Source organism: Streptomyces altiplanensis (genome assembly GCF_053591575.1).
Window position 1 is genome coordinate 1 of sequence record NZ_JBSFUB010000025.1, and the last position, 56279, is coordinate 56279.

The 56279-nt window shown below is 71.0% G+C and carries 53 protein-coding genes and 2 pseudogenes (1 of these 55 running past the window's edge); 21 read left to right on the top strand and 34 right to left on the bottom strand.

What is annotated here, in order from left to right:
* A pseudogene (locus ACWD0Y_RS14210) lies at window positions 1-95 on the top strand (Ppx/GppA phosphatase family protein); the annotation flags it as partial.
* A gap of 20 nt (window positions 96-115) precedes the next feature.
* Here ACWD0Y_RS14210 and ACWD0Y_RS14215 read toward each other — a convergent pair.
* Entirely contained in the window at window positions 116-640 is a 525-nt protein-coding gene (locus tag ACWD0Y_RS14215) for a DUF4245 domain-containing protein (RefSeq protein ID WP_450260623.1), read from the bottom strand.
* A 160-nt stretch (window positions 641-800) separates the two neighbouring features.
* Between ACWD0Y_RS14215 and glpX the strand changes: the two genes are divergently transcribed.
* Entirely contained in the window at window positions 801-1832 is a 1032-nt protein-coding gene (glpX, locus tag ACWD0Y_RS14220; protein ID WP_093799276.1) for a class II fructose-bisphosphatase, read from the top strand.
* A 538-nt stretch (window positions 1833-2370) separates the two neighbouring features.
* Here the strand turns inward: glpX and ACWD0Y_RS14225 are convergent.
* The 3 genes and pseudogenes from ACWD0Y_RS14225 to ACWD0Y_RS14235 all read right to left on the bottom strand — a co-directional run.
* Window positions 2371-2583, bottom strand: a pseudogene (locus tag ACWD0Y_RS14225) (effector-associated constant component EACC1); the annotation flags it as partial.
* A gap of 41 nt (window positions 2584-2624) precedes the next feature.
* Window positions 2625-2993, bottom strand: coding sequence for a WhiB family transcriptional regulator (locus tag ACWD0Y_RS14230; protein ID WP_450260624.1), 369 nt, complete (start codon window positions 2991-2993; stop codon window positions 2625-2627).
* A gap of 92 nt (window positions 2994-3085) precedes the next feature.
* Complete coding sequence (locus ACWD0Y_RS14235) at window positions 3086-3748, bottom strand: DUF1707 SHOCT-like domain-containing protein (RefSeq protein WP_450260625.1); 663 nt, start codon at window positions 3746-3748, stop codon at window positions 3086-3088.
* Window positions 3749-3897: 149 nt separating this feature from the next.
* Between ACWD0Y_RS14235 and ACWD0Y_RS14240 the strand changes: the two genes are divergently transcribed.
* Window positions 3898-5574: a fumarate hydratase gene (locus ACWD0Y_RS14240; RefSeq protein ID WP_450260626.1), complete on the top strand. Its 1677-nt coding sequence runs from the start codon at window positions 3898-3900 to the stop codon at window positions 5572-5574.
* 144 nt (window positions 5575-5718) lie between these two features.
* On the opposite strand, the gene ACWD0Y_RS14245 is transcribed toward ACWD0Y_RS14240, so the two are convergent.
* Window positions 5719-7269, bottom strand: coding sequence for a ricin-type beta-trefoil lectin domain protein (locus tag ACWD0Y_RS14245; RefSeq protein ID WP_450260627.1), 1551 nt, complete (start codon window positions 7267-7269; stop codon window positions 5719-5721).
* Window positions 7270-7386: 117 nt separating this feature from the next.
* On the opposite strand from ACWD0Y_RS14245, the gene ACWD0Y_RS14250 reads away from it, so the two are divergent.
* The 3 genes from ACWD0Y_RS14250 to ACWD0Y_RS14260 all read left to right on the top strand — a co-directional run bounded on the left by ACWD0Y_RS14250 (window position 7387) and on the right by ACWD0Y_RS14260 (window position 11652).
* Window positions 7387-8790, top strand: a complete 1404-nt coding sequence (locus tag ACWD0Y_RS14250; protein WP_450260628.1) for a class II fumarate hydratase — start codon at window positions 7387-7389, stop codon at window positions 8788-8790.
* Window positions 8791-8867: 77 nt separating this feature from the next.
* Window positions 8868-9542 (top strand): cytidylyl-2-hydroxypropylphosphonate hydrolase, encoded by a 675-nt coding sequence (gene fomD / locus ACWD0Y_RS14255; RefSeq protein WP_450260629.1) that lies wholly within the window; start codon window positions 8868-8870, stop codon window positions 9540-9542.
* 262 nt (window positions 9543-9804) lie between these two features.
* Complete coding sequence (locus ACWD0Y_RS14260; protein WP_450260630.1) at window positions 9805-11652, top strand: SpoIIE family protein phosphatase; 1848 nt, start codon at window positions 9805-9807, stop codon at window positions 11650-11652.
* 78 nt (window positions 11653-11730) lie between these two features.
* On the opposite strand, the gene ACWD0Y_RS14265 is transcribed toward ACWD0Y_RS14260, so the two are convergent.
* Window positions 11731-14106 carry a transglycosylase domain-containing protein gene (locus tag ACWD0Y_RS14265; protein WP_450260631.1) on the bottom strand — a complete coding sequence of 792 codons (2376 nt, stop codon included), beginning with the start codon at window positions 14104-14106 and terminating at the stop codon, window positions 11731-11733.
* Between the two features lie 248 nt (window positions 14107-14354).
* Between ACWD0Y_RS14265 and ACWD0Y_RS14270 the strand changes: the two genes are divergently transcribed.
* Together ACWD0Y_RS14270 and ACWD0Y_RS14275 are read left to right on the top strand one after the other, a co-directional pair.
* A complete protein-coding gene (locus tag ACWD0Y_RS14270) occupies window positions 14355-15290 on the top strand; it encodes an SPFH domain-containing protein (RefSeq protein WP_450260632.1) in 936 nt (311 codons plus the stop codon).
* On the top strand, window positions 15287-15568 hold the full coding sequence (locus ACWD0Y_RS14275; protein WP_450260633.1) for a hypothetical protein: 282 nt from the start codon (window positions 15287-15289) through the stop codon (window positions 15566-15568). The genes ACWD0Y_RS14270 and ACWD0Y_RS14275 overlap by 4 nt, the downstream gene beginning before the upstream one ends.
* A 73-nt stretch (window positions 15569-15641) precedes the next feature.
* Here ACWD0Y_RS14275 and ACWD0Y_RS14280 read toward each other — a convergent pair whose 3' ends face one another.
* Window positions 15642-16616, bottom strand: coding sequence for a hydrogen peroxide-inducible genes activator (locus tag ACWD0Y_RS14280; RefSeq protein ID WP_450260634.1), 975 nt, complete (start codon window positions 16614-16616; stop codon window positions 15642-15644).
* Between the two features lie 132 nt (window positions 16617-16748).
* On the opposite strand from ACWD0Y_RS14280, the gene ACWD0Y_RS14285 reads away from it, so the two are divergent.
* The gene (locus ACWD0Y_RS14285; RefSeq protein ID WP_450260635.1) at window positions 16749-17303 is read left to right on the top strand and encodes a peroxiredoxin; all 555 of its coding nucleotides are present in this window, start codon (window positions 16749-16751) and stop codon (window positions 17301-17303) included.
* Between the two features lie 5 nt (window positions 17304-17308).
* Window positions 17309-17842: an alkyl hydroperoxide reductase gene (locus ACWD0Y_RS14290; protein ID WP_093799290.1), complete on the top strand. Its 534-nt coding sequence runs from the start codon at window positions 17309-17311 to the stop codon at window positions 17840-17842.
* A 64-nt stretch (window positions 17843-17906) separates the two neighbouring features.
* Here ACWD0Y_RS14290 and ACWD0Y_RS14295 read toward each other — a convergent pair whose 3' ends face one another.
* From ACWD0Y_RS14295 to ACWD0Y_RS14315, 5 genes are all read right to left on the bottom strand, one after another.
* The gene (locus ACWD0Y_RS14295) at window positions 17907-18635 is read right to left on the bottom strand and encodes a hypothetical protein (protein WP_450260636.1); all 729 of its coding nucleotides are present in this window, start codon (window positions 18633-18635) and stop codon (window positions 17907-17909) included.
* Window positions 18632-20074: an AI-2E family transporter gene (locus ACWD0Y_RS14300; RefSeq protein ID WP_450260637.1), complete on the bottom strand. Its 1443-nt coding sequence runs from the start codon at window positions 20072-20074 to the stop codon at window positions 18632-18634. The genes ACWD0Y_RS14295 and ACWD0Y_RS14300 overlap by 4 nt, the downstream gene beginning before the upstream one ends.
* A 121-nt stretch (window positions 20075-20195) precedes the next feature.
* Window positions 20196-20942, bottom strand: coding sequence for an aggregation-promoting factor C-terminal-like domain-containing protein (locus tag ACWD0Y_RS14305; RefSeq protein WP_450260638.1), 747 nt, complete (start codon window positions 20940-20942; stop codon window positions 20196-20198).
* Between the two features lie 422 nt (window positions 20943-21364).
* The gene (locus tag ACWD0Y_RS14310) at window positions 21365-22687 is read right to left on the bottom strand and encodes a PhoH family protein (RefSeq protein WP_450260639.1); all 1323 of its coding nucleotides are present in this window, start codon (window positions 22685-22687) and stop codon (window positions 21365-21367) included.
* Window positions 22688-23004: 317 nt separating this feature from the next.
* A complete protein-coding gene (locus ACWD0Y_RS14315; RefSeq protein WP_450260640.1) occupies window positions 23005-23766 on the bottom strand; it encodes an isoprenyl transferase in 762 nt (253 codons plus the stop codon).
* A 166-nt stretch (window positions 23767-23932) separates the two neighbouring features.
* Between ACWD0Y_RS14315 and mgrA the strand changes: the two genes are divergently transcribed.
* Window positions 23933-24970: an L-glyceraldehyde 3-phosphate reductase gene (gene mgrA, locus ACWD0Y_RS14320; RefSeq protein ID WP_450260641.1), complete on the top strand. Its 1038-nt coding sequence runs from the start codon at window positions 23933-23935 to the stop codon at window positions 24968-24970.
* Window positions 24971-25273: 303 nt separating this feature from the next.
* Here the strand turns inward: mgrA and ACWD0Y_RS14325 are convergent, their stop codons facing one another.
* From ACWD0Y_RS14325 to ACWD0Y_RS14335, 3 genes are all read right to left on the bottom strand, one after another.
* Complete coding sequence (locus ACWD0Y_RS14325; RefSeq protein WP_450260642.1) at window positions 25274-25633, bottom strand: winged helix-turn-helix transcriptional regulator; 360 nt, start codon at window positions 25631-25633, stop codon at window positions 25274-25276.
* A 118-nt stretch (window positions 25634-25751) separates the two neighbouring features.
* Window positions 25752-26870 (bottom strand): baeRF3 domain-containing protein, encoded by a 1119-nt coding sequence (locus ACWD0Y_RS14330; RefSeq protein WP_450260643.1) that lies wholly within the window; start codon window positions 26868-26870, stop codon window positions 25752-25754.
* A gap of 121 nt (window positions 26871-26991) precedes the next feature.
* The gene (locus tag ACWD0Y_RS14335; RefSeq protein ID WP_450260644.1) at window positions 26992-27822 is read right to left on the bottom strand and encodes a prepilin peptidase; all 831 of its coding nucleotides are present in this window, start codon (window positions 27820-27822) and stop codon (window positions 26992-26994) included.
* Window positions 27823-27916: 94 nt separating this feature from the next.
* Between ACWD0Y_RS14335 and ACWD0Y_RS14340 the strand changes: the two genes are divergently transcribed.
* Window positions 27917-28300: a DUF192 domain-containing protein gene (locus tag ACWD0Y_RS14340; protein ID WP_450260645.1), complete on the top strand. Its 384-nt coding sequence runs from the start codon at window positions 27917-27919 to the stop codon at window positions 28298-28300.
* Between the two features lie 51 nt (window positions 28301-28351).
* Here the strand turns inward: ACWD0Y_RS14340 and ACWD0Y_RS14345 are convergent, their stop codons facing one another.
* Window positions 28352-31177, bottom strand: coding sequence for an AAA family ATPase (locus ACWD0Y_RS14345; RefSeq protein ID WP_450260646.1), 2826 nt, complete (start codon window positions 31175-31177; stop codon window positions 28352-28354).
* 226 nt (window positions 31178-31403) lie between these two features.
* A complete protein-coding gene (gene bdeA / locus ACWD0Y_RS14350; RefSeq protein ID WP_450260647.1) occupies window positions 31404-32339 on the bottom strand; it encodes a bis(hydroxyethyl) terephthalate hydrolase in 936 nt (311 codons plus the stop codon).
* Window positions 32340-32954: 615 nt separating this feature from the next.
* On the opposite strand from bdeA, the gene ACWD0Y_RS14355 reads away from it, so the two are divergent.
* The gene (locus ACWD0Y_RS14355) at window positions 32955-33227 is read left to right on the top strand and encodes a glutaredoxin domain-containing protein (RefSeq protein WP_450260648.1); all 273 of its coding nucleotides are present in this window, start codon (window positions 32955-32957) and stop codon (window positions 33225-33227) included.
* A gap of 48 nt (window positions 33228-33275) precedes the next feature.
* On the opposite strand, the gene ACWD0Y_RS14360 is transcribed toward ACWD0Y_RS14355, so the two are convergent.
* Window positions 33276-34049, bottom strand: coding sequence for an SGNH/GDSL hydrolase family protein (locus ACWD0Y_RS14360; RefSeq protein WP_450260685.1), 774 nt, complete (start codon window positions 34047-34049; stop codon window positions 33276-33278).
* Window positions 34050-34119: 70 nt separating this feature from the next.
* The gene (locus ACWD0Y_RS14365; protein ID WP_450260649.1) at window positions 34120-34722 is read right to left on the bottom strand and encodes a PadR family transcriptional regulator; all 603 of its coding nucleotides are present in this window, start codon (window positions 34720-34722) and stop codon (window positions 34120-34122) included.
* A 90-nt stretch (window positions 34723-34812) separates the two neighbouring features.
* Here ACWD0Y_RS14365 and ACWD0Y_RS14370 point away from each other — a divergent pair, with 90 nt between their 5' ends.
* Entirely contained in the window at window positions 34813-35265 is a 453-nt protein-coding gene (locus ACWD0Y_RS14370; protein ID WP_450260650.1) for a nuclear transport factor 2 family protein, read from the top strand.
* Window positions 35266-35433: 168 nt separating this feature from the next.
* A complete protein-coding gene (locus ACWD0Y_RS14375; RefSeq protein WP_450260651.1) occupies window positions 35434-36324 on the top strand; it encodes a hypothetical protein in 891 nt (296 codons plus the stop codon).
* Window positions 36325-36403: 79 nt separating this feature from the next.
* On the opposite strand, the gene ACWD0Y_RS14380 is transcribed toward ACWD0Y_RS14375, so the two are convergent.
* Window positions 36404-36925: an ATP-binding protein gene (locus ACWD0Y_RS14380; RefSeq protein WP_450260652.1), complete on the bottom strand. Its 522-nt coding sequence runs from the start codon at window positions 36923-36925 to the stop codon at window positions 36404-36406.
* A gap of 338 nt (window positions 36926-37263) precedes the next feature.
* Between ACWD0Y_RS14380 and ACWD0Y_RS14385 the strand changes: the two genes are divergently transcribed.
* Together ACWD0Y_RS14385 and ACWD0Y_RS14390 are read left to right on the top strand one after the other, a co-directional pair.
* Window positions 37264-38115 (top strand): helix-turn-helix domain-containing protein, encoded by an 852-nt coding sequence (locus ACWD0Y_RS14385; protein WP_450260653.1) that lies wholly within the window; start codon window positions 37264-37266, stop codon window positions 38113-38115.
* Between the two features lie 12 nt (window positions 38116-38127).
* Window positions 38128-38319 (top strand): hypothetical protein, encoded by a 192-nt coding sequence (locus tag ACWD0Y_RS14390; protein ID WP_450260654.1) that lies wholly within the window; start codon window positions 38128-38130, stop codon window positions 38317-38319.
* Window positions 38320-38403: 84 nt separating this feature from the next.
* On the opposite strand, the gene ACWD0Y_RS14395 is transcribed toward ACWD0Y_RS14390, so the two are convergent.
* From ACWD0Y_RS14395 to ACWD0Y_RS14455, 13 genes are all read right to left on the bottom strand, one after another.
* Window positions 38404-39030 (bottom strand): OmpA family protein, encoded by a 627-nt coding sequence (locus ACWD0Y_RS14395; RefSeq protein ID WP_450260655.1) that lies wholly within the window; start codon window positions 39028-39030, stop codon window positions 38404-38406.
* A 46-nt stretch (window positions 39031-39076) separates the two neighbouring features.
* Window positions 39077-39679 (bottom strand): hypothetical protein, encoded by a 603-nt coding sequence (locus tag ACWD0Y_RS14400; protein WP_450260656.1) that lies wholly within the window; start codon window positions 39677-39679, stop codon window positions 39077-39079.
* 32 nt (window positions 39680-39711) lie between these two features.
* The gene (locus ACWD0Y_RS14405; protein WP_450260657.1) at window positions 39712-40287 is read right to left on the bottom strand and encodes a hypothetical protein; all 576 of its coding nucleotides are present in this window, start codon (window positions 40285-40287) and stop codon (window positions 39712-39714) included.
* Between the two features lie 41 nt (window positions 40288-40328).
* Window positions 40329-40565 (bottom strand): hypothetical protein, encoded by a 237-nt coding sequence (locus tag ACWD0Y_RS14410; protein ID WP_450260658.1) that lies wholly within the window; start codon window positions 40563-40565, stop codon window positions 40329-40331.
* Between the two features lie 179 nt (window positions 40566-40744).
* A complete protein-coding gene (locus ACWD0Y_RS14415) occupies window positions 40745-41848 on the bottom strand; it encodes a response regulator (RefSeq protein ID WP_450260659.1) in 1104 nt (367 codons plus the stop codon).
* Between the two features lie 71 nt (window positions 41849-41919).
* Window positions 41920-43248: a sensor histidine kinase gene (locus ACWD0Y_RS14420; RefSeq protein ID WP_450260660.1), complete on the bottom strand. Its 1329-nt coding sequence runs from the start codon at window positions 43246-43248 to the stop codon at window positions 41920-41922.
* A 132-nt stretch (window positions 43249-43380) separates the two neighbouring features.
* Entirely contained in the window at window positions 43381-44271 is an 891-nt protein-coding gene (locus ACWD0Y_RS14425; protein WP_450260661.1) for a DUF5936 domain-containing protein, read from the bottom strand.
* Between the two features lie 50 nt (window positions 44272-44321).
* Window positions 44322-45260, bottom strand: a complete 939-nt coding sequence (locus ACWD0Y_RS14430; RefSeq protein WP_450260662.1) for a type II secretion system F family protein — start codon at window positions 45258-45260, stop codon at window positions 44322-44324.
* 6 nt (window positions 45261-45266) lie between these two features.
* Window positions 45267-46613 (bottom strand): CpaF family protein, encoded by a 1347-nt coding sequence (locus tag ACWD0Y_RS14435; protein WP_450260663.1) that lies wholly within the window; start codon window positions 46611-46613, stop codon window positions 45267-45269.
* 60 nt (window positions 46614-46673) lie between these two features.
* Window positions 46674-47063, bottom strand: coding sequence for a TadE family protein (locus ACWD0Y_RS14440; RefSeq protein WP_450260664.1), 390 nt, complete (start codon window positions 47061-47063; stop codon window positions 46674-46676).
* Window positions 47060-48688, bottom strand: a complete 1629-nt coding sequence (locus tag ACWD0Y_RS14445; protein WP_450260665.1) for an AAA family ATPase — start codon at window positions 48686-48688, stop codon at window positions 47060-47062. Before ACWD0Y_RS14445 ends, ACWD0Y_RS14440 begins: the two co-directional genes overlap by 4 nt.
* Window positions 48689-48698: 10 nt before the next feature.
* A complete protein-coding gene (gene cpaB, locus ACWD0Y_RS14450) occupies window positions 48699-49406 on the bottom strand; it encodes a Flp pilus assembly protein CpaB (RefSeq protein ID WP_450260666.1) in 708 nt (235 codons plus the stop codon).
* Between the two features lie 116 nt (window positions 49407-49522).
* Window positions 49523-50416: a hypothetical protein gene (locus tag ACWD0Y_RS14455; protein ID WP_450260667.1), complete on the bottom strand. Its 894-nt coding sequence runs from the start codon at window positions 50414-50416 to the stop codon at window positions 49523-49525.
* A gap of 605 nt (window positions 50417-51021) precedes the next feature.
* Here ACWD0Y_RS14455 and ACWD0Y_RS14460 point away from each other — a divergent pair.
* The 3 genes from ACWD0Y_RS14460 (at window position 51022) to ACWD0Y_RS14470 (ending at window position 54530) form a co-directional block, all read left to right on the top strand.
* Window positions 51022-51687: a DUF4097 family beta strand repeat-containing protein gene (locus ACWD0Y_RS14460; protein WP_450260686.1), complete on the top strand. Its 666-nt coding sequence runs from the start codon at window positions 51022-51024 to the stop codon at window positions 51685-51687.
* 53 nt (window positions 51688-51740) lie between these two features.
* Complete coding sequence (locus ACWD0Y_RS14465; RefSeq protein ID WP_450260668.1) at window positions 51741-52556, top strand: alpha/beta fold hydrolase; 816 nt, start codon at window positions 51741-51743, stop codon at window positions 52554-52556.
* A 276-nt stretch (window positions 52557-52832) separates the two neighbouring features.
* On the top strand, window positions 52833-54530 hold the full coding sequence (locus tag ACWD0Y_RS14470) for a chitinase (RefSeq protein ID WP_450260669.1): 1698 nt from the start codon (window positions 52833-52835) through the stop codon (window positions 54528-54530).
* Between the two features lie 55 nt (window positions 54531-54585).
* Here the strand turns inward: ACWD0Y_RS14470 and ACWD0Y_RS14475 are convergent, their stop codons facing one another.
* Window positions 54586-55893, bottom strand: coding sequence for an Nramp family divalent metal transporter (locus ACWD0Y_RS14475; RefSeq protein WP_450260670.1), 1308 nt, complete (start codon window positions 55891-55893; stop codon window positions 54586-54588).
* A gap of 240 nt (window positions 55894-56133) precedes the next feature.
* On the opposite strand from ACWD0Y_RS14475, the gene ACWD0Y_RS14480 reads away from it, so the two are divergent.
* Window positions 56134-56279 carry the beginning of a M14 family metallopeptidase gene (locus tag ACWD0Y_RS14480; RefSeq protein ID WP_450260671.1) on the top strand. It continues 1207 nt past the right edge of the window, so only the first 146 of its 1353 coding nucleotides appear in the window; its start codon is at window positions 56134-56136; its stop codon lies beyond the right edge, outside the window.

Genomic DNA, 56279 nt, shown 5'->3' on the forward strand with positions numbered 1-56279 from the left:
AGGGGTGCGAGGACGTCCTGCCGTTCGCGACCTCCGCCGTGCGCGAGGCGACCAACGCCGACGAGGTCCTGGGCCGGGTCAAGGCCGAGACCGGGCCTCGGAGCGGCCCGGCGGCTCAGGCCTTCTCGGCTTCCAGCGCCTCGGCCATCTCGGTCAGCCGCTCCTGCGACGCCGTCCCCGTGACCACCGTCGTCACGCCCTTCTCCTCGCGCACCAGCGCGTCGTACTTCGGGCCCTCCCAGCGCTGCCAGCCCTCCCCGCCGACCCGCAGGGTCTTCCCGGTCCTCGTCGCCTGCCGGCTGACCTCGCGGACGAACTTCTCCGCGGGCCCGGACGACTGCTCGACCGCGACGTACTCCCGCTCGGGGTCGAGGAAGCCCAGGTGCCAGGCGTCGCCGGCCTGCCGGTCGTACGAGACGGACGTCGGCTTCCAGGTCTCCGGGAGCCCCACCGGGGCCGCCACCGGATACGGCGCGGCCCGCCGCGCCGTGACGAGCTCGACCCGGTAGTCGACCGGCTTCAGCGGGTCCGCCGAGTCGTCGTGCGGGATGAACATGTACATGCTCGCGGCGGCGATGCCGATCACCGACATCGACAGCACCATGCCCCGGACCGTCTGCTTGCCTTTCATACCTGCCACTCCCCCATCGTCCCCCATGCCCGGACGCCGCCCGCGCGGGGGGCGGCTCATCCCGGTATGCCGCTCATACGTGCCCCCCTCTGCTCATTTTGTCGACGTACCGATAGAGTCGGCGACACCCTCTTTATCCGGCCGTCGCCGTACAGAAAGGTGCGCTCCGATGACCGAGCACCATCTTCCGTCTCAGCTCGAGGTCTCGCCCGAGGCCCCCGACCGCAACCTGGCCCTGGAGCTCGTCCGGGTCACCGAGGCCGCTGCCATGGCCGCCGGGCGGTGGGTCGGCCGCGGTGACAAGATCGGCGCGGACGGCGCAGCGGTGAAGGCCATGCGGACCCTCGTCTCGACCGTCTCGATGAACGGCATCGTCGTCATCGGCGAGGGCGAGAAGGACGAAGCCCCGATGCTGTTCAACGGGGAACGCGTCGGCGACGGCACCGGCGCCGAGGTCGACATCGCCGTCGACCCGATCGACGGCACCACGCTCAACGCCAAGGGCATGCCGAACGCCATCGCCGTGCTCGCGGCGGCCGACCGCGGCACCATGTTCGACCCGTCCGCGGTCTTCTACATGGAGAAGCTGGTCACCGGCCCCGAGGCCGCCGACTTCGTCGACATCAACGCCCCCGTCTCGGTCAACATCCGCCGGGTCGCGAAGGCCAAGCACTCGACCCCCGAAGACGTCACCGTGATGATCCTCGACCGCCCCCGCCACGAGGGCATCGTCAAGGAGATCCGCGAGACGGGCGCGCGGATCAAGTTCATCTCGGACGGCGACGTCGCGGGCTCGGTCATGGCGGTGCGCGAAGGCACCGGCGTCGACCTGCTCATGGGCATCGGCGGTACGCCCGAGGGCATCATCTCGGCCTGCGCGATCAAGTGCCTCGGCGGCACCATCCAGGGCAAGCTGTGGCCCAAGGACGAGGCCGAGCGCCAGAAGGCCATCGACGCGGGACACGACCTCGACCGCGTACTGCACACGAACGACCTGGTCAGTGGCGAGAACGTGTTCTTCGTCGCCACCGGCATCACCGACGGCGAGCTGCTGCGCGGCGTCCGCTACCGCGCCGAGACCGCCACCACCCAGTCCCTGGTGATGCGCTCCAAGTCGGGCACGATCCGCCAGATCGACTCGACGCACCGCCTTTCGAAGCTGCGCGCCTACAGCGCCATCGACTTCGACCGCGCGAAGTAGGGGCCCCGGCCGCGTGACGGCGCCCCCCGCTCGTCCGGGGGCGCCGTTTTCGCCGACGCCGTTCTGGCTCTCGTCCTGGGGCTCCTGGGGCGTGGGCAGGTCCTCCCTCCCTCCCTCCCTCCCGACGACCCGGTCCCTGGCCTCCTGGAAGACGGCGTGCAGCCCGAGCGTCTCCGGCCCGTCCGGAACACCTTTGCGCAGTACGTCGACGAGCTCCCCGGTGAAGACGTTGCAGTCGTCCGGGTCCGGCGCGTGGGACGGGCGGTCGCGCGTGGCGGAGGTCATCACGTACGAGCCCTTGATGTTCCGCAGGGTCTTGACCGCCGCCCGCACCCCGAGGTCCGCGGCCCCGGCCGTGGCCCCGGCCGTGGCCGGTGACATCTGGAGCACCTTGCCGCTGAAGCAGCAGTCGAGGATCAGCACCCGGCGCATCGCGGCGCCGTTTGCCGCCGGGGTACTTGTCGACCCCGATCAGCACGCACGCGGAGCGGTCCGGGTCGACCCGCTGTGCCCCGTCCTCCGGCGGCAGCTGGGCCACCGCGGCGGCCATGGACACCGGCGCGGCCACGGCCTCCGCGCCGAACCCCGTCCGGCCCTGCGCCGCGGTGTCCCGCGCGACCTTGCCGATGCGCGCGTGGCCGCGCAGCGACAGGTGGTCGAAAAGCCACTTGTGGAGGGACCGCAGATCCGCGTCACGATCCGGGTCCGCGGCCATCTCGAACCTGACTTCCGTGCCGTGCCTGCGGTCCATGCGACTTCCCGTACACCGCGGTCCGCCTCAGGCGGCGCGGGTCAGCCCGCGGCGGCGATCCGGTTTCCGGACGAGGCGGCCTTCAGCTCCATCTCGCGCCGCCTGCGCCTGGCCAGCACCACCCGGCGCTCGGCCGCCGTCAGGCCGCCCCAGACGCCGTACGGCTCGGGCTGGAGCAGTGCGTGCTCCCGGCACTCGATCATCACGGGGCACCGTGCGCAGACCCCCTTCGCGGCTTCCTCCCGGGCCAGCCTCGCGGCCGTCGGCTCCTTCGAAGGGGCAAAGAACAGCCCGGCCTCGTCCCGGCGGCACACCGCCTCCGTGTGCCATGGGCCGGCCTGGTCCCGGGCCGGCGCACGCTGCGACGGAACGGCGGCGACCTGCAGGGACTGATGCGGCGGATGCAGCACGGTCTACTCCTGACGACGTCTTCGGGAGCGAGCAGCGATGCAGCATTCCCTACCCGCTGTGCGCGCGCCTATGCACAGGGTTTCGAAGCGCGTCAGTGCCCGAGGTGTTTGCGCATGCGACCGTGCAGGTCCGCGATGCGCTTTCCGCGCTTGGGCTTCGCCTCGATGTGGCCGAAGACCGAGTAGCCGTTGACCACCACGACCGGCGCCTCGGGATTGCGGGCTTCGAGGGTGTCGACCTCGAAGTTGCCGAAGATCCCGGTGCCGCCGCCGCGCAGCGTGATGTTCTCGGGGACGCGGACTTCGACGTGGCCGAAGATCGAGGTCGCGTTGATCACCGTCAGCCGCTGCCCGAAGAGCGCCTCGGTGAGGTCGATCTCCACGCTGCCGAAGAGCGCGAAGGCGTTGGTCCTGCGGCCGATCCGCCACCGCCCCTTGCGCGTCGAGCCGCTGAAGACCGCCACCAGGTTCTCCGCCGGGGACGGGGCCGAAGGGTCGTCCGGGCCGTACGCCGCCGCGCCCTGCTCGCCACGGGCGCCGCCGGGGACGGGCAGGTCCTGGACCAGCGGCTCCAGTTCGGCGACGGTCTTGGCGCGGTAGACCGCGTCGATGCGGTCGGAGTGCTCCTCGGCGGTCAGCCTGCCCTCGGCCATGGCCTCGCGCAGGATGTCCGCGATCCGGTCACGGTCCGCGTCGGACGCGCGGAGGGCGGGCTCACGGGGGGTGGGCGCTGGATGGTTCTTGTCGAGGTCCACCGTCCCAGCGTACCCAAACGCGATAGATCGCGACTAGTACGGAGAGCCGCCAACTGAGCCTTACCTCACAGACCCCGCCCCCCACCGGAGTCTTACGCTGGTGGACGCGCTGCGCCAACGGAGGCCAGTTGCCGTCTGCCGAGTGAGGAATGGCCGTAATGCCAGAGTTTGCGTACTCCGATCTGCTCCCCCTGGGAGAGGACACCACGCCGTATCGCCTGGTGACCGCCGAGGGTGTCTCCACCTTCGAGGCCGACGGCCGTACGTTCCTCAAGGTCGCACCCGAGGCGCTGCGCACCCTCGCCGCCGAGGCGATGCACGACATCTCGCACTACCTGCGGCCCGCGCACCTCGCCCAGCTGCGCCGGATCGTCGACGACCCGGAGGCGTCCTCGAACGACAAGTTCGTGGCCCTGGACCTGCTGAAGAACGCGAACATCGCGGCGGCGGGCGTCCTGCCGATGTGCCAGGACACCGGCACGGCGATCGTCATGGGCAAGCGCGGCCAGAACGTCCTGACCGAGGGCGGTGACGAGGAGGCCCTCTCGCACGGCATCTTCGACGCGTACACCAAGCTCAACCTGCGCTACTCGCAGATGGCCCCGCTGAACATGTGGGAGGAGAAGAACACCGGCTCGAACCTGCCCGCGCAGATCGAGCTGTACGCGACCGACGGCGGCGCGTACAAGTTCCTCTTCATGGCGAAGGGCGGCGGCTCCGCCAACAAGTCCTTCCTCTACCAGGAGACGAAGGCGGTCCTCAACGAGACCTCCATGATGAAGTTCCTGGAGGAGAAGATCCGCTCGCTGGGCACGGCCGCCTGCCCGCCGTACCACCTGGCGATCGTCGTCGGCGGCACGTCGGCCGAGTTCGCGCTCAAGACCGCGAAGTACGCCTCCGCGCACTACCTGGACGAGCTGCCCTCCGAGGGCTCGCCGACCGGCCACGGCTTCCGCGACAAGGAGCTGGAGGAGAAGGTCTTCGAGCTGACGCAGAAGATCGGCATCGGCGCGCAGTTCGGCGGCAAGTACTTCTGCCACGACGTGCGCGTGGTGCGGCTGCCGCGCCACGGCGCCTCGCTGCCCGTCGCGATCGCCGTGTCCTGCTCGGCGGACCGCCAGGCGGTCGCGAAGATCACGGCCGAGGGCGTCTTCCTGGAGCAGCTGGAGAAGGACCCGGCGCGGTTCCTTCCGGACACGACGGACGAGCAGCTGGACGAGGCCGGTGACGTCGTCAGGATCGACCTCAACCGGCCGATGGACGAGATCCTCGCCGAGCTCACCAAGTACCCCGTCAAGACGCGGCTCTCGCTGACCGGCCCGCTCGTCGTCGCCCGCGACATCGCGCACGCCAAGATCAAGGAGCGGCTGGACGCGGGCGAGGAGATGCCGCAGTACCTGAAGGACCACCCGGTGTACTACGCCGGTCCCGCCAAGACCCCCGAGGGGTACGCGTCCGGTTCCTTCGGTCCGACGACGGCCGGCCGGATGGACTCCTACGTCGAGCAGTTCCAGGCGGCGGGCGGCTCGAAGGTCATGCTCGCCAAGGGCAACCGGAGCAAGCAGGTCACGGACGCCTGCGGCGCGCACGGCGGCTTCTACCTCGGGTCGATCGGCGGGCCGGCCGCCCGGCTCGCGCAGGACTGCATCAAGAAGGTCGAGGTCGTCGAGTACGAGGAGCTCGGCATGGAGGCGGTCTGGCGGATCGAGGTGGAGGACTTCCCGGCGTTCATCGTGGTGGACGACAAGGGCAACGACTTCTTCACCGAGCCCGCCCCGGCCCCGACGTTCACCTCGATCCCGGTACGGGGTCCCGGCCTGGCCTAGGTGTCGCCGCCTGCGGACGTCGCCCCCGGTCGCCGGACGGGCCGGGAGAACAAGCCCGTCCGGCGACCGGGGTCCGGACCCGGGATCCGGGATCCCGGACCCCGGGCCCTGGACCCGGGATCCCGGACCCGGGGCAGTCCCCGGTTACGCGAAGCGCTGGTTCGCCGCACCCGTGCAGGGCTGGAGCCGCAGCGGGTCCTTCGCCGCCGCGAGCGTCACGCACAGGCCCGTCGACGCCGCCGGGCGGATCGTGGAGCCGTCACGCACGAACTGCTGGTTCGCCGCGCCCGAGCAGTCCCAGAGGACCAGGCCCGTGCCCGCCTCGTACTTCGCTCCCGGCACGTCGAGGCACCGGTCGTGGCTCAGTTCCGTGCGGAGCGACTTCCGGTCGGTGTCGTACCACCAGCCCTGGTTCCGGCCGCCGTGGCAGTCCCAGCCGCCGACCGCCGTCCCCTTGCGCGTCGTCGATCCGGGTATGTCGGCGCAGGTGCCCGTCCCCGCGTTCCTCAGCGGCTCGTACGCGTCGTCCCACGCCCCCGCGAAGAGCACCGGCTTTCCCGTGCTCGCCGGGTCCGCGCAGCTCGCCTCGCGCAGCCCGGAGCCGTACATCTGGGTGAGGCAGGACGCGAAGGCCTCGTGGCCGCGGATGTTCGGGTGGAAGGACTGGCGGACCGAGTTCTCGTCCGGGAGGCCCGGCTTGGACAGGTCGATGTAGAGACCGCGCGCCCAGGGGTCCTCCATGCACACCTCGTGGCCGTGGAAGAGGCGGGAGTTGTCGAGGTAGACGGAGCCGGTACTGGCCGCCGCCCTGCGCATGCCGCGCTCGAAGGCCGGCACCGCGCTGTTGCGGCCCCAGGCCGCGTCCGAGTCGTACCCCGCGCAGCCTCCGGGGATCTTGCCGGGGAAGTTCGGGTTGTCCTTGATGTCGGGGCCGATGGGGCTGGGGTAGCCCATCACGACCATCTTGTAGTCGCCGTCGGCGTACCCGGCGTCGCGCATGACGCTGCGCAGGTCCCGGACCGTCTGCTCCACCTTGGGGACGAGGCCGTCGACGCGCGCCTGCCAGCCCGGGGCGTACTTGGGTTCGCATGGGCCCTGGAGGGTCAGCCAGCGCGTGACGCAGTCCGTCATCACCGGGCCGAACTGGAGGTCGTCGTTGGCGCCGGCGACCAGCAGGACCATCTTGATGCGGGTGTTGCGGGCCTTGACGGCCAGGTTGTCGCTCTGGACCAGCTCGTCGGCGTACTGCTTGGTCCCGCCGATCCTGATGTTGCCGGTGTGCGCGCCCGAGCAGGAGACGTTGTACGTGACGTCGGCCGGGATGCCGGTGCGGTGGATCGCGGCGTCCGGCGAGCGGTGGCACCAGTTGCCGGGGCGGTTGGTGCCGGGTTCGTACGTGCCGACGCCCTCGCCGGATATCTCGCTGTCGCCCAGGGAGATCAGCCCGGTCTTGCGCCGGTCCATGGGCCGCTCGGCCGGGTCGCCGTAGAGCTTGGTGGCCTCGGCCGCGCGGACGGCCTCCAGTTCGGCCGGAAGAGGGGTGGACGCCGATGACATCCTGTCGGCGGCGGTGGCGGGGGTTGTTGCCGCAAGGCCGCCGACGGCCGCCGCGAGTGCGGCGGCCGCGGCGACCGTGGAGCGAAGGGCCGTAGTGCGAAGGGCCGTAGTGCGAAGTCTGAGCCGTGTGCGCTGCATTGCGCCTCCCCGGTTTGTTGTTACCCCCGGTATTTACTGGCGGGTAGGCGACTTGGGAATACGCAGAACAAGACACGTGCTCAACTTTTCCGAACTTTCCACAGGAGGTACGCGACCATGACGACCGACGACCACCAGGACGGCTACCGCGTCGAGCACGACTCGATGGGTGAGGTGCGCGTGCCGGCGCACGCCAAGTGGCGGGCCCAGACCCAGCGGGCCGTGGAGAACTTCCCCGTCTCCGGGCAGCGCCTGGAGCGCGCCCACATCGAGGCCCTGGCCCGCATCAAGGCGGCCGCCGCCCAGGTCAACGCCGAACTCGGCGTACTCGACAAGGACATCGCGCGGGCGGTCCGGGAGGCGGCCGGGGAGGTGGCCCAGGGGCACTGGGACGAGCACTTCCCGGTGGACGTCTTCCAGACCGGTTCCGGCACGTCCTCCAACATGAACATGAACGAGGTCGTCGCCACGCTCGCCACCGAGCGCCTCGGCAGCCCCGTCCACCCCAACGACCACGTGAATGCCTCGCAGTCGTCCAACGACGTGTTCCCCTCGTCCATCCACATCGCGGCGACCGCCGCCGTGACGGGTGATCTGATCCCGGCCCTCGACCACCTCGCGGCCTCCCTGGAGCGCAAGGCGGCCCAGTTCGCGGACGTCGTCAAGTCCGGCCGTACGCACCTGATGGACGCCACGCCCGTCACCCTCGGCCAGGAGTTCGGCGGCTACGCGGCGGCCGTCAGGTACGGCGTCGAGCGGCTGCGGGCCTCCCTGCCCCGCCTGGCCGAACTCCCCCTCGGGGGAACGGCGGTGGGCACCGGCATCAACACCCCGCCCGGCTTCTCCGCCGCCGTCATCGCCGAGATCTCCCGCGCCACCGGTCTGCCGCTCACCGAGGCCCGCGACCACTTCGAGGCACAGGGCGCGCGGGACGGACTCGTCGAGACGTCCGGCCAGCTCCGTACGGTCGCGGTCTCCCTCACCAAGATCTGCAACGACCTGCGCTGGATGGCCTCGGGACCGCGCACCGGATTGGCCGAGATCAGCCTTCCGGACCTCCAGCCGGGCTCCTCGATCATGCCCGGCAAGGTCAATCCGGTCATTCCCGAGGCCGTTCTGATGGTCGCGGCCCAGGTGACGGGCAACGACGCGACGGTCGCGGCGGCCGGTGCCGCGGGCAACTTCGAGCTCAACGTCATGCTTCCGGTGATGGGGAAGAACCTCCTGGAGTCGGTGCGGCTGCTCGCCAACGCGTCCCGGCTGCTGGCCGACCGCACGGTCGACGGCATCACGGCCAACACCGAACGGGCCCGCACGTACGCGGAGTCGTCGCCGTCCGTCGTCACCCCGCTCAACAAGTACATCGGCTACGAAGAGGCCGCGAAGGTCGCCAAGAAGTCCCTCGCCGAGGAGAAGACCATCCGCGAAGTCGTCCTGGAGTCCGGGTACGTCGAGCGGGGCGACCTCACCGTGGCCCAGCTCGACGAGGCACTGGACGTACTGCGCATGACGCATCCGTGACGTACCTCTGACACACCTCCGACGCAGCCGTGACCTCGGTCGCAGCGCCCCGCCACCCGTACTCCTAAGATCTGCTCATGACAGATACGGCGACTGAGGCAGGCGGGGCGCGCTGGGCGCCGGGGGACCACATCCTCTGGCGTTACCGCGGCAACGCCTCCGACAGGATCCACATCTGCCGCCCCGTCACGGTCGTCCGCGACACCGACGAACTCCTCGCGGTGTGGATGGCGCCGGGCACCCCGTGCGTGCGGCCGGTGCTGGCGGACGGCACGCCCGTGCACGAGGAGCCGCTCGCCACCCGCTACACGGCGCCGCGCACCACGACCACCTCGCGGTGGCGGGGCACCGGCGTGCTGAAGCTGGCGCGGCCCGGCGAGCCCTGGTCGGTGTGGCTGTTCTGGGACCAGGGCTGGCGGTTCAAGAACTGGTACGTGAACCTGGAGGAGCCACGCACCCGCTGGGCGGGCGGGGTCGACTCCGAGGACCACTTCCTCGACATCTCCGTGCACCCGGACCGCGCCTGGTACTGGCTCGACGAGGACGAGTTCGCGCAGGCCCGCCGGGTGGGGCTGCTGAGCGCCGCCCAGGCGCGGCGGGTCCGGGAAGCGGGGTGGGCCGCGGTCGACGTGATCAGCGCGTGGGGGACCCCGTTCCGCGACGGCTGGGAGCACTGGCGGCCCGATCCGAGGTGGGCCGTTCCCCGATTGCCCGATGACTGGGACCGCACTCCTGTTCACATGGCACCGTGAGACCCTTGATACGCCCCCATGGGTCAAACGTAGGATCGTCTTCCGCAACACCGAGCGCACTGGACGCACCGGGCCCGTCGGCAACTGGCGGCCCCCGAAAAGGAACTGATCGTATGTCACCACAGGGGGGTGGAGCCGTGCCCGCGAGCAAGTCCGCGGAGTTCCGGGACCGCCACCCTGTCGAGGCCGCCCGCGGAGCGGGTATACCGCCCCACAGAGCGATTGCCTCGCACAAGCTCCCCGGACGGACGGAACCCCACGCGTGACGGAGCACCAGTCCACCTCGCACGAAGGCCGGCAGCCTCTGGTCGCCCGGCCGCACGAGCGCGCCCGGCCACGGCAGGAGGAGGTGTCCGCGATGGTGCCGAGTCCTGCGACGGCTCCCACGCCGGCCGCCGACGGATCCCCGGAGCCCGCCGGGGCGACCAGGGGAGAGGGAGACCGGCTGCGGTTCGTGGGGGCGGCGACGCGGCGGATCGCGCGCGGCATCGACCTCGACGAGATCGTGCTCGGTCTGTGCCGGGCGTCCGTGCCGACCTTCACCGACGCGATCCTCGTGTACCTGCGCGACCCGCTCCCGGTCGGCGACGAGCGTCCCGCCGTGCCGTTCATGCTGCGCCTGCGCCGTACCGACCGGCTGCGTTTAACCGACGACGGAGCCGAGGAGTTCGACCTCCAGGTCGAGCCGATGCCCGCGCCGCAGCTGTGCGAAGTGCGCAGCGGCGGGGCCCTCGCCGAGGTGCTCAGGGGCGTACGCCCGGTGTTCGGCGACTCCGCGTCCGCCCGGGCGGCCCTGCCCGAGCTGCTCGGGGACTCCATGGGACTGCCGGGCGGACGCCGTGCGATCCTCGCGCCGCTGCGCGGCCGGCGCCGGGTGATCGGCGCCGCCGTGTTCCTGCGCCGCCCGGAGCGGCCCGCCTTCGAGGCGAACGACCTGCTGGTCGCCGCCCAGCTGGCGACGCACACGGCGCTCGGCATCGACAAGGCAGTGCTGTACGGGCGCGAGGCGTACATCGCCGACGAGCTCCAGCGCACCATGCTGCCCGACTCGCTCCCGCAGCCGACCGGCGTCAAGCTGGCCTCGCGCTACCTGCCGGCCGCCGAGACGGCCCGCGTCGGCGGCGACTGGTACGACGCGATCCCGCTGCCGGGCAGCCGCGTCGCGCTCGTCGTGGGCGACGTCATGGGGCACTCCATGACGTCCGCCGCGATCATGGGCCAGCTGCGGACGACGGCACAGACCCTCGCCGGTCTCGACCTGCCGCCGCAGGAGGTCCTGCACCACCTCGACGAGCAGGCGCAGCGGCTGGGCTCGGACCGCATGGCGACCTGCCTGTACGCCGTGTACGACCCGGTCTCGCACCGGATCACCATCGCCAACGCGGGGCACCCGCCGCCCGTACTGCTGCACCTGGGCGGCCGGGCCGAGGTGCTGCGGGTGCCGCCGGGCGCCCCCATCGGCGTCGGCGGGGTCGACTTCGAGGCCGTCGAGCTGGACGCCCCGGCGGGCGCCACGCTGCTGCTGTACACCGACGGCCTGGTCGAGTCGCGGCTGCGGGACGTGTGGACGGGCATCGAGCAGCTGCGGGAGAGGCTCGCCGCCACCGCGCAGCTGACGGGTCCCGACCACTCCCCGCCGCTGGAAGCGCTGTGCGACGACGTACTCGACATGCTCGGGCCCGGCGACCGCGACGACGACATCGCGCTGCTCGCCGCCCGTTTCGACGGGATCGCGCCGAGCGATGTCGCGTACTGGTTCCTGGAGCCGGAGGAGCAGGCGCCCGGCCGGGCCCGCAGACTGGCGCGGCGCGCACTGGTCCGCTGGGGCCTGGAGGAGCTGAGCGACTCGGTGGAGCTGCTGGTCAGCGAGGTGGTGACGAACGCGGTGCGGTACGCCGAGCGGCCCGTGACGCTGCGGTTGCTGCGTACGGACGTACTGCGCTGCGAGGTCGGCGACGACTCGCCGCAGCTGCCGAGGCAGCGGCGGGCGCGGGAGACGGACGAGGGCGGGCGCGGGCTCTTCCTGGTGAACCGGCTGGCGAGGCGGTGGGGCGCGACGCGGCTGTCGTCCGGCAAGGTCGTCTGGTTCGAGCTGGCCACCCGCCCGTAACCGCTGTGCGTACGGCTGCGGCGGACACCCCGGGGTGCCCGCCGCAGCCGTGTGCGGCGCTGTCCGCCGGGGTGTCCGTCAGGGGCGCGGCGGCCGGGCGTCGTCGCGGCCGCCGATGTCCGTGCCGCCCTCGGTGATGCCGCCGCCGGTGTCCCCGCCGCCGGTGTCACCACCCGTGTCGCCGCCACCGGTGTCGCCGCCGTCCGTAGCGCCGCCGGTGTCGCCGCCACCGGTGTCGCCGCCGTCCGTGGCGCCGCCGTCGTCCGCGCCGCCGTCGGTGCTCCCGGTGTCACCGCCGCCGGTGGCGGGCGGGGTGACCGTCCCGGTCGGGTCCGGGGACTCGCTCGTCGGCGTACGGCTCGGGGGCGTGCTGGACGGCGTATCGGCCGGAGGCGTGGTCGGGGTCGCCGGGGGCGTGGTCGGCGTACGGGTCGGTTCGGGGGTGTCGGCCGGCGGGGGCGAGTAGGTGTCGTCCGGGTCGATCTCCAGGTCGAAGTCGGCGTCGGAGCCGCCGCCCAGGGCGCCGCGGGTGTAGTCCGCCCAGATCTTGGCGGGGAAACCGCCACCACTGGCGCGGCCGGCGTTGGCCGTACCGGTCAGGGAGACCTGCCCGCCGCCCGGCTTCGTGGACTCGCCGAAGATGGCCACGGCGGTGGAGAGTTCGGGGGTGTAGCCGACGAACCAGGCGGACCGGTTCTTCTCCGACGTGCCGGTCTTGCCCGCCGCGTTGTAGGCCGGGCTGTAGACCTGGCGCCCCGTACCGTTCTTCACGACTCCGGTCAGCACCTTGGTCACGCTGTCCGCCGTCGACCGGTCGACGGCCTGCTCGGCGGCCGGCTCGGGGAGATCCACCCTGCCGCCCTCGCGGTCCTTGTGCTCCGCGGACTTCACGATGGTCGGCGTGACCTTCTTGCCGTGGTTGTCGAGCGTCGCGTAGACGCCCGCCATGTCCATCGTGCTGGCGCCCATCACACCGAGGGACATGGCGGGGCGCTCGTCGAAGCCGCCCTTGTCCTCCATGCCCAGGCCGAGGGCGGTCTCCTTGACGCGCGCGGGGCCGACGTCCACGGCCATCTGCGCGAAGACGGAGTTGACCGAATTGGCCATGGCCTGCTCGACGGGGATGGGGCCGAAGCTCCTGCCCAGGTCGTTCTGCGGGGCGAAGGGGGTGGGGCTGCCCTCGACGGGGCGCTTGCTGGTGCCGTCGTAGACCGTGTGGGGCGTGATCGGCTCGCCGTCCTGCGTCTTGGAGTCGTTCTCCAGGGCGGCGGCGAGGACGACGGGCTTGAAGGTCGAGGCCGGCTGGTAGTCGGAGCGGGTGGCGTTGGAGAGGTAGTGCTCAGTGGCGTCCACGCCCCCGTACATCGCGACGACCTCGCCGGTCTTCGGGTCCACTGAGGTCGCGCCGGCCTGGAGGGTCGCGTCGACCTTGTTGTTCTTGCGGTCGAGCTGGGACTCCAGCTGCTGCTCGACCGCCCGCTCCAGCGCCTTCTGGCGCTTCTCGTCGATGTTGAGCGTGATCGTCCAGCCGCCCGCGTCGAACTCGGCCTCGCTGACGCCCTGCTTCTTCAGCTCGGCCTTCGCGGCGTCGACCATGTAGCCGGTCTGGCCCTCCATGCCGGCGGCGCCCTTGGGGTTCCGCGGTATGTCGAACTCCATGGCGTCGCGCTCGGTCCGGTCGAGCGCCTTCATCTCGATCATGTTGTCGAGTACGTAGTTCCAGCGCTCCTTGACCAGTTTCCGGCCGGTGGGGCTGGCCGCCGCCCAGTCGTACTGGCTGGGAGCCTGGAGGAGCGCCGCGAGGTACGCGCCCTGTTCGACGGACAGCTTCTCGGCGTCGACGCCGTAGTACGCCTGGGCCGCGGCCTGGATGCCGTACGCGCCGCGTCCGAAGTAACTGGTGTTGAGATACCCGGCCAGGATGTACGACTTGTCCTTCTTCCGGTCCACCTTGATGGAGATCACAAGCTCCCTGAGCTTGCGGGTGACCGTCTGGTCCTGGGTCAGGTAGTAGTTCTTGACGTACTGCTGGGTGATGGTCGAGCCACCCTGCTTGCCCTTGCCCGTGACGGTGTTGAGCAGGCCGCGGGCGGTGCCCCTGAAGTCGACGCCGGAGTCCTTGTAGAAGTTCTGGTTCTCGGCGGCGACGAAGGCGGTCTGGACGTCCTTGGGGATGCGGGAGAGCGGGACTATCTCACGGTTGACCTTGCCGGTCCGGGCCATGATCTTGCCGTCGCTGTACTTGTAGACGTTGCTCTGGAGCTCGGCCTCGGCATTGGCCGCCGGCACGGGCACCCATATGTACAGCGCCACGAAGACGCCCAGCATGAGCAGGCAGAGCCCGAAGAAGGTGCCCAGCAGTTTCCTCCAGGTGAAGAAGCGGCGTATGCCTCCCTCCTTCCTCGCCCGGCGCGCACCGCGCTTCCGGTCCTGTCGCGCTTCTGCTCGGCCCATTGGTCCGTAACTCCGCTCATCGAGCCCCCGGATGTCAGCTCAGAAAACTAACACCGCCCATGCGGACAAAGGGCTGTCGATCCACTCTTTTCCGTACGTGACAATCAGCACCCGTCTCACTGGAACCGACTCATGAGGGGGCTCCAGGGTTGCGAAAACCCCCGCACGGGTTTACGGCCCCCGAAAAAGTGATATCACTTTGCTAGGCCAGCCGGACCACCGCCAGCACACGAAACCGGGGGACGACCATGTCCGTGACCAGCACGCCCGTACCGACCGACCTGCCCGAGATGCCCGCACCACGCGTCCGTGAGAGGGCCGCGCACAGCATCGGCGGCGGTCTCGCCCTGCTGCTGGGCCTGCTGGGGCTGCTCGCCGGGGCGGCCCTCGCCGTCTTCGGCGCCACCCTCACTTCGGCCGGCCCGAAGGCCGCGCTCATCGCCGCCGGCGTCCTGGTCGCCCTCGCCGCGTTCTTCGCGATGTGCGGCCTCAACATGGTCGCGCCGGGCGAGGCCCGCGTCGTCCAGCTCTTCGGGCGCTACCGCGGCACCATCCGCACCGACGGACTGCGCTGGGTCAACCCGCTGACCACCCGCTCGAAGATCTCGACCCGGATCAGGAACCACGAGACCGCGGTCCTCAAGGTCAACGACGCCTACGGCAACCCGATCGAGCTGGCCGCGGTCGTGGTCTGGAAGGTGGAGGACACCGCGCAGGCCATGTTCGAGGTCGACGACTTCCTGGAGTTCGTCGCCACCCAGACCGAGGCCGCCGTACGCCACATCGCCATCGAGTACCCCTACGACGCCCACGACGAGGACGGCCTGTCCCTGCGCGGCAACGCCGAGGAGATCACCGAGAAGCTCGCGGTCGAGCTGCACGCGCGCGTCGAGGCGGCCGGGGTCCACATCATCGAGTCCCGCTTCACCCACCTCGCGTACGCGCCCGAGATCGCGTCGGCGATGCTCCAGCGCCAGCAGGCCGGCGCGGTCGTCGCGGCGCGCAAGCAGATCGTCGAGGGCGCGGTCGGGATGGTCGAGATGGCCCTCACCCGGATCGCCGAACAGGACATCGTCGAGCTCGACCCCGACCGCAAGGCGGCGATGGTCAGCAACCTGATGGTGGTGCTGTGCGGCGACCGGTCCGCCCAGCCCGTCCTCAACACCGGCACTCTCTACCAGTGACGGACGAGACCCCCCAGCGGAAGCAGCGGCAGCGCAAGCAGGTGCTGCTGCGGCTGGATCCCGTCGTGTACGACGCCCTGGCCCGCTGGGCGTCCGACGAGCTGCGCAGCGCCAACGCGCAGATCGAGTTCCTGCTGCGGCGGGCCCTGTCGGAGAACGGCAGGCTCCCCGGCGGGGCGGCGCCGATCCGCCGCCGGGGGCGGCCTCCGAAGGCACCGGACGCGGACACGGAGACGGCCCCGGACACGGACCCGGACACGGAGCCCCCGGCCCCGTAGGAGCCCCGGCCCTGCGGGGCCGCTCCCCCGCCCGCCCCTTGCCGGGCCGGAGCTCCGCCCCGGGCCCCGCGCCTCACCCCGCGCCGGCCACCACCCGCACCGGCAGCCGCCGCATCGCCTCCCGCAGCGCCTGCGCGAACGTCTCGAACTCGCTCTGGCGCGCCGCCCCCGTCCGCATCGCCAGCGCGACCCGGCGCGACGGCGCCGGGTCGGCGAAGTGCCCCGTCACCAGCTGGTCGTTGCGGTCCGTCTCCACCTTCACCGCCGTGCGCGGCAGCAGCGTCACCCCGAGTCCGCCCGCGACCAGCTGCACCAGCGTGGAGAGGCCGGCGGCGGTCGTCGTGACCGGTGCGCCCTGGGTGCGGCCCGCCTCCCGGCAGATGTCGAGCGCCTGGTCGCGCAGGCAGTGCCCCTCGTCGAGCAGCAGCAGAGGCAGCTCCCTGAGCGCCTCGCGCGGTATGTCGCCGCGCCCGCCCAACCCGTGGTCCCGCGGTGTGACCAGCACGAAGTCCTCGTCGAACAGCGGCAGTTCGGCCACCCCCGGCACCCCGAGCGGCACCGCGAGCAGCAGCAGGTCGAGCCGTCCCGCCGCCAGCCCCTCCAGCAGCGAGGACGTCTGCTCCTCGTGCACCTGGAGGTCCAGTTCCGGATACCGCTCGTGCACGAGCGTGAGCACCGTCGGCAGCAGGTACGGCGCCACCGTCGGGATCACCCCGAGCCTGAGCACCCCGGTGAAGGGCGCCCGTACCGCCTCCGCCTCCTCCATCAGCTCGCCCACCGCGTCGAGCACGGCCCTGGCCCGCACCGCGAGCCGCTCCCCCGCCGGAGACAGCAGCACCTTGCGCGTCGTACGCTCGACGAGCTGCACGCCGAGGGTCTCCTCCAGCGCCGAGACCGCCCCGGACAGCGCCGGCTGGCTCATGCCGATCGCGGCGGCGGCGTCCCTGAAGTGCAGATACTCGGCGACAGCGGCGAACGCGCGCAGCTGCGCGAGGCTGGGCTGCTTGCCCTTGACGCCGTTCCCGCCGCTTCCGGTACTACTGGCCACTGATAACCACCTCCGATCGGATCAAGCAAGTCTAGCTATTTCCGTGATCAATGCTTCCTGTGTCACTGTGGGGATCCGTCCAACCCCCAGGAAACTCCCGTAACGGGATTTCCTTCTCTGCAAGGAGCGCGTGTGCTCACTGTTGGTGACCAGTTCCCCACGTACGACCTCACTGCCTGTGTCTCCCTGGAGGCCGGCAAGGAGTTCGAGCAGATCAACCACAAGTCCTACGAGGGCAAGTGGCGCGTCGTCTTCGCGTGGCCCAAGGACTTCACCTTCGTCTGCCCGACCGAGATCGCCGCTTTCGGCAAGCTGAACGACGAGTTCGCCGACCGCGACGCGCAGATCCTCGGCTTCTCCGGTGACTCCGAGTTCGTGCACCACGCCTGGCGCAAGGACCACCCGGACCTGACCGACCTGCCGTTCCCGATGCTGGCCGACTCGAAGCACGAGCTCATGCGTGACCTCGGCATCGAGGGCGAGGACGGCTTCGCGCAGCGCGCCGTCTTCATCGTCGACCCGAACAACGAGATCCAGTTCACGATGGTGACCGCCGGTTCCGTGGGCCGTAACCCCAAGGAGGTCCTCCGGGTCCTCGACGCGCTCCAGACCGACGAGCTGTGCCCGTGCAACTGGACCAAGGGCGAGAACACCCTCGACCCCGTCGCCCTGCTGTCGGGTGAGTGACTGACATGGCACTCGACGAACTGAAGGCCGCCGTACCGGACTACGCCAAGGACCTGCGCCTGAACCTCGGCTCGGTCATCGGCAACAGCGACCTCCCGCAGCAGCAGCTGTGGGGCACGGTCCTGGCCTGCGCGATCGCCTCGCGCTCGCCCAGGGTGCTGCGTGAGCTGGAGCCGGAGGCGAAGGCCAACCTCAAGCCCGAGGCGTACCAGGCCGCCAAGTCCGCCGCCGCGGTCATGGCGATGAACAACGTCTTCTACCGCACGCGCCACCTGCTCTCCGACCCGGAGTACGGGACGCTGCGCGCCGGTCTGCGGATGAACGTCATCGGCAACCCGGGCGTGGAGAAGGTCGACTTCGAGCTGTGGTCGCTCGCGGTCTCCGCGATCAACGGCTGCGGCCAGTGCCTGGACTCGCACGAGCAGGTCCTGCGCAAGGCCGGTGTCGAGCGCGACACCATCCAGGAGGCGTTCAAGATCGCCGCGGTGATCCAGGCCGTCGGCGTGACCCTCGACTCCGAGGCCGTCCTGGCCGAGTAGCCGGCAGTACGCACGTGAGGGGCCCCGAGGACATCGTGTCCGCGGGGCCCCTCACGCGTGCGCGTCAGCCCCTGAGCGCGGCCATGAGGTCCCGCATGTCCTCGATCATGAGGGGCGGGAGCGCGGACAGGTCCGGCTCGGGCCCGTCATCGGGCGGATCCCCGTCCCCCTGGTAGTCGACGCCGGAAGTGACCAGGATCTCCAGCACCGCACCCCCGTCCAGGACCTTCAGCCGCGGTTCCTCGTACTCACCGGTCTGCGGTACCAGATACGCCTTCTCGCCGAGTCCGGGGACTTCCTGCAGCCTGGGCGGCGTCCCCTCCCCCCAGACGGGCTGGCCGAGAACGGCCTCGAACTCCGGCTCCGGGTCGGTCTTCTTGTGCAGCTCGGCCACGATCTCGACCTGGTGGCTCACCGTGAACCCGTCCTTGTCCGGCCTTCCCGCCGGTGCGAAGTACATGCTGCAGGTGGCCTTGTCCAGGGCGCCGTGCTCACTCACCATTTCGACCGGGTCGGCCGGCTTCTTCCCCAGACTCAGCCCCAGGGCGGCCAGCTCGGCCTTCTCGCACAGCCCCTCGCCCACCCGGTAGCCCCGCGTGTCGACCGCGTCCTGCGATCCGTACGCGGAGAGCCCGCCCACCCACACCACCGAAGCGGCCACCGCTCCGCCCACGGCCCACAGCCACGGCCGGCGGCCGCGCGGCGCCCCGGGGCGTTCCCCGCCCGCGCTCGTCACGGTCTCGGGCTCCGGCGCGGACGGGAAACCCCCCGCCATCTCCGGCTCGGAGATCATTCCGGGCCCACCGCGCCCTCACCCTGCGCCGGCACCGGCGCGGACGCCGGCGCGGACGCCGGCGCGGGCGCGGGTTCCGGCGCGGGTGCGGGTGCGGGTGCGGGTGCCGGCGCCGGACCGAGCGCTGTCGCGCCCCGCGGCTCCGGCGCCGTGCGCAGCGCCGTCTCCATGCTGTACGTCCGCAGGTAGCCGACCACCGTGTTGGTCACCGCCACCAGCGGCACCGCCACCACCGCGCCGCCGATCCCGGCGACCAGGCCGCCCGCCGCGACCGCGAGGACGACGGCCAGCGGATGTACCCGGACCGCGCGGCCGAGGATGAACGGCTGGAGCACATGGCCCTCGATCTGCTGTACGGCCAGTACGACGACCAGCACCATCAGCGCCGTGAACACGCCCTGCGTGACGAGCGCGACGACCACCGCCAGCGCGCCCGACATGACCGCGCCGACCAGCGGGATGAAGGCGAACAGGAAGATGAAGACGGCGAGCGGTACGGCCATCGGCACGTCGAGGAACCAGATCCCCAGACCGATGAAGATCGCGTCGATCAGGGCCACTATCACCGTGCCCCGCACATACGCGGTGAGCGTGCGCCACGCGCGCGGCCCCGCGCCCGCGACACCGGGCCTGGCCTGCGCGGGCACCAGTTTGAGCGTCCACTGCCAGATGCGCTTGCCGTCGTACAGCAGGAAGAGCGTCGAGAACATCGCGAGCAGCATGCCGGTGAGGAACTCGACGATCACGGTGACGCCCTGGAGGCCCGCCGAGGTGATCTCCTCGGTGTTGGTGGCGACCGCGTCGGTGAGGTTCTCCGCGATGTCGTTGATCTGCTTCTCGGTCACGTGGAACGGACTGTTGAGCAGCCAGCGCTTGAGCTCCTCGATGCCGTCCTTGAGGCGGTCGGAGAGGTTGTCGATGTTCTCCATGACCTGCCACACCACGAACCAGCCGACCAGGCCCATGACGACGAAGCCCAGGACGGCGGTGACGGCGGTGGCGAGGCCGCGCGGCAGCCCGGTCCTCCGCAGCCGGGCGACCGTGGGCTGGAGCATCGCGGTGACGAGCAGGGCGGCGGCGAAGGCGAGGACCACCAGTTGCACGGCACTGATGATCTTCATCAGTACCCAGAGCGTGCCCGCCAGTACGAGCAGCCGCCAGCTCGCCTCGGCCGCCACGCGCATCCCCCACGGGACGGCGGCGACCGGGTCGGGCCTGGCGGCGACGGCGGGGGCGTAGGAGGGCGGCGCGGGGACATGCTCGACACCGGCGGGGTCCGCGGAGCCGTACGGCGGCGCTCCGCCGGGGCCCGTGGCGTCGTCGTCGGACGCGGCGGCCTCGGCGCGGCGCTCGTTCAGCCGCTCTCCGATGCGGGTCAGTCCCGCCCCCAGCCGACCGAGCCATCCCGGCTGTGGCTGTGGCTCTGGCTGTGTTGACATGTCGCTCTCTCTTCTTCCCCGTCGCGTGCTCCCCCGGGGGAGACACCGGACCGACCGTACACGCGCAGAGCCCCTCACCGTAGACGGTGAGGGGCTCTGCGAGGTTGAGCTGCCGCTGGTACTAGTACCAGTGATTGGCCTGCCAGAACGACCAGGCGCCGCAGGGGCTGCCGTAGCGCTCGTCCATGTAGTTCAGGCCCCACTTGATCTGGGTGGCGGGGTTGGTCTGCCAGTCGGCGCCCGCGGAGGACATCTTGGACGCGGGCAGCGCCTGCACGAGGCCGTAGGCACCGGACGAGGGGTTGCTCGCCTGGTAGTTCCACGTCGACTCGTGGTTCACGATGTTGCTGAAGCACTGGAACTGGTCGCCCGGCACCATCTGCCGCGCCATCGCCTGGACCTCGGCGACGGTGTAGGAGCTCTTCGCGGAGAAGCTGCTGGCGTCACGCGTGGCGGAGCGGCTGGCGACCTGCTCCTTCTCCTCGCGTTCCTTGGCTTCCTCGGCGGCCTTCGCCTTCTTGGCTTCCTCGGCCGCCTTCCGGTCCGCTTCGGCCTTCGCCTCGGCGGCTTCCTTCTTGGACTTGGCGTCCTTGGCCGCCTGGAGGCGGGCCGATTCCTCCGCGGACTTCTTCGCGTCCACATCGGCGGCATAGGCCTGTGCGTCGGCCTGCTGCGTCAGGGACGCGGTCTGCACCTGGGCCTGCTGGCCGGCAGGGATGTCTGCGAGGAGCGTCATGTCGGCTGCGGTCGCCTCGAAGTTCTCGTTCGAGGGCTGAGTGTCGCCCGAGGCGACGCCCACGACGGCGCCGACAGTGGTGACCGCGGTAGCCGAAGCCACGGCGAATCCCCGGACCGAAATCCGGCTCACACGGTTTCCTTCCAGCAGTGCCCGCTCGGGTGACCTCGCGGACGCAATCGTGCCCCTGGCGCTGGCCTTCCCTCGCGTTTGGTCTGGGAAGGCGCGGACCCGGTGGGCAACTCCTCTGCGGGAGCGCCGCGTAGTGACTCGGGCGGCATACGGCGACGGCTGTTGAGTTGTGTGGTGCCGCGTCCTCGTGAGGAAGCGGCGTACGGGTGTGCCGTATGCGGGGCCTGACGGAAGCAAGACTCTGCCGGAACCGGACGCCGGGAAGCAATTATTCGTTGCGTGTGAAAGCTCACACGCCGTTTACACCACTCGTTTCACTGAAACTTCCCCGCAGCACGACGCCGCCCGGCTAGGATCCTGCGCCCGGCCGGACGGCGCCAACTGCCTTTTCCCCCTTATGGGGTTCAGAGGGGCCAGAGGACTCAGAGGTGCACGTCCTCCAGCATTTCGGTCACCAGTGCGGCGATCTGCGAGCGCTCCGAACGGGTGAGGGTGACGTGCGCGAAGAGCGGATGGCCCTTCAACTTCTCGACGACGGCGACCACTCCGTCGTACCGGCCGACCCTCAGGTTGTCGCGCTGGGCGACATCGTGGGTCAGCACCACCCGCGAATTCGCCCCGATCCGGGACAGAACGGTCAACAGGACGTTCCGTTCCAGCGACTGGGCCTCGTCCACGATCACGAACGCGTCGTGCAGCGAGCGGCCCCGGATGTGCGTGAGCGGCAGCACTTCGAGCATGCCGCGCCCCAGCACTTCCTCGATCACCTCGCGGCCCGCCACGGCCGACAGCGTGTCGAAGACCGCCTGCGCCCAGGGGCTCATCTTCTCGGACTCGGAGCCGGGCAGGTAGCCGAGCTCCTGCCCGCCCACCGCGTACAGCGGCCGGAAGACCATCACCTTCTTGTGCTGCCGGCGCTCCAGCACCGCCTCGAGCCCCGCGCAGAGCGCCAGCGCCGACTTTCCGGTGCCCGCGCGCCCGCCCATCGAGACGATGCCGACGTCCGGGTCGAGGAGCAGGTCCAGCGCTATCCGCTGCTCGGCGCTGCGCCCGTGGATGCCGAACGCCTCCCGGTCGCCGCGTACGAGCCGGACCATGCCCTCGGCGGTGACCCGGCCCAGCGCCTTGCCGCGCTCGGACTGGATGACCAGGCCCGTGTGGACGGGAAGGTCCGCGGCGGCCGGTTCGTACACCGTCTCCTCGGTGTAGAGCAGGTCCACCTGTTCGGCGGAGAGGGACAGTTCCGCCATCCCGGTCCAGCCGGAGTCGGTGATGGCGAGCTCCGCCCGGTACTCCTCGGCGAGCAGTCCGACCGAGGACGCCTTGATCCTCAGCGGCAGGTCTTTCGACACGACGGTCACGTCGAACCCCTCGGCCTGGAGGTTGCGTGCCACCGCCAGGATCCGTGAGTCGTTGTCCCCCAATCGATAGCCGGCCGGGAGCACGCCGGGATCGGAGTGGTTGAGCTCGACACGGAGCGTTCCGCCCAGGTCGCCCATCGGGATGGGGGCGTCGAGGCGTCCGTACCTGATCCGGCAGTCGTCGAGCAGGCGCAGGGCCTGCCGGGCGAAGTAGCCGAGCTCCGGATGGTGCCTCTTGGCCTCCAACTCCGTGACCACGACGATCGGGAGCACCACCTCGTGCTCGTCGAACCGGGACATGGCGTTCGGGTCGGCCAGCAGGACGCTGGTGTCGAGAACGTAAGTGCGCCTGTCGGGCATGCGGCGCTTTGTGCTGGTCACCACGGAAGGACGTACCCCCTCTGAAGACGAGCCTGAGGTCGGGGTGCGACGGCGTCGCGAGCGGTGGGACCGGGCTCGGGCCACGATGCGCGGGCCGAGCTCCGGCCCTCCGCTCCGTCCACGCTCAGCGCGTGGTCGTCCTGGTGCAAGGGGCCTCCCGGGCGAGCGGACCGGCCGCTCGCTGAGATACGGCGCCCGTGGACCGGGCGCCGACCTGGAAGGGGTATTCCCTTTCTCACCCGCCGTCATGCCATGGCATATGACACCCCGTGGGGCGGCGGCCTTCCCGCGTCTCCCGGCGTACGCACGAGCGCCGCGGATCAGGTCCCGTAACGCCGGTGGCGGGCCGCGTAGTCACGCAGGGCGCGCAGGAAGTCGACCTTGCGGAAGGCCGGCCAGTGGACCTCGCAGAAGTAGTACTCCGAGTGGGCGCTCTGCCAGAGCATGAAGCCCGAGAGCCGCTGCTCGCCGCTGGTACGGATGACCAGGTCCGGGTCCGGCTGGCCGCGCGTGTAGAGGTGCTCGGAGATGTGCTCCACGTCGACGATCTCGGCGACCTCCTCCAGGGAGGTGCCCTTCTCCGCGTGCTCCAGCAGGAGCGAGCGGACCGCGGCGGCGATCTCCTGCCGGCCGCCGTAGCCCACGGCGACGTTGACGAGTATCCCGTCGTTGTCGTGGGTGGCCTGCTCGGCCTCCTTCAGCACGGACTGGGTGCGGGCGGGCAGCAGGTCCAGCGTGCCCACGTGGTGCACCCGCCAGCGGCCGTCGGCGGCGAGGGCGCGGACGGCGCCCTCGATGATCCCGAGCAGCGGGACCAGCTGCTCCTCGGGGCGGTTCAGGTTGTCGGTGGAGAGCATCCAGAGGGTGACGACCTCGACGTCGGTCTCGGCACACCAGCCGAGCAGCTCCTGGATCTTGCTGGCGCCCGCCTTGTGTCCCTGCTCGGGGGTCCCGCCGGAGGCCTTCGCCCAGCGTCGGTTGCCGTCGAGGATGACACCGATGTGCTTGGGCACCTGGTCGTGATCGAGGCGGCCTTCCACCCGGCGTGCGTACAGCCTGTACACCAGGTCGCGCAGGTTCACTGGGTCTCACCTCATGGCGTCGTGCGTGTCGGTCGTCCCGCGGGACCATCAGGCACGCGCGGCTGTTTCCCGCCGCACACGTGCGGTCCCGAAGCGGCCACACTACTGCGCGGCCGTCCCGGCGGCCCAACCCGGCCTGTCACAAGTCCGTGATAAGGAGGGGAATGTGACTGATTCCCCTTCATACCTCGCCGCCGGTGACCGTTACGACTCCATGGAGTACCGGCGCACCGGCCGCAGCGGTCTCAAGCTGCCCGCCGTCTCGCTCGGCCTCTGGCACAACTTCGGCGACGACCGCGCGCTGGACTCGCAGCGCGCGATCCTGCGCCGCGCGTTCGACCTCGGCGTGACGCACTTCGACCTCGCGAACAACTACGGCCCGCCGGCCGGCTCCGCCGAGCTGAACTTCGGGAAGATCTTCGCCCAGGACTTCGCCCCGTACCGGGACGAACTGGTCATCTCCACCAAGGCCGGCTACCTGATGCACCCCGGCCCGTACGGGGAGTGGGGTTCGCGCAAGTACCTGCTGTCCTCGCTGGACGCCTCGCTGTCCCGGATGGGCCTCGATTACGTCGACATCTTCTACTCCCACCGCTTCGACCCGGAGACCCCGCTCGAGGAGACGATGGGCGCGCTGGCGTCCGCGGTGAAGCAGGGCAAGGCGCTCTACGCGGGCGTGTCGTCGTACAACGCCGAGCAGACCGCCGAGGCGGCCGGGCTGCTGCGGGAGATGGGCGTACCGGCCCTGATCCACCAGCCCTCGTACTCGATGATCAACCGCTGGACCGAGGAGGACGGCCTGCTCGACACCCTGGAGGAGGCCGGCATGGGGTGCATCTCGTTCGTGCCGCTCGCGCAGGGGCTGCTCACCGGGAAGTACCTGAAGGGCATCCCGGAGGGCTCGCGCGCCACGCAGGGCAAGTCGCTCGACCCGCAGCTGCTGTCGGACGAGGTCGTACGCCGCCTGAACGGGCTGAACGACATCGCGGCGCGGCGCGGCCAGTCCCTCGCCCAGCTGGCGCTGTCGTGGGTGCTGCGCGACCCGCGCATGACGTCGGCGCTGATCGGCGCGTCGAGCGTGCGGCAGCTGGAGGAGAACGTCGCGGCGCTGGGCGGGCCCGCCCTGTCCGACGAAGAGCTGAAGGAGATCGACACCTTCGCGGTCGACACCGAGGGCACCAACATCTGGGCCGGGCGGGGCTGACGGCACAAAAAACGGGCCGGTCCGTGGGGGGGGGATACGGACCGGCCCGAGGGGGGGTTTCCACCATAACCCTTCGTGAGGGGTGCTCGGGGCCGCGCCCCGCCAAAAGTCAGTCCTGATTTTTTCGCGCAGGCTGCTGGACGGCCGTGAGGCCAGTCGGCCCTAGGGGAAATACGCTTCTGCAGGACGCCGCCCGTACCCCCCAAGAGCTAATCCGGCGGAGGGATCCGACTTGACGCTCCGCTTACGGGCGGGGCGTTTCCCGCTCCGCGGCCCGTCGGCGGCCGGGCCCGCGGGCCCGGCCTACGCCACGTCCCGGTGCTTGACGGCGAGGATCTGGTCCATGTGCCGGGTGGCCCAGGCGCCGAGCGGGCCGAGAGCCTCGTTGAGGCCCTCTCCCATCTCCGTGAGCGAGTACTCGACGCGCGGCGGGACCTCCCGGTACACCTCGCGGTGGACGATGCCGTCCGCCTCCAGCTCGCGCAGCTGCTGGATCAGCATCTTCTCGCTGACACCGGGCACCTGGCGCTTGAGCTGCCCGAAGCGGAGGGTGCCGTCGTGGTCCAGCGCCCAGAGGATCAATGCCTTCCACTTGCCGCCCACCACGTCCATCGCCGCGTCGATGCCGCAGACGTAAGGTCCGGTGTCGTTGCTCACTGCCAACTCCTCTGTCCGTACCAGCTGTTGCCGACTGTACGGGAGCGGGTGGTGGCACGGCAGGGCCGCTCGTCACGGGGGACGGGGCGGCACGGAGCGGACGGAGGGCGGCGCCGGTCCGGGGTCAGTAGCGGAGGGCCGCCGCCATGCCCTGGGCGTCCGCCAGGGACTCGTCGGGGACGAAGACGACCTCGCCGTCCGCGGACAGCACCGTCTCCACCAGGGAGTCGACGATGTCCTCCTCCGCACCCTCGGTGTCCGCCTCCTCCTGGTCCAGCAGAGTGAGTGTCGCGCGCTCCGCGCCCTCGACGGTCTCGGGTCGGGCCGTGATGCGCAGCCCCTCCTCGACGACGAGCAGCGCGACCCGGCCCTCGCCCGCCGCCTGCCACAGGTCCTGCACGCCCGCCGCGTAGCGCTTGCCGCTGCGGGCCTCGTCGAGCGCGTGCCGCGCGCGCGCCGTGTCGCCGTCGGCGAGGGCCTGGCGGGCCGGGGCCAGCTGGGCGGAGAGCTCCGCCGGCGTCGTGTGCGTCAGCCCGCCCACCTCCAGGTCGACGACGATCGCCTGCCCGTGGCTGGTGACCTCGCGGTAGATCGAGAGGTGCTTGCTCAGCCCGACCAGCACGACCGGCAGCGGGGCCGCCTGGAGCACGCCCGTGAGCTTCCTGTCGGCGTCCATGAGCATGTTCCGGAAATCCTGGGTGGTCCACTGGCCGCCGTCACGGCTGGGCGCCTTCTCGCGCTCCGCGCCCGACGAGATCACCGGGAAGCCCCACTCGTGCTCCTCGGTCACCTGGTCGCCGCGCCCGCGCCACAGCCGCACCTCCCCCGTGCTGAGCACGAGGACCAGGTAGGGCCGCTCCCGTGCCTCCAGGGCGACCAGGTTGCGGGTGAGGTACGTCGTGTTGACCACGATGCGCTCGGGCACGGAACCGCCGACGAGGAAGCTCCGGTGCTCCTCGGGCGAGGCGTAGACGATGAGGCCGTCGCCGAAGTACTCCGGGTCGATCTCGTCGGCGGCGGCGGCCAGGTGCTGGGTGACCGCGGCCGCCTGGTTCTTGGTGACCTCGGGATCGTCGGCGAGGCGCTTCTCGGCCTCGCCGAGGAGGTTGCGCAGGCGGATGTGATCCTGCTGGCTCTCCGGCCAGTGCCGGTGCGTGGGCAGTGTGACCGACACCGCCGGGTACGGGCGGGGCTTGCGCAGTTCGGCGAGCAGTTCCGGGGTGGGGCGGGTCGGCTGCGTCATTCGGGCACTCCTGGCTGCGGCTGCGGCGGTGGATCGCGGGCAGGCGGCTTCCCGTGCCGCCCGTCCGTCCATACGTGCGTCTCATGGCAACTTCTCACGATTGTCCGGTTGGCGCGCGCGGTCAGCCGCCCGGTGTGCCCGGTCCGCCCAGTGCACCCAGTGCGCCCAGCAGCAGACCTGCCAGCGCCCCGGCGATCATGAAGGGGCCGAACGGGATCGCGGTCCCGCGCCCGGCGCGCCGCAGGATCATCAGCCCGACGCCGTACACCGCTCCGAGCAGGAACCCGGCGAACGTCCCGGCGAAGAGGACCGGCCATCCGTACCAGCCGAGCGCGATGCCCAGGGCGACGGCCAGTTTGACGTCGCCGAAGCCCATGCCGTTCGGGTTGATCAGGAAGAGGAGGAGGTAGCCGCCTCCGAGGGCCACGCCGCCGAGCAGCGCGGCCGGCCACGACCCGCCGTCACCGGGCAGCAGCGCGGCCAGGCCCAGCAGGGCCGCGGCCGCGGCGGCGAGCGGCAGGGTCAGTACGTCGGGCAGCCGGTGCACGCGGCGGTCCACGACCGCGAGGAGCACCGCGAACGGCGCCAGCAGCAGCCACACCGCGAGCTCGGGCCGGGCGCCGGTCGCGGCGGCGAGCAGCGCGCACACGAGGGCGGTGAGGAGGGCGTGGCGGGCGGTGTGCGGGTACGGCGCGGGAGCGGGCCTCCGGTGCGGTGCGCCGGCCGGGGTACGTACCGGCGCGGCGGCGCCCGCACGCACCGCCGCCGCACACTCCGCGCAGCGCGCGGTGCCGAGCCAGCCGCGTGCGGGGCCGGTGAAGGGGTGCCCGGCGGGGCAGGCCGCACGCCACGGCTCCTGCGGCTCGACGGCGAGCCGGTAGGCGGCGCGGGGCACGAGCGGTCCGGTGGCGGCGCCCCAGAGGGCGGCGGCCGCGATCAGCGTTGCGTACACGGCACGGAGCCTAGGCGGGGGCCGGGGGCCGGGTCATGGGCCCGTGGGCCCAGAGGGGACCCACGGCGGGGGAAGGGGCGCTACCGTCGGCGTCATGGGGCAGTGGCGGGACGGGCCGGGGACATTGACGGTGGGACACGGCCTGCGGGGCGGGACCGCGGTGCCGCTGGAGATCGCGGTGTCCGCGCGGGCGCGCACGCGGGGGCTGCTGGGCCGGGACGGGATCGCGGGCGCGATGCTGCTGAGTCCGGCGAGCAGTGTGCACACCTTCGGGATGCGTTTCGCGATCGATGTGGCGTATCTCGACCGGGAGTTGAGGGTCGTCGCCGTACGGACGACGGTGCCGGGCCGGCTCGGCCTGCCCCGGCTGCGGGCGCGCCATGTGCTGGAGGCGGAGGCGGGCGCGATGGAGGGGTGGGGCCTGCGGCCCGGCGTGCGCGTAGGGGTGCGGGCGACACCGGGCCCGTCCGGCGATTGAGGAACGGGGCCGTACCGGCCGGTGCGACCGGTACGACCGGTGTTGTCGGTGTCAGAGGGGCGCGGGACTCTTCTCGTCACGGTCCAGCAACCGTGCGAGTTCGATGCGTGAACGCACCCCCAGGACGGCGAAGACGTTCCGCAGATGGTGGTCGACGGTCCGCGGGCTCACCGAGAGCCGGACCGCCACTTCGCGATTGGTCGCGCCCTGCGCCACGCACCGCGCGATGCGCTGCTGCTGAGGGGTCAGCAGGGCCAGCGGACCGGTGCCGGCGTCCCCCGCCACCGCCTCCCCGGCGGCGCGCAGCTCCCCGGCGGCGCGCCCGGCCCAGACCCGCGCACCGCAGCGCTCGAAGGCGACCAGCGCGTCACGCAGGGGCCCGCGCGCCTCCCGGGTCCTGCGCTGTCTGCGCAGCCACTGCCCGTACAGCAACTGGGTGCGGGCCCCTTCGAAGTCGCCGCCTGCCCGCGCGTGGTGGGCGAGCGCCTCCTGGTACCGGGCGGCGGCCTCGTGGGGAGGGGCCAGCAGCGCCCGGCAGCGGGCCAGTTGGGCGGGGGCCTGCGGGTCGGCCGTCGCGGCCGTCCACACCGCGAACTCCTCGACCGCCGCGGCGGCCTCGGCCGCGCGGCCCGCGAGCACCGCCGCCTCCACGAGGCACGGCACCACCGGCATCCGGGCCGCGAAGTGGCCGCGCAGCGGTCCGGGGCGGACCAGGGGGAAGAGGCGTGCGGCCGCTTCGGCGGGTCTGCCTTCGGCCAGGTCGGCGCGGGCGACCGCCCAGGTGGCGAGGGTGGCGGCCTGGGCGAGGCCGTGCGGGCCCGCGTCCTCCGCGGCGGCCTCGGCGTGCTCGGCGGCGGCGGCCGCGCCGCCTTCGACGGAGGCGACGAGCGCGAGTACGGCCCGCAGGTGGGCCGCCTTGTTGCGCTGGCCCAGCCGGTGGGCGGCGCGCAGCCCCTCGCTCGCGTGGGCGCGGGCGCGGGCGTGCCGGCCGGCCCGCAGTTCGCCGTACGCGAGGCGCTCCAGGGCCTGCGGCAGCAGGGACTCCGGGCCGTGGGCGCGGACGGCGGCGAGCGCCCTGGCCCCGGCCCGGCAGGCCGCGTCGATCTCGCCGAGGACGAGCGCGGCGACTCCGGTGCGCAGCAGCGCGGCCGGGTCGTCGCTGCCGGCCGGGCAGTCGTTGCCGGCCGGGACGTGGGGGCCGGCCGGGACGTGGGGGCCGCTCGGGATGCCGCTGCCGGCAGCGGGGGCCAGGCAGCCGCGCAGCAGGTCGCGCCCCTGTCTCCCCCGTCCGTCGAGCACCGCGCACATGCCCGCCCGGTACGCCTCCAGCGCCGGGTCGGGCTGTGGTGCCGGGATGCGGCGCATCGCGTCGAGGTAGGCGGCCGCGTCCCCCATGGCCCAGGCGGCGTCGGCCGCGCCGAGCAGGGAGTCCACGGCCCGGCCGGCATCGTGCGGGGCGAGCAGCGCCGCCGCGGTGAGCAGGGCCTCCCGGGCGTCTGCCACCGGCCCGTCGCGCAGGGCGAGCAGCCCGCGTACGTAATGGACGTGTCCGGGCGCCGGTACGACGCGCACCTGGGCGAGGAGTTCGCGGGCCCGCCCGGAGTCGCCGCCGAGCCAGGCGTGCTCCGCCGCCGCGGCGAACCGGGCGCCGCGAAGGGTGTCGTCGCAGGAGAGGAGGGCGGACCGGGCGAGCGCCACGGAGCGGTCGGCGTGCGGCCGGGGCGCGGTGGCCGCCCGTGCCAGCGCCTCCGCCAGTGCCGGGTCGTACCGGTGCGCCGCGCAGGCCCGCTGGACCAGCCTCGGCAGCGTACGGTGCGGGCCGTCTAGCAGGCCGGCCAGCAGGTGGTGCACGGCGCGGCGGCGGGCGAGCGGGGTCCGGCGCAGCAGGGCCGTGCGCAGCAGCGGATGGGTGAAGCGGACCCGTGCACCGTCGTCGTGGACCGCGCCCGCCCGCTCGGCCGGTTCCAGGCAGCCGGGGTCGAGTCCGGCCAGCTGCCCGGCGTGGAGGAGCAGGGCCGCGTCCGCGCCGGTCCCGTGGGGCTCGTGCTCCTGCGCGGCCGCGGCGAACAGCAGGAGCAGACGGGTGTCGTCGGGCAGCGCTTCGAGGAGGGCGGCGTAGGCCTCCAGAACGCTCTCGGCGCCCGGCAGCGGACAGGGCAGGGGGGCGCGGCCGGCCAGTTGGTCGGGGGTGAGCCGCTCGGCCGCTCCGGTGAGGATCCGCGGGTTTCCGGCGGCCTCGCGGCACAGCTCCTCCCGTACGGCGGGATCGGTCCGGCCGTCCGTCAGCCGGTCGAGCAGGGCGGCGGACGCATGGTCGTCGAGCGGGCCGAGCTCGAGGGCGGGCAGGCCGCCGAACGCGTCCTGACCGTCGGCCGGGTGGCGGGCCACGGGGGCGAGGGCGGTGACGAGGACGGCGACTTTCAGGCCGGGCCCGAGCCGGCGGGCCGCGAAGCCGAGTGCGGCGCGTGAGTCGCGGTCCCAGGCGTGGGCGTCGTCGACGCAGACGAGGAGCGGACCGCGGGCACCGAGGGTGCGCAGCAGGTCGAGCAGAGCCGTGGGCGCGAGGCCGGGCCGCAGGACGTCGGCGGACGCGGCGGGCAGCAGTGCGGCCGGGGCCGAGCTGAGCAGCTGGTGCAGTCCGCTGTGGGGCAGGAGCTGTTCCGCGGGAGCGGCCGCGGCGTACAGGACCGGTCCGTCGCGGTAACCGTCCATGGTGTGGCGCAGGAGGGCGCTGCGGCCGAGGCCGGGGGGCGCGGTGAGCACGAGCGCACCGCCGCGACCGGCTCTCAGGCGGGCCAGCAGGCTGTCCAGGAGGGCTAGTTCTCCGCCTCGGCCGTACAGCCGGAGGGGACTGTGCACGGTCGTCGATGGGGTCACGGCCGCTACGTTACTTCTGCGTAAACAAGCCCGGAAGGCTCGCGTCCGCCCGTACCCGCGCGGGCGGGGAACTCTGGGCGGGACCCCAACCGGGCCCGTCGGCCGCTGTGCACCGGCACAGCGGCCGGCGCCCGCGCCCGCGTTCGCACGCGTGTGCGCATGCGTCGGCAGGAGCGGGGAGTTGCCGGTGGCGCCGCCTCCGCCACCGGCAACTCGCCCGCTTGCGTCAGGAGTTGTGCGGGCAGTTGCCGCGGTACTCCTCGATGGTCGCGCTCGGCCTCGGCAGCGGGCAGAGGAACTGCTCGTAGCGGGTGTCGTTGTCGATGAACCTCTTCAGCCAGGAGAGGCTGTACTTCCCGATGGTCGTGTCGGAGGTGTTCGGCGTGAAGTGGCTGGCGTTGTTGAGCTCCAGGTACGCCTTGTCGAGGGTGCTGGGCAGCGACGTGTAGAACGGCTCGGAGTGGGAGGAGACGGGAGCGACACTGTCCCCGTCGGCCCCCACCACCAGGGTGGGCGTGCGCAGCTCGGGCCAGGTCTTGTCGAGGTTCCAGCCGGTCAGCGGAATCGCCGCCTGCAGCGACGTACGGCTCTTGGCCGCCTCCAGGGCGCCGCCTCCGCCCATCGAATGCCCCATGACGCCGAGCCGTGTGCTGTCGATCCGGGTGCGGACCGCACTGCGCTCCGTCAGGTAGTCGAGCGCGGCGAGGAGCTGCCGGCCCCGGCTGTCGGGCTGGTCGAGCGTGGTGTTGGTGTCGATGGTGAAGACGACGAAGCCCTGGGAGGCCAGCCGGGGACCGAGCCAGGCGATGCTGGACTGGGAGGCGGTGTAACCGGGCGAGATCGCCACCGCCCCGAAGGTGCCGTCGGCGGTGGACGTCGGGTAGTAGATGGTGCCGCCGCCGAAGCCGGTGACGCTCAGCGAGGAGACCGAGGTCTGCGAGACGGCGTAGGAACCGCGGGAGGCTTCGATGCTCGACACGGTCGGCGCCGGACCACGCTCGTACGGGTTGTCCGCCGCGGCCTGGGCGCCCGGGACCAGCGTCGCGCACAGGCCGGTGGCCGCCGCGGCCGCCGCCAGCCCCAGGCGGACCGTGCGGGAGCGGCTCTTCGTGGGGGTACGGCGGCGTCGGGAGGCGTCGCCGGAGGGGAGGAGGTGTCGCACGAGGGGGGTCCTCTCGATCGTGGCGGAGCCGCACCGGGGGGAACAGGGCCCGTCGTCCCGGGGCCCTCAGGTGCACCGACGGCTGCCGCCGTGTTGATTGGCGGTAGCTACGTTCGCGGCACCCCGGCGGGGACACATCGGCAAGTTCACCGGTCTTCCGGGCGCGGCCGCTGAGCGAGCGGCTCCGAATCGATGGACCGAGTCCGGCCTCGACGCGTGCGCCGACGTACGGGCGGGCCGGGGCAGGGCAGGCGTCGCGGCGGGGTGGAGCACGGAAGCCGGGCCGGGAGCCCTCCGCTCTGCCCGGGCGTGGCCGTGCTCGCGTTCACCGCGGGGGGCCATGCGCGTCCGGCACCCGCCCCGCACGGGCTTGTGCACGGGGACGCGCCTTGCGTAAGGGGTGTACGGGAACCTGTGTACGAGAACGCACGGGAACGCACGGGGACAGCCGGCCCGCAGGCGTACGGAAATCCCGGGAACACCGGCATCGACGTCACGTCGCGTACTCTCCCGCCCTCGGCCACCTGCGTGTGGCCGGACGGCACGAGCACCGCACTCGCCTTCCCTCGCGTTCCCCCCACGCCGTCCACAACCCGGAAAAAGAGGTAGGAACCCATGACCGAAGAAGGCGTGGTCGTCTACTGGCGGCCCATGTGCACGTACTGTCTGAAGCTCTTCCTGTGGCTGCCGTTCACGCGGATCAGGCACACCAGGGTGAACATCTGGAAGAACCCGGACGCGGCGGCGTTCGTCCGCTCCGTGGCCGACGGGAACGAGACCGTGCCGACCGTGACCGTGACGGGCAGGCCGATGGTGAACCCGTCCAGAAAGCAGCTCCTGGAGGCGGTCGCGGCCTACGCGCCGCACGCGATGTCCCGGACCGAGTGACCCTCCCCTCTCCCCTCTCCCCTCTCCCCTCTCCCCCGAGGATGTCCCCTACGGCGCCGGGCTCACCGGCAGCAGCTGCGGTCGTTTCGCCGTGCGGCCGTCGCCGGAGGACCGGCCGCGCAGACGCCGGCCCAGCCAGGGGCCGAGGAACGCGGCGGCCCAGCGGAGTTCGGCGTTCGCGGCCTGCCACCCGGTGGGGGCGGGAAGCGGGGGCAGCGGGCGGGTCCACGCGTCGTCGGCGCCGGGGAGCAGGAGCGCGTGGGCCACGGCCGCCGCGATCCGTTCGTGGCCGAGGGGGCTGGCGTGGAGCCGGTCCTCGCTCCAGACGCGCGGGTCCGTGGCGAAGGCTTGCCGCGCGGTTTCGGCGACCGCGACGCCGTGGCGGGCGGCTGCCGCGCGGATGCGCGCGTTGAGGTCGTGCAGACGGGGCGCCAGCGGCCGGGCGAGGGGCACGATCCTCCCGATGTCGGGGAAGGTGACCGTGGCCACGCGGGTCCCGGTGGCGGTGAGGGCGGCGAACATCGCCTCCAGGTGACCGGCCACCTCGGCGGCGTCGAACGTGGGCCGCATCAGGTCGTTGACCCCGGCGACGACCGTCGCGAGGTCGGGGCGCAGGGCCAGGGCGGGTGCCAGCTGCTCGGCGCGGACCTGGCCGGCCAGGCGTCCCCGTACGGCCAGGTTGGCGTACTGGAGCTCGGGGTTGGCGGCCGCGAGGTGCCCGGCGAGGCGGTCCGCCCAGCCGCGCAGGCCGGTGGTTTCGTCGCCGTCGCCGAGACCTTCGGTCTGGCTGTCGCCCAGGGCGACGTACCGCGCGTACGGCACGTGCGGTGCGCGCGGCGGCTCATACGGCGGCTCGTACGGCCGTACGCACGGCGGCTCGTACGGCACACGCTCATCGCTCGGCACGGACCGGCCCCCTCGCGCGCAGGACGGCCGCGACGCGCAGGCCCCACTCCCGGTTCTCCCGCTCCAGGGCCAGGCCGCGCAGGCAGGTGAGGTACGGGCCGATCCGGTCGCCCCGGCGCAGGAACTCCTCCTCGTCCAGCTCGCCGCGCATCTTGCGGAGCAGCTTGCCGAAGAGTTCGGCCTTGGCCTCGGCGACGGACGCCCGCTCCTCCAGCTGCTCGATCAGCGGACCGGTGTCGACGGAGTCGGCCGCCTGGACCTTCACCGTCAGGTCGTCGCGGATGAAGGAGGGTTTCGAGGGAGCGGCGGTGAAGGCCGCGAGCTCGGCGAGACCGGCTTCGGTGACGCGGAACAACCGCTTGTTGGGCCGGGCCTCCTGGACCACCTGCCTCCCCGCGACCAGCCCTTCCTTCTCCAGCTTGGCCAGCTCGGCGTAGAGCTGCTGGGGCAGGGCGTGCCAGAAGTTCGCCACGCCGATGTCGAACGCCTTGGCCAGCTGATAACCGCTGCACCCATCGTCACCGTCACCGCCACTGCCGCTGCCGTCACCGACCAGCAGCGCCGCCAGTACGGCATGTCTCAAGGCCATCGATGCAGCCCCCTTCCCTTCCGCCGTCCGTTCTCACATCATCCTAGTCAAGAAAATGACTAATCAGGTTCTTGAGTATGAGGTGAGTTCATGGAGAGCGCCGCTGCCGAACGCTTCCGCGCCGCCATCGAGAAGGGCGACCTCGGCGCGCTGGACGAGCTGTTCACCGAAGACGTCCGCCTCTACAGCCCCGTGAAGTTCCGGCCGTTCGAGGGCAAGCCGATGGTCATGGGCCTCTTCGGCGTCCTGCTGCGCACCTTCGAGGACTTCCGTTACGTCGGTGAGTTCGACGGCACGGCGGAGACGAACACGGACGGCGCCGAGACCCCGTCGGCCGTCCTGGTCTTCCGCGCCGTGGTGAACGGGAAGGAAGTCCACGGCATCGACCTGCTGCACTTCGACGAGGCGGGCCGGATCGAGGAGTTCACGGTGATGGTGCGTCCGCAGTCGGCGTCACACGCCCTGAGCGAGGCGGTACTGGCCGGCCTGGTGGCCGACGGCCTCGTACCGACGCCGGCGCCGGCGCCGGCCGAGGACACCTGACCGGCGGCGGCCCACGCCGCGGACGTACGCACCCGGGGCACGGTGGTTTCGGACAGGATCCGGCGTTCCCGGAGGGGGCGAGGCGTCCGGATTCATCGCATCCCGGGTTTTCCACAGGGGGTGCGGGAGGCGGGGAGGGTGCGGGATCGTCTGGGGATGAGGACGGGGATGGGGGAGTTGGAAGGGCTGGCGCGGGGTGGAGTGCTGCTGACGGCGCAGGCCCGGGCGGCGGGCTGGCCGGCGCGGCGGCTGAACCGGAGGCTGCGGACCGAGGGGTGGACCCGGATCATCAATGGTGCGTGGTGCGCGCCGGGCAGGGCGGTCGATGAAGGGGTGAGGCTCCTGGCCCTCCAGCTGACCGGGCCCGAGCGGGTGGCCAGCCATCGGTCGGCGGCGGCCGTGCACGGCATCGAACTGTTGCGCACGGAAGTGGAGCTGACCGCTCCCCGAGGGGTGAACCGGCCTGCGTCCGTCCGCGTCCACCATCTCCCGCTCCACCCCCACGAGGTGGTGACAGTGCGGGGACTGCGGGTGACGACCGTCGTCCGTACGCTCGGGGACCTCCTGCGGGCCGGGCCCCGCGACGAGGCGCTGGTCGCGGTGGACTCCGCGCTCACGTGGCGGACGGTCCGCGGTCGGCGTGTCCCACCCCTGACGGACGAGGGCCGACTCGCCGTCGAGTTGCGGGGCTCGCGTGCCGGGACGGCACGGGGCCGGGAGTGGCTGGGGCTGGCCGACGCGCGATGCGGGTCGCCCGCCGAGACCATCGCCCGGCTGCGGATGCACGACGGTGGTCTGCATCCGCAATCGCAGGTGGAACTGAGGACTCCGAGCGGGCGGCTGTGCCGTCCGGACTTCTTCTTCCGCCGGGAGGGGGTGGTCGTGGAGATCGAGGGGTACGCGTTCCACGGCACCCGCGACGCCCACCGGCGGGACATCCAGCGCTTCAACGACCTCGCCGCCTGTCCCGAGGTCCGCGTCATCCTCCGCTTCACCGCCCTCCAGGTCTTCCACCAGCCCGAGAGCATGCTGGCCGCCATTCGTCAGCAGCTCGCCTGAGACCCGCCCACCGCCAGGCACCCGGCCGAGGGGCTGGCGGTGGGCGGACGGCCATTCAGGCATTCAGGCATTCAGGCATTCAGGCACGCGGTACGGGGGTTTCGAGCCCCTTGCAGGGCAGGACGGCCCAGGACTTGGTTCCCCGGTGCGGCGGGGCCTGGGCCTCGGCGGAACCCCAGGTGCCACCGCAGTCGTCGACGAGCGCCGCGAGCAGCCACAGCGAACGCGTACGGCGCTCCTCGCAGAGCACGATCGCGGTCGGGTCCCTGTGCCGGGGATGCTGGTCCCACAGAACGATCCGGAGCGCGGCGTCGCGGTACCGGAGGGAGAGGTAGAGATCCTCTCCGGGAGTCGACTTCACCGCCGCGCCGATCAGTTCGCCGGTCACGAGGGCTGCGAAGTCGGCGTACGGGTCCAGGTGGTGGACATGCAGGGCGGACCGCACGGCGGTGCGGGCGACGGCCGCGCAGTGCGGTTCCCCGGGGAGGGTCAGGCTGTACGCGAGGGTCGAGGGGCGGGGCGGGCGCGGCCGGCGGTGGAGCGCGGCAACGGGTGAGGTGACGGGGCAGAGTGCGGTGCGGAGGATCGGTGTCGGCGTCATTGCGGACTTCCTTGTCCGAGGGGTGAGTGGCGAATGGCGAGCGGCTTTCGGGGGCGATCTCTCCGCTCGTTGGCGCGCACGGGGGGCTCACGGTGGTGCGTATGGATGAGCGATGAGCAGTGGCTTGTCTCCCTGGCGCGGGACCACCCCTCCCAGGGAAGGAGAGTGCGGGCAGGACCGCGTGATGCACTTCCGACTCATCTGCGTGAGCGGTGCGTTATCCAAGATAGAGAGGTGGGGGTAAATTTCCCCTCAACTCGTGGAAATTGAACCCGTACGTGGCTCGCTCGCACGCACGGGCGGCAGACTGCACATGACCGCACGCGGAAGGGAACGGCATGGCAGCGAGGACGTCCCCAACGGAACGCCAGAAGCGACTGGGCATCGAGCTGCGCAAGATGCGCACGTCAGCGGGCGTCACAGCAGAGTTCGCAGCCGGACTGCTCGGCATCGACCGGGGGAAAATCTCCAACATCGAGTCAGGCGTACGCCCCATCAGCGCCGATCGCCTGCGCACACTGGCCTGCAACTGCGACTGCACGGACGAGACCTTTATCGACGCTCTGGTCGAGATGGCCCAGCCGGGCAGACGCGGCTGGTGGGAAAGGTACCGGGGTTCACTTCCCCAGGGACTCCTGGACATCGCCGAGTTGGAGGCGTACGCAATCCGCATGCGAGCCGCGTACTCCATGCACATCCCAGGGTTGCTCCAGACGTCGGACCATGCACTCGCTGTCTTCCGTGTGGTGGTCCCTCACCTGCCCGAGCACGAGATCGCCCTCCGGCTCGCCCATCGCGTGGAGCGCCAGCAGATCCTGGACGGGGACAATTCCCCCGGGTTCGTGGCGATCGTCCACGAAGCGGCTCTACGTATGCAGTTCGGCGGCCCGCGTGTGGCACGAGCCCAGCTCAACCATCTGCTGAAGAGGTCCGAACAGGAGAACGTAACCCTGCTTGTCCTCCCGTTCGAGGCGGGTGCGTTTCCGGGCGCCGGGCAGACGGTGCTCTATGCGGAAGGGCCAGTACCGCAGCTTGACACCGTCCAGATCGACAACTCGCACGGCCCGGATTTCCTTTACGCGGATACACAGTTGGCGAAGTACCGTGCCCACCTGAACTGGATGGAGGAGATCGCGCTGCCTCCCGGGAGTTCGCGGGACTTCATCCGCAACATCGCGCGCCACCTCTGAGGAGACGAACCGATGGCTGAGATCAACTGGGAAGACGCGTTCTGCGGCGAAGGCAACTCCTGCTTCCGCATAGGGACCGATACCGACGGCAACGCCTACATCGCCGTCCTCGGCGAGGAGGACCGCTACCTCACCGACAGCCAGGACGCCCTGCGGAATCTGATCCGGGACATCAAGGCGGGCAAGGCCGACCACCTGCTCTGACGCCCGCGGTCCCGGCCGTACCGGCCGGACTGGTGGCCGGGCCACAGAGGGGGCGGTGCCCCGAGGCCCGGCCGGTGGTGACCGTCAGCTCTGGGTGCCTGAGCCGGCGTCGGCGCCCGGTACTTCGCCGCGCGGGAACGAGACCTCGACACGGCGGTTCTTCTTGCGGCCCTCTTCCGAGCCATTGTCTGCGATGGGGTAGTCCTCGCTGTACCCACGGATCTCGAACGTGATGGTGGAGTCGAGTGACTTGTTCAGCTCCTGCTGCACGGCGTCCGCGCGCTTCTTGGACAGGACCTTGCCATGCTCGTACGAGCCGAGGTCGTCGGTGAAGCCGAAGACGCGGATCTTGGTCGCCTTCTGGGCGATGATCTCGTCGGCGATGGCCTTGATGCGGGAGGCGGCCTCCGCGTTGAGCTTCGCGCTGTCCTTGCCGAAGAGCACTTCGGCCTGAAGCGCGAACTTCACGTCGGAGTTGGTGTCCTCGCGCCGCTCCTCGCCGCCGAGGTCTTCGACGACGGACTTGATGTCGATGACGCGCGCGGGGGCGAGGGTGCCTCCGTCCGCCAGCTTGAGGCCCGGCGAGTTGCCGTCCACCTCCGGGGGTGGCGACGAAGTGGTACTGCCGGGCGGTGCGCTGGGCGCGGGCTCGGCGTGAGCGCTCGTCACGGACAGGCCCGCGAGCAGCGCTGTCGTCGCCAGAGTGGTCATGGCGAAATGCGCTGGGCGACTTCGGGAGAAGGTGAAGGACATGGGGTCACTCACCGTCGGAGATCTCGATGGTGGCCGGAGGCATGTCGGCGATCTGGAAGTCGACCTTGGTGGTGCTCGCAGGCGGCGCGGGGAACTGGGCATACCAAGTCTTCTCGTCACCGTTCCTGAACCCACCAGAAAATTGAGTGCACAGGCAGCGCCCATCGGTGTCCCGGAGAACGAGATACTTCTTCTTCCCAGTCTTGTCCACCAGGGATGCTCCGGCCATGGATCCAGAATTACCCGCCAGCTCCCGCTCATCCCCTTGCCATCCCGGCGCCGACCACCGGCTTCCGCTACCGTTCTGAACCTTTCCTTCCACAGTCACAAACCCCCCCTCGTCCCGTACGGCAGAGTTGACAGTGAGAGCGATATTTTCCCCTCCCTTCACTTCTGCCAGCACAGGTCCCTCTGTCGGCGCTTCGGCTTCCCTCTCCTTCGGTTTTTCGTCGCCCTCTTTGCCCTTGTCGGTGGGAGACGAAGCTGAACTTGATTTGGACTTTCCGTCATCACCCCCGCCACAACTGGCCACCGTGAGTACCAATCCAGTCGTAATCGCCATTGCGGCCATTACCTTTCGAGCCCTCATGGCGTACCGCATACTCATCAGCAACTCTTCCTTGTCTTCACGTTCGCTCATCACTCGGCCAGGTGCACAGAGAAAAGATCATTCGCCTCGGGCGGATCGGCCATCTCCTCGATCGGGGTCTTCGGGTCTATTTTCCAGATCCCGCTGCCCTCACAGTCGATTTCGATGAGCTCCGACGGATCGCTGTCTCCCACGATTTCACAGCGGGGCTCGATCACTGCGGTGGCGTCGGCCTTGGCGCGCATGCTCTCCGTACCGGGGATTACCGAGTCACCCACGGTGAAGCGAGTTTCGATTTTTGCCCTGAAAGCCAGGTAGCCGTTGACTTCGATCACCTCTACGCCATCATCAAGATTCGAGTCGTTCTCATCGGCGAGCTGGGCCGCAGCAGCTTGATACCCGTCACCGGGGAAGTCCCCCTCAGCCATCAACCATTCGGTCCACGCTTCTGGATCATCCAAGTAGTCAAAGAAGCCGTCGGTCAGCTCGTTCCGTACGTCTTGGGCAGCCGCAAGGGCAGCCGCATCAGCAGCCGACTGGCCACCATTTCGGGCGACGGCCGCCTGTGCAAAGGCGAAGTAAGCGAACGCAAGAAAGAGCAGACCCCCCACCACCACGACGTACATGGGGAGGGTCTGCCCTCGGTCCTGCCGAAGTCCGGCAATCATCAACCGCCGGTGATGTCGTTCACCGCGTCGCCAATGGCCCCCGAAATCGTGTCGTCCAGGTTCAGTTCCCGGACCGCCACCACGATCAGCGCGATCACGACGACCAGGCCGGCGTACTCCACCACGCTCGCGCCCTCGTCGGCTCGCTGCTGCATGCGCGTCACGACCGTGTTCCGCCAGTTGTTGATCGCGAGCCGGGTCTTCGTGGCGGTCTTGAGCGTGATGTTCTTCGGCATGGGGGACCCCTCCGGGTTCGGCCGGCCGACAGTCGGCCGTCGTGTGCGCCTCTTCGTCTGCGGTGCCGCTTTCGACATGAGGAACATACGCCGGAACAGAGGGAACGTCAGAGGGTCCGTGGGCCCAAATCTGGGCCCAAAGCCGGGTCCGGGTCCGGGTCGGTGCTGTCGTCGTCCGTTCAGCCATGGCTCGTCGTCCCCCTCGCCGACCCCAGCCACAGCGCGATCGCTTCGCTCCTGCTCGCGCTGTGAAGTTTCGCGAAGATGCGGTTGATGTGGTTCTTGACGGTCTTCTCGCTGATGAAGCAGGTGGCGGCGATCTGCTGGTTGCTCATCCCCGACGCGATCAGGTCCATGACCTCCACCTCCCTCGAACTCAGCCCGAAACCGGGCCTGTTGCCGGACTTCTGTGCCTGCTGAGGCCGCTGCCGGTCCGTCATTGGATACTGTGCCACGAACGGTTGCACCTGCGAAGGGCTTTCTCCGGGTCGCTCCGAATCCGAGACATCTGGCTCCCCCTTGGCCTCGTACGAAGCGTGTGCAGTCGCATCGCGGGTCGCGGCGTGGCCAGGAATCCGGCCCGCGCCCGTGTACGGCGTGCCCGTGGCGTACGCCGTGCCGATGCCTTCGGGGAGCCCTCCCGCACCGGCCGGTGGAATGCCGCACCCGGCCCGCATGTGGGCCAGCAGAGCGTCCTGGGCCGAGGCCGTGAAGTGGGCGCGGCCCTCCTTGATGTCGCGTACGGCGCCCACCAGCTGTTCCGCGGTGAACTCGCCGTGCACCAGGTAGCCGCCCGCGCCCAGCCGCAATGCCTCGCGCACGATCTCGCTCTCGCGGCTGTACGTCAGCATCATCACCGGCGCCAGCTGGACCAGGTACGGCAACGCGGAGATGCCGTCGACGCCCGGCATCCGGACGTCCAGCAGCACCACGTCCGGCCGGTGGTGCCGGACTGCCGTCAGGGCCTGGCGGCCGTCGGCCGCCTCCGCGACGACCTCGATGTCGTCGCGGCCACCGAGCAGGACGGCGAGACCGGCCCGTACGACCGGATTGTCGTCGGCGACGACGACGCGCAGGAGGGACGACGGGCCGAAGGGGTCGGGGGGAGGGGTGGAGGGAGGGGCGGGGGCGGGGAATGCCGCTGCCGGCCGCGGAACGCGGACCCGGGCGGGGGTGTGTTCCGAGCGGGGTTCCCCCGTGTGCGAGGACGTGTGCTGGGACACGTGCGACGGCGACGACGCGGGCCGGCGGGGCCCGGAGCCGTACGAGCTTTCGTCCGGCATGGTGCGGCCTCCTCTCGGGAGAGCGGTTCGGGTGGGTTCAGGTGAAGGCGGGGGTCACGTGGGGGCGGGGGTCACGTGGGGGCGGGGTGGGCCGGTCTCGGTGGCGGCGGGGTGGCCGGGACGCCTCCGGAGGCGAGCGATCCGGCCGGCAGTTCCAGGCGTACTTCGGTGCCTCCCGCGCTGCGGCCCCGCCCGATGCAGATACGAGCGCCGATGCCGGCCGCCCGCTCGACCATCCCCACCAGGCCGAAGTGGCCGGCCTTGCGGAGGTCGTCGAGGCTGATGCCCGCGGGCAGGCCCGGGCCGTCGTCCAGCACGCTGACGCGCAGCGCACCGCCGACGAGGCCGAACTCCACCGTGACCCGGGTCGCGTGGGCGTGGCGGTGGCTGTTCTCCATGGCTTCCGCGGCGATCGTCAGGAGGTGACGTGCGACCGTGTGCGGAACGGTCACGGCCGGCGCGGGTACGCCGCCCACCGGGCGGAACGCCGTCTCGGTGCGCGTACGGTGTCCGAAGTCGGCCAGGCGCGCGGCGAGTTCGTCGGCGATCACCACTCCCCCGGTGTCGTAGTCCGCCTGCCTGCGCAGGTCGGAGAGGATCTCGCGGGATTCCGCCGCCGCCCGCCGCGCCGCACGCGCGACCATGCCCGCCTGGTGTTTCACGGTCAGCGGGTCCATGCGGTCGGCGGACCGCTCCAGCCCCTCCGCCGCCAGGGCGACGCCGTGCAGGGTCTTGGCGACCGAGTCGTGCATCTCCCGGGCCAGACGCGCGCGCTCGCCCTCCACCGCGTCCGTGACCGCGAGCCGGGCATTGGCCTCGGACAGGGCCTGGGTGGCTGCCCCGAAGCGGAACATCAAGTTGCGCAACGTCACGCCGATGATTCCGGCCGCCACACAGAAACCGCTGATCAGGAGCGTGCTGGCCGGGCTCGCCATCCGCTGGGCCCAGGCCGTGTAGGCCGCCGCCAGCAGGAGGATCTGGATGGCGGTGAAGATCCCCGCGCCCCTCCACCCGTACAGCAGGCCGGCGAGGAGCGGCGTACACACGGTGGCGTAGCCGAGGGCCGAGTCGGGTGAGGCCGTCAGCAGCAGGACGGATCCGAAGACCAGGTCCACGCCCATCAGCGTGCGGTACTTGATGAGGAGGGGGCCGATCACCTCCCAGTCGCGGAGCACCGCGTACGAGCCGACGAAGCTGAAGACCACGGCTCCCCCGACCAGCCAGCCGCCGAACTGCCCGCCCGCCCTGGCCAGCGCGAAGGGCGCGCCGAGCGCGATCATGGCGAGGCGGAAGCCGAAGACCTGGCGGCACAGCGCCTGGAGGGCGTTGATCTGGATCGGAATGCTCGGTGCGGGTACGTCGTCGGCGAGGGCGGACGCGACCGGCACGTCGAACGGCACGTCGAACGGGGCCGTCGCGCCGCCCTCGACCGTCCCGCCTCTGCCCCTGCTTCCGCTTCCGTTTCCGGCTCCGGCTCCGTTTCCGTTTCCGGCTCCGCCTCTGCGCCGGATCGTGTGGAGTGCCATGGCCCGTCAGCCGCCGAAGACCGAGCCGAAGTCGGTCTCCGACCCCAGGAACATGTTGGTCACGATGAGGAGCAGCGTGGCCGGGACCATGAAGGCGAGCGTGACGACCGTCGTCTTGGGGATCGCCTTCGCGGCACGGCGCCGGGAGTTCTGGGCATCGGTGCGCCGCATGTCGTTGGCGATCTGGATCAGGGTGTCGGCGATCGGCGCGCCGAGCTCCTCGCCCTGCTGGAGCGCCGTCACGAACTGGGAGACCTGCTCGGACTCGTTGCGTCTGCGCAGTTCGTCGAAGGCCTGGCGCCGGCTCACGCCCATGTCCATCTGGCGCAGGGTGATGCGGAGTTCGTCGGCCCACGGGCCTTCGTACTTCTCCGCGACGCGGTCGAGCGCCTGCCGGAAGCCGAGGCCCGCGCTGACGACGACGGCGAGGACGTCGAGGAAGTCGGGCAGGGTCCGCTCGATGACGTCCTTGCGTTCCCTGATGGCCTGCCAGATGGTGACGTCCGCGGCGAACCAGCCGTACGCGACGCAGAACACACTGAACAGCGGCAGGTCCTGCAGCAGGAGGACGAGGGCGGAGAAGCCGCCGAACAGGCCGTACACGGCGCGGCGCGCGGCGTACCGGTCGACAGTGAGGCCGCCGGGGTTGCCCGCCGTGTCGATCTTGCGGCGCTTCCTGTCGACCGCCTTCGGCCCCATGAGGCGGAGCACGCCCGGGGTGAACCGCATGCCGAGGCGGTCGACGGCCGATTCGGTCCCGGAGACGCGCGAGGCGCCGATCTCCAGGGCGACGGCCAGGTCCCCCGGGATCTTGGCTTCGGCGCGGTACATCCTGACGCCCTGGAAGACGCCGGCGACGCTCAGCCCGACCAGCAGCGCGAGTCCCAGTCCCACCATGCCGGACACCTCCTGTTTCAGCTCGTACGGGCGATTCGGTCGCCAGGGGTTCAGACGTCGACCTTGCCCAGGCGGCGCATCACGATGAAGCCGAGGGCGTAGAGGCCGATGGCCACGATCACGATGATCTGGCCGATCGGGTTGCTGGTCATCCGGGCCATGGAGCCCGGGGTGACGGAGTTGAGCATGATCATCGCGCCGAGGCCGAGCAGCGGGATCGTGTACGCCGTGGCGTTGACCTCGGCCAGCATCGTGCGGACCTCGCGTCGCGTCTCCTTGCGTTCCTCCAGCGTCTCGGTGAGGTTGCGGAGCGATCCGACGACCGTGCCGCCGGCCCGGTTGGAGAGGACCAGGGTCGTGACCAGGACGACGAGCTCACGCGACGGCAGGCGTTCGGCCAGTTCGCCCAGGGCGTCGTCGATGGACCGGCCGACCGCCAGCTGGTTCGCCACGCCCGCCAGTTCCTCGCCCGCCGGTGCCTCCAGCTCCTCGGCCGCCATGCTCAGCGCGGTACGGAGGGCGAGTCCCGCGGCCGTCGCGTTGGCCAGGATGCGGGACAGGTCGGGGAGCTGGTTGATGAAGGCCTCGATCCGCTTCTGCCGCTGCCAGCTGAGGAAGGCACTGCCTCCCCAGACGGCGGCGAGCCCGGCGACGGGGCCGAAGAAGGGGGCCAGTACCGAGGAGGCGATCAGCCAGAGGGCGGCCACGCCGACCACCACGTAGACGAAGAACTCCCCCGCCGTCAGGTCGAGTCCGGTGGCCGAGAGACGCAGGTGGATCCTCTTGCCGAGGGCGGTCCTGCGGAGCCGTCGGTCGACCCCCGCGAACCGCCGCTGCCGGCGCGTGCCGTGGCGGCCGTCCGTGAGGGCCAGGCGGTCGACGAGGGCGGCGCGCTGGGCCTTGCCCGAGACGTAGGTGTGGAGCCCGGCGATGCCCAGGACGCCGCAGAGCAGCGTGCCGCCGATCGCCAGCATTGCGGAATTGTTCATGCGTACCTACTGGGCCTCTCGGACGTGGAGCGGGCTGAGCGGGTCGTCGAGTTCCGCCACGCCGAACGCGGGCGGAACCGGCTCGTTCGCGAGGTGGAGCCGTTCGGCGACACGGCGGGGCAGGCCGAGGTGTTCGAACCGCCCGTGGACGATGCGGTCCGCGCTCATCGGCTGGGCGACGAAGCGCGAGACGGTGGCGATCTGGAAGCGTTCGCGGCCGTGGGACACGAGGATCGCGATCTCGCTGATCCTGCGGGAGCCGTCGGCCATGCGCGCCAGCTGCACGATGACGTCGACGGCGCTGTTGATCTGGTCCCTGAGCGCCTCGAACGGGATCTCGACCTCCGACATCGAGCCGAGCGTCTGGAGGCGCATCAGCGCGTCCTCGGCGCTGTTGGCGTGGACGGTGGCGAGCGAGCCGTCGTGGCCGGTCGACATCGCCTGGAGCATGTCGAGGGTCTCGCCGCCGCGCACCTCACCGACGATGATGCGGTCGGGGCGCATGCGCAGGGAGTTGCGCACGAGGTCGCGGATGGTGATCTGGCCCTTGCCCTCGACGTTGGGCGGGCGGGTCTCCAGGCGGATGACGTGCGCCTGCTGGAGCTGGAGCTCCGCCGCGTCCTCCACGGTGATGATGCGCTCGTGGTCGGGGATGAGACCCGACAGCGCGTTGAGGAGCGTGGTCTTGCCGGAGCCCGTGCCGCCGGACACGATGACGTTGAAGCGGGCCCGCACGAGGGCCGACAGCAGCATCAGCATCTGCTCGTCGAGCGTGCCGAGGCCGATCAGTTCCTGGAGCCGGTACGCGCGCGGGAAGCGGCGGATCGTGAGCGTCGGGCCGGTGAGGGACAGCGGCGGGATGATGACGTTGACGCGCTCGCCGGACGGCAGGCGGGCGTCGACCATCGGATTGGACTCGTCCACGCGGCGGTTGACGGTCGAGACGATGCGCTCGATGGTCTGCATCAGCTGCTCGCTGGACGCGAAGCGCATGGGGAGCTGCTCGACGCGGCCGGCCCGCTCGACGAAGATCGAGTCGGGGCCGTTGACCATGATCTCGGTGATGGACGCGTCTTCGAGGAGCGGTTCGAGTACGCCGAGCCCGAGCGCCTCGTCGACGACGCGGCGGATGAGCTGGGAGCGTTCGGCCGTCGAGAGCACCGGGCCCTCGCGGCTGATGATGTGGGCGAGTACGCGCTCCAGCCGGGCCCGCCGCTCGCCGGCCGCGAGCGAGGACATCTCCGCGAGGTCGATCTCCTCCAGCAGCTTGGTGCGGTAGGTGGCGACCAGGTGGCCGTCCTCCCTGCCGCCCGCGTGCTCGTCGGGGGCGGTGATGCGTGCCCGCAGGCTCATGTGCGTGACTCCTCGCCGGTGCGGATCGCTCGTGCGGATCTTTCGTACGGGGTGGGGCGGTTACGGCTCTTCCTCGTCGGCGGGCATCGTCACCGAACGCTCGACCTCGCCGAAGTCGTCCATGCCGGGGACGACCGAAGGGATGGACACCACGGCCGTCGCGGTGACGTTGCCGCCGAATCCGATGGTTGTGCGCTCGGCCATCCAGTCGCTCATCGCCGCCTTTCCCGTGGCCTCACCCTGTCCCCGGTACTCCTCCTGCGCCTCCGTACGGGCCGCCGCCCGTGCCGCGGTGCCCGCCTGGGAGGCGGCGTAACCGACGATGCCGAGCTGGATTCCGGCCATGGCGACGATCAGCAGGATGGGCAGGAAGCCGGCGAACTCCAGGATGGCTGCGCCCCGGTCGCGGTCGTGGCCGTGGCCGTTGATGCGGCGGCGTAAGAACCTCATGGCCCGTCTCCCTCCAGGGCGGCGCCCGCGTCGCCGTCCACTTTCCACGGGAAGTTGCCGGCCCCGGGGAAGAGGACCGGGGTGGTGAGCCCGACGCGTGCCTTCCACAGGTTGCCTTCCGGGATGCAGGAGATCTCGGCGTCGCCCTGCCACGAGGACGGCAGGTGCTCCTTGGCCGCGGCCTCGCACGCCGCGGCGGTCCCGCCGCCGCTCGTCGCCGCCGCCGTGGCCGCCCGCGCCCCCTCGTCCGCCGCGTTGCCCGCCAGCGAGAACGTGTAGCCGAAGAGGACCGCCTGCCACATCGCGACCATCACGAAGATGATCAGAGGGGCCATTCCGGCCAGCTCGACCGTGACGGCACCGCGGTCCCTGTCCTTGCCCCGTCCCCGGAGCCCGATCGCCCCCCGGTCGCTCCGCAGCAGCCTTCCGGCGCCCTTGGGGCCCGCGCCCGCCGCCGGTTTCACCAGCCCCAGCTCGCCCGCCAGCGCCCACAGTGCCTGCTTGACCGTGCTGCGGCTGTCCAGGTCCTGCATGCGGCCCGCGTCCGTGGCCGCCTGGAGTTCCTTGAAGTTGGCGGGGATCGCGGCGCGGGCGACCTTCGTGCCCGTGATCCGCTCGACCAGCGGCGGCTGGATTTCCGTGTTGCGGTTGTGGCGGTTGACGACGGTGTCCGTCTCCTCCGCCTTGCGGATCTGGAGGCGGTCCCACATCCGCACCATGCGCTTGGCCGCCCGGACCGCCACCACGTCCGGGGTGACGACGAGCAGCGCCCGGTCGGCCATCTCGACGGCTGCCGCGTTGGCGCTGTTCATCTGCGTACCGCAGTCGACGACCACGACCTCGTAGCGGTTGCGGAGCGCGCTCACCACCTGGCGCGCCACCCGGTCGGTGACCTCCTCGCCCCGCTCGCCCTCGGCCGGCGCGAGCAGCAGGCTGATGCCCGTGGGGTGGGAGAAGACCGCGTCCTGGAGGACGCGCGGCGAGATGTCGGCGATGCCCGCCAGGTCGACGATCGACCGCCGGAACTGCACGTCGAGGTACGACGCCACGTCCCCCGACTGGAGGTCCAGGTCGACCAGGGCGACCGTACGCCCCGACGCCTTCGCCGCGAGTGCCAGCTGTACGGCGACGACCGTGGCCCCGGTGCCGCCTTTCGCGCCCGTCACCGTCACCACCGTGCCGCCGGGGCCCGTGAAGACGTCCGGCCCCGTGCCCAGGTGGCGGCGTACGCCCGTGGACCAGGAGGCGGCGCCCTGCACCCGGGCCGCCAGCTCCTCGTAACCGAGCGGCAGTCCGACCAGCCCGCGCGCGCCGGAGTCCATGGCGGCCGTGAAGAGCGCGGGGCTGGTGTCGGCGGTGACGAGGACGACGCCGACCGCCGGGAAGCGCAGGGCGACCTCCCGGATCAGCTCCAGCGCGGGCACCGGGCCGATGCGCTCGTGGACGAGGACCACCTCGGGCAGCTCGTCGAGCGATTCGCCCGCGAGCCGCGCGAGGGTGTCGAGGAGGGAGGTGGAGTCGGCGACGGGCGGGGCCGGTTCCGCGTCGGGGAGCTGGCTGAGGAGGGTGGTGATGGCGCGGGCGGCATCGGGGTCGCCGACCGCCGGGAGGATACGAGTCGTCATACGCCGGTCCTCACTTGTCCCCGTCGAGGGTGTACTCACGGTCGCGCGGCGAAATCGTGGTGTCGCTGCCGTCCGCCACCAGCGCCAGCCGCACGTGCTCGGCGAACGACTCCGCGTACGCCACGCGCTGGGCGTCGAGCGTGTTGAGCGCGAAAGTGATCGGTACCGCGTCGGTGGCCCTGCGGTTGCGGTCGCTGCGGTCCGGCTCCAGCGCCGTGATCTTGCCGACGTCGAGCACGCGGGCGCCGGAGACGATGACCTGGGACTTGTCCGGCTGCCCCTCTTCCTCGCCCTCGAAGGTCGCGTAGATGTTCACGCGCGCACCGGGGTTGATCTTGCCCGCCACCCCCGTCGCCGCGTCGATCATGATCGCGATCTCCTGCTCCCCCGAAGCCAGTTCGGGTTTCTTGACGATCATGTCGCTCTGGAGCAGCGAGCCCTTCTGGAGCTGGGTCACCGCGATCTTTCCGCGCACCTCGGATATGTCGGTCACGGCATTGGCGGAAAGCCACCGCTCGGGCATCGAGATCTTCTCGAACTGGCCGGCTTCCAGCTGCTTGTAGGGCGCCACGTCGTTCTTGAGCCGGTACGCCGACACTTCCGGCCCCACCTTGGAGTTCACATCCCTGATCACCGAGAGCACGCCGGCGAACGCCCCGAAGGCGCAGAGAACCGAGAGGAGCAGCAGAATGACGCCGCGGCGCTGACGTGAGTTCATGGAGAAGGGCTACCTCGATCAGGAACGTCGGTTCAACGGACAGTGAGCGGGGTGGTGCGCGCGCACGAAACGGTGGAACAGCTGTGCTGCCCGAGGGACATCGTGCCCGCACGGCGCTAGGGCGACCCCTGGTTCAGGACACCGACCGCGCGGGACCGGTTCTCGGGCGGGGTGACGGGGGCCGAACAGAACCCGCAGCGGTCACCGATGAGTTCGATCCCGCACCAGTGGCAGCGCTCGCGCCGTACGGACGCCACCAGTTGGTAGAGGACCGAGATGTCCGGCAGGAAAGCGGCGAACTCGATCATCTTCGCCGTGCCCCACCAGCGCGGGGAGTCGGCGGGCAGCGCGGTCTCCTGGACACCCTGGACCTGCCAGGCGGGGGCGAGTGTCCCGGTGACCCAGTCGGAGACCAGGTTCCCCTTTCCGACGAGCAGCTGGGTGGAGAACTCCGGTCCGGTCAGGCCCGCCCCGGCCCCCGCCCCCGCGCCGGTGCCCCCGCTCCCGATCCTGATCAGCTCGGGGTTCGGATTGGTCAGTACGCCGAACTGCGTGCCCGGCATCCACGACTTCGCGTGCGACTTGAGGCTGACCGGCACCCGGTCGAGTTTCGTGACCGAGTTGAGCAGCGCGCCCGCGTAGATGTAGTGCGACAGCAGCCGGGCCGCCGACGCGACGACGCCCGCGCTGAAGTCGCAGATCGACAACTGCCGCAGCTGGCGCACGAGCACGCCGATCGCCAGGGGCGGCAGATCGAGCTTCAGCAGGGCCAGCCGGTCGGTCTCCAGCATCGACCGGACGGTGTGCAGACGGTGTTCGTGGGCGGCGGGGAGGGATGCGGGGTAGACGGCGACGACGTAACCGTGCCGCTCCAGCATGACGCTCATGTCGACGAGCGCGGCTTCGAGCGGCTGCGCGTCCGGGGCCTGGAGCAGGGCGGCCGTCGGGGTCTGCTGGTCGGCGGGCGGCAGCACCAGGTCGGCGCTGGTGACTGCGATCGCGGTCGGCACGTTGGTTTCCCCGTCCACTCCGTACGCCGAGGTCCGGTGTACGCAGATCGATACTGCTCCGTCGTGCTGCACCAGCACTTTATCCACGGCTTACCGGGTGAAAAACGCTTTTCGTTTTTCTTGTACGGGGCCGTCGACGGGGCGAGGGCGGGGAACCACTGGTGGCTCCGGGGGTTTCCGGCCGTCCCAGGCGCTTCAGGGCCGGTTCCCTGTTCTCGGCGTTCTCGGCGTTCTCGGCGTTCTCGGCGGGCGGGATGACCGAAACCAACGCAAGGCAGGTTCAACCGCCCCCGCATGTCCGACGTGGACCTCTTGTGACGGCATGAGAGCGCGTCATGTTCCGGGCGCGGGACGGTGTCGCCGGGGGACCGGTCCTGCCGACCACTCGGCCTCCGCGGGCCGGAGGACCTGGCCCTAGCGTTCACTTCCTCTCCATTGCAACGAGCAGAGCGGTTGTCGTTGCTTTACCTTCAAGGTGGTTGCAACAGTTTCCCTACGCTTACCTGAGAAGATGCGGATTCCGCGCAACGGATTCATTGTCGAAATCAGGAAAGCAACGTAGCTTTTCGGGTGTCGGAAACAACGAGCCAGCACGGGAGAGCATGATGCAGAAGTTCGACACCCCCGCCCCGGTCTCCGCCGTCCTGGACACCCCCGCCGGACGCGTCCAGTTCATCGCCGCGGACCGCGCCGACACCCTCGTCGAGGTCCTGCCCGCCGACCCCTCCAAGAGCCGCGACACCGAGACCGCCGAGCAGACCACCGTCGCCTGCGCCGACGGCGTCCTGCGGATCCACACCCCCGAGCCCGACAGCGGGCTCCTCGGCTCCTCCGGATCCCTGGAAGTCACCGTCCAGCTGCCCGCCGGTTCCCGCATCGAGGCCAAGGCCGCCGGCGCCGAGCACCGCGGCGTCGGACGCCTCGGCGACATCACCTTCGAAGGCGCGTACCGCCACATCAGGATCGACGAGGCCGCGAGCGTCCGCCTCACCGCGATCGACGGCGACATCGAGGTCGGCCGGCTGGGCGGCCCCGCGGAGATCAGCACCGCAAGGGGCGACATCCGGATCAACGAGGCCGTGCGCGGCGCGGTCGTGCTCCGCACCCGGTCCGGCGACATCTCGGTCACCGCCGCCGCCGGTGTCTCGGCGACCCTGGACGCCGGCACCGACTACGGCCGCGTCAGCAACGCCCTCAGGAACGACGGCACCGCCGGACTCGACATCCGCGCCACCACCTCCCACGGCGACATCACCGCCCGCAGCCTCTAGAAGCGCGGAACCGGAACGGACTCGGCCACACCTCACACGAACAGGTGGAACACATGACGGAGAACAGCACTTCCCCGGCCGGCTCGAAGTGGACCGGCATGGTGCCGGTCGACGACACGGCCCTGGCCGTCACCGACACCGGCGGCCCCGGCATCCCCGTGGTCTACCTCAACGGCCAGTTCGCCACCCAGGGGTACTGGCGGCGGGTCGTCGCCGAACTGGGGACGGGGTGGCGGCACATCACCTACGACGAGCGGGCCCGCGGCAAGTCGAAGCGTTCGGCGGACTACTCCTTCGAGGCCGCCGTCCGGGACGTCGACGCCGTCCTCGCGGCCAGGGGGGTGGACCGGGCGCTGGTGGTGGGCTGGTCCTACGGGGCGTTCGTCGGGGCGCACTGGGCCAGCCGGAATCCGGAGCGCGCCCTGGGCGCGGTCCTGGTCGACGGCGCGTTCCCGTACGACTGGCTCGACGAGGCCATGGAGCAGCGGATCCGCAAGCTGTTCCGGCGGTTGGGCTGGGTCCTGCCGCTGCTGCGCCCGACGGGCCTGACCCCGCGGATGACCGCCGGACAGCAGGCGGACAGCAACATCGAGATCGGCGTGATCTCCCGCGAGCGCGAGCTGGGCCCCGTGCTGGACGGCATCACCGTCCCGGTGCGGTACGTGGTCGCCTCGGGGACGTCCTTCGGAAGCCGCGGTGACGAGCAGGAACGGATACGCGCCGGCCTCGACGCGGTGACCGCCCGCAACGCGAACATCCGGATCGGCGCGAAGGTCGCCAGCAACCACGGCACGATCCTGAAGAAGGAGTTCCCGGCCATCGCCGAGGCCGTACGCACGGTCGCCGCCCTCGGCCGCGGGGAGCACTGAGGCCACGGCCGGCGCACCGACGGCAACCGCACGTCGACCGCACGTCCTCGCCACCGTCGCGTACAGCCGCCGCCCGGCGAAGCCCCGGCCCGCCGTGCCGGACGGCAAGATCGTTCCTTGACGCCAACGGCCGTTCCACCGCGCTGCGGGCCGCAACCCCTTTCTCCGCCAGAGGTATTGACAACTCAATTGGTCTGAACCATTTTAGCGACCAACAACAAACGGTGGCCACCGTCCCAGTGACTCCTCCCCACACTCCCCCACCGGAGGCAGCAAGTGGACCGCCCAGCACTCCCCCGACTCACCCTCACCGCCGCCCTCACCGCGGCCACCGTCGCCCTCGCCGGTCTGGCCGCTCCCGTCGCGCAGGCCGCCGATCTGAACGTCGCCAAGAACGCCGGCTTCGAGTCCGGGCTCAGCAACTGGGCCTGTTCCGCGGGCAGCGGCGCCACCGTCTCCTCCCCCGTGCACGGTGGCGCCGCCGCCCTCAAGGCCACCCCCGGCGGGCAGGACAACGCCCGCTGTTCGCAGAGCGTCGCCGTGAAGCCCGGGGCGACGTACACGCTCAGCGCCTGGGTGCAGGGCGGGTACGCCTACCTCGGCGCGAGCGGCACCGGTACGACCGACGTCTCCACCTGGACGCCCGGCTCGTCCGGCTGGAAGCAGCTCACCACCAGCTTCAAGGCGGGCCCGTCCACGACCTCCGTGACGGTCTACACGCACGGCTGGTACGGGCAGAGCGCCTACTACGTCGACGACGTGTCCGTCTTCGGGCCCGACGGCGGCGGTGGCACCGACCCCGAGCCGGGCATACCGGCCGCCCCCGCCGGGCTCACGGTCGGCGCCACGACACCGTCGTCCGTCGCCCTCTCCTGGTCCGGCGTCAGCGGCGCCACCGGCTACAACGTCTACCGCGGTGGTACGAAGGTGCAGTCCGTGAGCGGGACCTCCGCGACCGTCTCGGGGCTGGCCGCGGACACCGCGTACGACTTCCAGGTCACCGCCACCAACTCCGCCGGCGAGTCCGCCAAGTCCGCGTCCGTCAGGGGCCGGACCGCCCTCGGCGGCGGCGACCCCGGGCCCGGCCCGGCGGTGCCCAGGCACGCGCTGACCGGCTACTGGCAGAACTTCGACAACGGCGCGACCGTGCAGAAGCTGCGCGACGTGCAGGCGCAGTACGACATCATCGCCGTGTCGTTCGCCGACTCGACCGCGACACCCGGCCAGATCGTCTTCAACCTCGACCCGGCCGTCGGATACGCGAGCGTCGCCGACTTCAAGGCCGACATCGCCGCCAAGAAGGCCGCCGGGAAGTCCGTGATCATCTCGGTGGGCGGCGAGAAGGGAAACGTCACCATCAACAGTGACGCCTCCGCGACCGCCTTCGCCGACAGCGCCTACGCGCTCATGCGGGAGTACGGCTTCAACGGCGTCGACATCGACCTCGAACACGGCATCAACTCGACGTACCTGACGAAGGCGCTGCGCCAGCTGTCCGCCAAGGCGGGCTCCGGGCTCGTCCTGACGATGGCGCCGCAGACCATCGACATGCAGTCCACCGGTACCGAGTACTTCAAGACGGCGCTCGCGGTGAAGGACATCCTGACCGTCGTCAACATGCAGTACTACAACAGCGGCTCCATGCTGGGCTGCGACGGCAAGGTCTACTCGCAGGGGTCCGTCGACTTCCTCACCGCGCTCGCCTGCATCCAGCTGGAGGGCGGCCTCGACCCGAGCCAGGTGGGCCTCGGCGTACCGGCGTCCACGCGGGGCGCGGGCAGCGGGTACGTCTCCCCGTCCGTCGTGAACGCCGCCCTGGACTGCCTGACGCGCGGGACGAACTGCGGCTCCTTCAAGCCCGCCAAGACCTATCCCGGGCTGCGCGGCGCCATGACCTGGTCCACGAACTGGGACGCGACGGCCAGCAACGCCTGGTCGAACGCGGTGGGACCGCACGTCCACAACCTGCCGTAACCGGCGGGAAAGTCCCGGCAGCGCCGCCGCTCCCCCGGCGGCGCTGCCGCGTCCGTCACTCGAAGAGTTCGCGCAGCTGCTGCACGCACAGCACGACGAACAGCAGGCCCGCCGCCACCAGCATCACGTTGCTGAGCATGCCGTTGCGCCATTCGGCGGGCGTACGCGAGGAGTTGAGCAGCCACACCAGCGTGAGCGCCAGGAACGGCATGAAGAACGCGCCGAGCACGCCGTACACCACGACCAGGCCGAACGGCTGGTCCAGCCAGAGCAGCGCCATCGGCGGGAACGTCAGCCACAGCAGGTACGCCCGGAAGGGCAGCGAGCGCTCCTTCACCCCGGCCGCCACCTCCTCCACCGTGCCCTCGTCGGCCGGCGCGCCCTCGCGGTCGCGCCGGAGGCGCTCGACGAAGTCGGCGAACATCAGGCTCACGCCGTGCCAGACGCCGATGAGGGAGGAGAAGGACGTGGCGAAGAAGCCGACGAGGAAGAGCTTGGCGGTGACCGTGCCGTACCGGTCCTCCAGGATCGCGCCGAGGTCGATCAGGCCGCGGTCGCCCTTGGTGAGGGCGAGCTGGGAGGAGTGCAGCAGCTCCGCGCCGACGATCAGCATCGCGACGACGAAGATGCCGGTGGTGATGTACGCGACGCGGTTGTCGAGGCGCATCACCTTCATCCAGCCGGTGTTGGTCCAGCCCTTGGCGTTCACCCAGTAGCCGTACGCCGCCATGGTGATCGTGCCGCCGACGCCGCCGATCAGACCGAGGGTGTAGAGGAGCGAGCCGTCCGGGAGCACGGGGAGCAGGCCGGCGAAGGACGCGCCGACGTCGGGGCCGACGCGGAGCGCGACGTACACGACGACCACGAACATCACGCCGATCAGGACCGTCATGACCTTCTCGAAGACGGCGTACTGGTTGAACCAGACGAAGACCAGGCCGATCAGGCCCATGATGATCGCCCATGTCTTGAGGCCCGGACCGTCGGGGAAGAGCGCGACGACGGGGAGGGCGGAGGACGACATGGCGGTCGCGCCGTAGACGAAGCCCCAGACCACGACGTAGATCGCGAAGTAGACGGTGGTCCACTGCCCGAGACTGCGCCAGCCCTCGAAGAGGGTGCGGCCGGTGGCGAGGTGCCAGCGGCCGGCGGCTTCGGCGAGGGAGATCTTGACGACGCAGCCGATGACGGCGGCCCACATCAGGGTGTAGCCGAACTTGCTGCCCGCGATCAGCGTGGCGACGAGGTCGCCGGCTCCGACACCGGTCGCGGCGACGACGATGCCGGGGCCGATGTACTTCCAACTGGACTTGCGCGGCCGGGACACGGCCTCTGCCGCGCCGCTCTCTGTCGTGCCTGTCATCTCCTGCGTCCTCCTGCTTGTCCCCGAGGGTGATCCAAGTCACCAAAGCGGGGCCGGGGTGTTCGCGCAAGGGGTAGGGCGGGGCCGTGCGTCCGGCGCGTCCTCCCGGCGGTCGAACGGTCGGTCGAACCGCATGGCCGGTCCTCGCCCTTGACCCGTCCATGTCACGCAGTCACCATGTGGCCAGCACCCCGCACGACATGCGTCGCACACCCCCACACTCCCCACCCAGGAGACAGCATGCGACTTCGCATACGCGGAAGAGGGTCCGCCAAGTCCGCCACCCTCGCGGGCCTCGCGGCCCTCGTGGCACTCGCCGTGGCGGCGCCACTCACCGCGAGCGCGACCACGGCCGGGGCACGCCCCTCGCCGGCCGCCGCCACAAC

Excerpts from the sequence above, each read along its gene's own strand:
- ACWD0Y_RS14460 (WP_450260686.1), top strand. The coding sequence starts at position 51,022 with ATGCAGAAGTTCGACACCCCCGCCCCGGTCTCCGCCGTCCTGGACACC.
- ACWD0Y_RS14435 (WP_450260663.1), bottom strand. The coding sequence starts at position 46,613 with ATGAGCCTGCGGGCACGCATCACCGCCCCCGACGAGCACGCGGGCGGC.
- ACWD0Y_RS14445 (WP_450260665.1), bottom strand. The coding sequence starts at position 48,688 with ATGACGACTCGTATCCTCCCGGCGGTCGGCGACCCCGATGCCGCCCGC.
- glpX (WP_093799276.1), top strand. The coding sequence starts at position 801 with ATGACCGAGCACCATCTTCCGTCTCAGCTCGAGGTCTCGCCCGAGGCC.
- ACWD0Y_RS14240 (WP_450260626.1), top strand. The coding sequence starts at position 3,898 with ATGGCCGTAATGCCAGAGTTTGCGTACTCCGATCTGCTCCCCCTGGGA.
- ACWD0Y_RS14370 (WP_450260650.1), top strand. The coding sequence starts at position 34,813 with ATGGAGAGCGCCGCTGCCGAACGCTTCCGCGCCGCCATCGAGAAGGGC.
- cpaB (WP_450260666.1), bottom strand. The coding sequence starts at position 49,406 with ATGAACTCACGTCAGCGCCGCGGCGTCATTCTGCTGCTCCTCTCGGTT.
- ACWD0Y_RS14440 (WP_450260664.1), bottom strand. The coding sequence starts at position 47,063 with ATGAGGTTCTTACGCCGCCGCATCAACGGCCACGGCCACGACCGCGAC.
- ACWD0Y_RS14410 (WP_450260658.1), bottom strand. The coding sequence starts at position 40,565 with ATGCCGAAGAACATCACGCTCAAGACCGCCACGAAGACCCGGCTCGCG.
- fomD (WP_450260629.1), top strand. The coding sequence starts at position 8,868 with ATGACAGATACGGCGACTGAGGCAGGCGGGGCGCGCTGGGCGCCGGGG.
- ACWD0Y_RS14245 (WP_450260627.1), bottom strand. The coding sequence starts at position 7,269 with ATGCAGCGCACACGGCTCAGACTTCGCACTACGGCCCTTCGCACTACG.
- ACWD0Y_RS14395 (WP_450260655.1), bottom strand. The coding sequence starts at position 39,030 with ATGACCACTCTGGCGACGACAGCGCTGCTCGCGGGCCTGTCCGTGACG.
- ACWD0Y_RS14405 (WP_450260657.1), bottom strand. The coding sequence starts at position 40,287 with ATGTACGTCGTGGTGGTGGGGGGTCTGCTCTTTCTTGCGTTCGCTTAC.
- ACWD0Y_RS14330 (WP_450260643.1), bottom strand. The coding sequence starts at position 26,870 with ATGACGCAGCCGACCCGCCCCACCCCGGAACTGCTCGCCGAACTGCGC.
- ACWD0Y_RS14390 (WP_450260654.1), top strand. The coding sequence starts at position 38,128 with ATGGCTGAGATCAACTGGGAAGACGCGTTCTGCGGCGAAGGCAACTCC.
- ACWD0Y_RS14270 (WP_450260632.1), top strand. The coding sequence starts at position 14,355 with ATGTCCGTGACCAGCACGCCCGTACCGACCGACCTGCCCGAGATGCCC.
- ACWD0Y_RS14400 (WP_450260656.1), bottom strand. The coding sequence starts at position 39,679 with ATGAGTATGCGGTACGCCATGAGGGCTCGAAAGGTAATGGCCGCAATG.
- ACWD0Y_RS14425 (WP_450260661.1), bottom strand. The coding sequence starts at position 44,271 with ATGGTGGGACTGGGACTCGCGCTGCTGGTCGGGCTGAGCGTCGCCGGC.
- ACWD0Y_RS14265 (WP_450260631.1), bottom strand. The coding sequence starts at position 14,106 with ATGGGCCGAGCAGAAGCGCGACAGGACCGGAAGCGCGGTGCGCGCCGG.
- ACWD0Y_RS14300 (WP_450260637.1), bottom strand. The coding sequence starts at position 20,074 with ATGTCAACACAGCCAGAGCCACAGCCACAGCCGGGATGGCTCGGTCGG.
- ACWD0Y_RS14295 (WP_450260636.1), bottom strand. The coding sequence starts at position 18,635 with ATGATCTCCGAGCCGGAGATGGCGGGGGGTTTCCCGTCCGCGCCGGAG.
- ACWD0Y_RS14365 (WP_450260649.1), bottom strand. The coding sequence starts at position 34,722 with ATGGCCTTGAGACATGCCGTACTGGCGGCGCTGCTGGTCGGTGACGGC.
- ACWD0Y_RS14355 (WP_450260648.1), top strand. The coding sequence starts at position 32,955 with ATGACCGAAGAAGGCGTGGTCGTCTACTGGCGGCCCATGTGCACGTAC.
- ACWD0Y_RS14430 (WP_450260662.1), bottom strand. The coding sequence starts at position 45,260 with ATGAACAATTCCGCAATGCTGGCGATCGGCGGCACGCTGCTCTGCGGC.
- ACWD0Y_RS14250 (WP_450260628.1), top strand. The coding sequence starts at position 7,387 with ATGACGACCGACGACCACCAGGACGGCTACCGCGTCGAGCACGACTCG.
- ACWD0Y_RS14385 (WP_450260653.1), top strand. The coding sequence starts at position 37,264 with ATGGCAGCGAGGACGTCCCCAACGGAACGCCAGAAGCGACTGGGCATC.
- ACWD0Y_RS14380 (WP_450260652.1), bottom strand. The coding sequence starts at position 36,925 with ATGACGCCGACACCGATCCTCCGCACCGCACTCTGCCCCGTCACCTCA.
- ACWD0Y_RS14340 (WP_450260645.1), top strand. The coding sequence starts at position 27,917 with ATGGGGCAGTGGCGGGACGGGCCGGGGACATTGACGGTGGGACACGGC.
- ACWD0Y_RS14465 (WP_450260668.1), top strand. The coding sequence starts at position 51,741 with ATGACGGAGAACAGCACTTCCCCGGCCGGCTCGAAGTGGACCGGCATG.
- ACWD0Y_RS14475 (WP_450260670.1), bottom strand. The coding sequence starts at position 55,893 with ATGACAGGCACGACAGAGAGCGGCGCGGCAGAGGCCGTGTCCCGGCCG.
- ACWD0Y_RS14415 (WP_450260659.1), bottom strand. The coding sequence starts at position 41,848 with ATGCCGGACGAAAGCTCGTACGGCTCCGGGCCCCGCCGGCCCGCGTCG.
- ACWD0Y_RS14290 (WP_093799290.1), top strand. The coding sequence starts at position 17,309 with ATGGCACTCGACGAACTGAAGGCCGCCGTACCGGACTACGCCAAGGAC.
- ACWD0Y_RS14375 (WP_450260651.1), top strand. The coding sequence starts at position 35,434 with ATGGGGGAGTTGGAAGGGCTGGCGCGGGGTGGAGTGCTGCTGACGGCG.